This window comes from Geodermatophilus sp. CPCC 205506 (genome assembly GCF_051383635.1).
GTDB lineage: Bacteria > Actinomycetota > Actinomycetes > Mycobacteriales > Geodermatophilaceae > Geodermatophilus.
The window spans coordinates 1-44,872 of record NZ_JALPKP010000046.1 but is presented as its reverse complement, the minus strand read 5'-3'; the positions used below and the strand labels follow the sequence as shown (position 1 = coordinate 44,872).

Below are 44,872 nucleotides of genomic sequence, written 5' to 3'. Positions count from 1 at the left end.
GTGCTCGAGCGCCTGAGCTGACGGAGGACCCCCTGCCCCCCACCGCTCGCAGGCTCGCGGCGGCCCCCTGCAGGGCCCCACCGCTCGCAGGCTCGCGGCGGGGCCCTGCAGGGGGCCGACCAGCCTCTCGGCGTACCTGTTCTGACTGGATACTGAGGTGAGGGAGACCGTGAGCAGCACCATCGAGGTCCCGGCGGGGACGAGCGGCGCAGGACCCGACGTCGCCGACATCGTGGCACGCACCCGCGAGTTCGTGCGGGAAGCGGTCCTCCCGGTCGAGGACCGTTTCGACGGGGATGTGACCGCCGCGGGTGGGGACGACGTGCGCCGCCGACTCCAGGGGGAGGCGCGGGCACGGGGGCTGCTGGCGCCGCACGCGCCGGGGGAGTACGGCGGACTGGGACTGTCGATGACCCAGCGGGCACGGGTGTTCGAGGCCGCCGGGTACTCGCTGTTCGGGGCGATGGCGATCAACGCCGCGGCCCCGGATGAAGGCAACGTGCACCTGCTGACCCACGTGGCCACCCCCGCGCAACGGGAGCAGTACCTGGCTCCGCTGGCCCGAGGGGACGTGCGCTCGGCGTTCGCGATGACCGAGCCCGCTCCCGGGGCCGGCTCCGACCCCACAGCGCTGGCGACGACGGCGACCCGGGTGCCCGGGGGCTGGGGCATCGACGGCCGGAAGATCTTCATCACCGGCGCCGACGGGGCCGGCTTCTTCATCATCATGGCCCGGACCTCCGGGGTGGCCGGCGACCGAGGGGGAGGGACGATGTTCCTCGCTCCGGCCGGGGCGCCTGGGCTGCGGGTGGGCCGGCACGTCCCGACGATGGACCGGTCGATGGTCGGCGGGCACTGCGAGGTCGAGCTCGACGGGCTGGTCGTGCCGGATGAGGCGGTGCTGGGCGAGGTCGACGAGGGGTTCCGGTACGCGCAGGTGCGGCTCGGGCCGGCCCGGATGACCCACGTCATGCGCTGGCTGGGCGCGGCCGTCCGGGCCCACGAGGTCGCGGTCGAGCACTCCGCCGTCCGCCGTGGGTTCGGCAGCGCGATCGCCGACCTGGGCATGGGGCAGCAGATGATCGCCGACAACGAGATCGACCTGGCCGCCACACGGGCGCTGCTCGACGTGGCGTGCGCGGCCCTGGACGCCGGCTCGCCGGCGGCGCAGGAGACGTCGATCGCCAAGGCATTCGGCGGGGAGGCGATCGGGCGGGTGGTGGACCGCGCGATGCAGCTGTGTGGCGGGCTGGGAGTGTCGGCCGACCTGCCGATCGCCCGCATCGCCCGCGAAGTCCGTCCGTTCCGGGTCTACGACGGCCCGTCGGAGGTGCACCGGTTCGCGATCGCCAAGCGGGCGGTCAAGGCGGCACGGCTGCGGGCGTCGTCGTGACCGGACTGCCCGGCCTGGACCTCGATGCGCTGCACGACTACCTCCTCGCTCGTGGAGTCCGGCCGGCGGGTCCGTTGCAGGGTGAGCTCATCGCCGGTGGTCGATCCAACCTGACCTTCGCGGTGACCGACGGCGCCTCCCGCTGGGTGGTGCGCCGGCCCCCGCTGGCCGGGCTGACCGCATCCGCGCACGACATGGTCAGGGAGCACCGGGTGACCAGCGCGCTGCAGGCCACGCCGGTCCCGGTCGCCCGGCCGGTCGGCCTCTGCGAGGACGAGCGTGTGCTGGGCGCGTCCTTCACCGTGGTCGAGTGGGTCGAGGGCGTCGTGGTCCGGGACCGCGACGACCTGGCGGCGCTGTCCGACGACGACGTGCACCGGACCGCCACGACGCTCATCGACGTGCTCGTGGCACTGCACGCGGTCGACGTCGACGAGGTGGGGCTGGCCGGCTTCGGCCGCCCCGAGGGATTCCTCGCCCGGCAGGTCCGGCTGTGGCGCCGCCAGTGGGAGCAGGTTCGCACCCGGGACCTCCCGGACCTCGAGCGCCTCCACGACCGGCTCGCCGACACCGTTCCGGCCTCATCGGCAGCCACCGTCGTGCACGGTGACTACCGCATCGACAACGCCATCCTCGACCGGACCGACCCGGCCACCGTGCGCGCCGTCGTGGACTGGGAACTGTCCACCCTGGGCGACCCGCTCACCGACGTCGCCCTGATGTGCGTCTACCGCAATCCGGCCCTCGACGTCATCCTGGGGATCCCCGCCGCGTGGACCAGCCCCCGCCTGCCGTCGCCGGCGGCCCTGGCCGAGCACTACGCCCGCGCCTCCGGTCGCGACCTCGGCCACTGGCCGTTCTACCTGGGACTGGCCCACCTCAAGCTCGCCGTCATCGCCGAGGGCATCGCTCACCGGGCCCGCGCCGGCGCCGACGCCGGGCGGGACGCGGCGCGAGCCGCCCAGGCCGTACCCGAACTCGTCACGGCCGGGCTCGAGGCGCTGGAGCGGCGTTGACCGGCACGCTCGCCGCTGCGCCGGGCGACTGGGCGACGCGATCGGGCGCGGGCTGGAGGGTCGCACCGCGGGAGGTCCGGGAGGTCCGTCCCGGCCGACCGGCCCGGCGGCGGACCCTGACCGAGGCCCGGGAGGCGGCCGGGCTGACGATGACGGAACTGGCCCGGGCGTTGCACGTGAGCCGCCCCAACCTGTCACTGTGGGAGAAGGGCCGCCGACGTCCCGCCCGCTGCTCCTGGCCGCGGATCGGTGCGGTCCTGGGCCTGGCTCCTGACGACGTCGCCGCCCTGTTCGCCGACCACCCGCCGGCCCGGCTCGACGGCGAACCGCTGCCCTCCCTCGGCGTCGTCCGTCGGCAGCGCGGCCTGAGCCAGCGTGCGGTTGCGCAGCAGGTCGGAGTGGCCCCCACGACTCTCGCCATGTGGGAGAGCGCCGGCGTCCGGGTCGCGCCCGGGTTGGCCGACCAACTCGCCCGCGTCCTCGACACCGACGTGACCGCGCTGGCGGCTCGACCGGTTGTGGTCGCGGCGGTCGACCCCCGGCCGCTGCGTCGGATCCGGAGGGCGTGCGGGATGTCGCAGCGGGAGGCCGCCGCACACCTGCGCATCGCGCCGGGGACGTTAGCCCGCTACGAGGCGGAGCAACGGCGTCCGCCGGTTGCGGTCGCTCGGCGCATGGCGGCGGTCTACCGGCGGCCCGAGGCCGAGGTGTACGGGTACTGCCGGTTGGAGCCCAGGCGGATCCCACCCGGGGCGACGTGGCAGCCGGAGGACGTACCGGAGGGCATCCGGGCCGCTCGGGTCGCGGCAGGGCTGACGAAGGTCGCGCTGGGCCGCGCCGTGGGCAGGTCCGGACAGGCCGTCCGCAATTGGGAGGTGGGCCGAGCCCGCCCAGGCCCGGCCACCTGCCGGCGGCTGGAGGCCGTCCTCGGGTTCCGCGCCGGGCAGCTGCCGTACTGAGCGACGACGCCCCCGGTCAGGGATTTCGGGTCGTCTTGAGCCGCCGATCCCGCCCGTGCCGGGGCAGTGAGCGACATGGAGAGACAGTCATGAGCACAGCGCTGGTCACCGGGGCCTCCCCGTGGCATCGGTCGTGGCATCGCCCTGGCACTGGCCCGGAAGGGGTACGGCCTCACCATCACCTCCCGCAGGCACGTCGATCTCTCGGCCCTCCTGCCGGAGCTCCGCGCCGCCGGCGCCGTCGAGGTCGTCCCCGTGGCCGCCGACATGGCGGACCGCGACGCGCTGCCGGGACTCGTGGCCGCGCACCGCGAGGCGTTCGGGTCCATGCAGGCGCTGGTGATCAACGCCGGCGTCGGAACCGCCGGCAACATCGCCGACTTCGATCTGCGCCGCCTGGACAAGACGATCGCGGTCAACTTCACGGCCGCAATGACGCTGATCCAGCACTGTCTGCCGTTGCTGCGTCGAGCTGCCGCCGAGGACCCCGTCCACGGAGCGAAGATCGTGGGGCTCTCCTCGATCACCGGCGCCTACGCCGAACCCGGCCTGGCCGTCTACGGGGCGTCCAAGGCGGCCCTGCTCTCCCTCATCGAGACCGTGAACCTCGAGGAGTCGGCGAACGGGGTGACGGCAACTGCCCTCGCGCCTGCCTACGTGGACACCGACATGGCCGCGTGGGTCTCCGACCGGGTTCCGGTGGAGTCGATGATCCCGGTCGACGACGTCGTCCGGGTGGTGTCCATGGTGCTGGAACTGACCTCCAACACAGTGGTGAGTCGGATCGTGCTCGCTCGCTCCGGGACCTCCGGACACCACGCCTGACGTCCCCCGCCGGTGCCGTGCAGCGCGGATCACGCGGCGGCGGTGTCGCTCTCACCCGGGGGTGCGTTTCTCGGGGCTACGGTCAACCCGGCTGATGTCGGGCTCGCATGGCAACGGAGCACCCGGCGGGGGACTGGCGTCGCCCCCCGCCGGAGGTCCCGTTGACCTTCGACGAGACGCACCCACGCAGCGTCTCTGCGGAGCCGCGGACAGCCCCTGACGCACGCGGTCTTACGTCTACAGGCGCGCGACGCTGGTGGTGAACTCCCGGAGGTCGCCACCGCCGCCCGCACCCATGTCGACGGCGAAGGTCACCTGACCGTCCGCTCCCGTGAACATCGCCTGCACCAGGGCCTCATACCGGTGCAGCACCGCTGTCCGCCGCAGCTTCATGCTGCGCGTCAGTTCGCCGTCCTCAGGGCTCAGCGGCTTCGGCAGCAGTCCGACGAGATCGATGCGCTGCGAGGCCGGTTGCTCGGCGTTGAGCTTGCGGATCTCCTCCACCATCAGGCGGGTGACGGTGCTCGACGCGACGAGTCCCTCGTACGTCGCGGGCAGCGTTTCGGTGGCCAGCTGGCGCCGCACCGCCGAGTCGTTGAGCTGGACGAGTGCCGCGATGCGGGAGTCGTCCCCGTGGCCGCCGATGACCAGGAAGTTGGCGATGAACGGACTGCGCATCGCACTGATCTCGAGTGGTTGGGGCGCGAACGTGCGTCCGTCCGGCAGGTGCTGGATGTTGGCCAGTCGGTCCAACACCGTGAGCACACCGCCGTCGATGACTCCGGCGTCACCGCTGCGCAGCCAGCCGTCAGGAGTCATCGAGAGGTGATGGGTGTCGCCCCAGTAGCCGGCGCACCTGGCGCCTCCGCGGGTCTGCAGCTCGCCGTCCTGGATACGGACCTCGATCGGCCCGTCGCCGTAGGCGGTGGGCAGCGGCACACCGACACTCTCGGGAGGATCGTTGTCGCGGGTGGAGGTGATGATGCCGACCTCGGCGAAGCCGTAGACGTTGCGGATCCGAAGTCCGATCTGACGGAAGAAGTCGAACACCTCGGCACTGAGGGACCCGCCCGCGCTGATGCCACCGGTGACGTGCTCGAGGCCGAGCTGGGCGCGGATCTCCGCCTGCCGGCCGGCGATCGCGGCGGGGTCGCCGAGGAGATCGGCCGGCAGGGTCGCGCGCAGCTCCTCCCACTGGCGTGGGCCGAGGAACTTCATGCTCGACCGCGACGAGACGAACTCCTCGGTGGTCGCCGCCGGGGAGGAGATGAAGGCCACGTCGAGCGGCAGAGCGGCCCCCAGGGTCAGGCCGTTGTACTGCTCGACGGAGAACGCCGGCGGCAGGAAGCTGAGGTAACTGTCGTGCGCCCGCGCGCCGTAGGCGTGCGCGTACCGGGCGGCGATGTCGAGCATGTAGCGGTACGAGCCGAGCACTCCCTTCGACACGCCAGTCGTTCCTGACGTGAGGATGATGCAGGCGATGTCGTCGAGGGATCCCGCGTCGATCCGGTCGTCGACGACCCGTGGGTTCCCCGCGAGGAGGTCGACGCCCTGGCGGCGCAGCTCGTCGAGGCTGATGACCCGCGGATCATCGGTCACCGCATCGTCGCCCCACTGGATGATCCGACGGATCCCCAGCTCGTCGGCCACCTCGAGCAGGCGACCGGTCGCTGCGCCCGACCCCGAGAAGGCCACGGCGACGGGATAGGAGGCCAGCGTCGTCAGCATCTCGGCCGTCGACAGCTGCTCGAACAGCGGGAACGCGGTGATGCCGGTGGCCTGGATTGCGTACTCCGTGACGAAGAACTCCGGTGAGTTCCCGCCGATCACGAAGGCGACCTCACCGGGCCGCGCCGGACCGTGCGCGCTCTCCAGTCCGATCAGTCCGGCCGCGACCTCGGTCACCGCGCGATGGACCTCGTGCCAGGGCTGACCGACCCACTCCCCAGCAGCTGATCTGGTCCGGAAGGCCGTCTGCTCCGGCGCCTCGGCGGCGTTGCGCCGGACCAGCTGGGGGATGGTCTGCAGGTCCTGCCCGTCCCCGGTCCCGAACCGCGGGACGGTGAGGTGTGCGTCGAGAGGGAGCGTCGTCGTTGACATCAGGGGTCCTTAGGTGATGGACGTGCACGGGTTGTGAGCTGGGTGCGGAATTTCGGCGAGGGGGTGTGGCATCGGCGCCGACGCGGCCGCCTGACCGCGCCTCAGGGGGCGCCTTCCCGCAGGGCCACGAAGAGGCCCTCCGCGCTGGCTGTCAGGACGCCATCGGGGCCGGTCAGGCGGGCCGAGAGCAAGCGCTTCCGACCGGCTTCCTCGTCGACCGTCGCGTGCAGCTCGTAGGCCACGTCCGGCAGGGTCACGCTGTGGTAGTCGGTCTTCAGGTATGCGGTCCGGCATCGCGTCCGGCGGTTGGTGTTGGCGAGCCGGCCGAGGACCTCGTCGAAGAGGAGCGGGTGCATGCCACCGTGGACGGCGTCGTTGCTGCCGATGTGGGCAGCGCCGAAGACCACCGTCGCCTGGAGTTCGTTCGTGGCCCATCGCGTGACGTGTGCCGGGATCAGGTGAGGATGGCCGCGGCCCGCCAGGTCGTACCTGTTCCCGCTGTACCCGGCGCCGCGGCCGGACCGGTGCCGTTCCAGTGTCGAGCGCAGCCGCGCCAGCCCCGAGGACACCTGTCGCATCTCCTCTGCGGGTGGCGTCGAGGCCGCGAGGGCGTTCATGAACCGTCGGAACTCGGCCACGAGGTCGGCGTACTCCTGGCCTCCCCCGCGGTAGTCGAGGTCATCGATCCACGGGTCGAACCGGACGACGTCGTCGGCCGGGCCGAGCTCCTCGGCGGCATGCCAGATCGCCGGCGCGTCGCTGGTCAACGCTCGCCCTCGCCGGGTGCGTTGGTCGAGGAGAGCGGCGTCGCCGGCGATGTGCTCGGCGAGTTCCACCGGCAGGGCACGCGCGGGGCGTGCCAAGCCCCCTCGAGGAGGTACTCCCAGCCGTCCGGCTGCTTCCTCGCGGCACGGAAGTAGTCGGTCGTGTCGTTCACCGCGTCTCCAGAGTCGTGATCGGGCCGCCGACACGGCGCGCCGCTTGCTGTGGCCGTCAGGCTGCCAGTGACGCGGGACACCTGTCAACGTTTGTGTTGAAGGGCTGTCCCGGCGCCGGGACCGTCGGGTGGACGTCGGTCAACTGAAGTGTTGACAGCCACTCGTCTCCGCACCTACCGTTCGGCGGCATGACGACCGCCACAGACGGGGGAACCGTCGACCTGCCCCTCTACCGGCTCGCGCAGGCGCGGTCCGGCGACAAGGGCGACACCTCCGACATCACCGTCTTCTTCCCTGACGCCGAGCTGTTCCGGTTGTGCGACGAGCAGCTGAGCGCGGATGCGGTGCGGGCCTTCCTCGCTCCTCTGGTGCACGGCGGGGTCGAGCGCTACGTGATCCCCAACGTGTTCGCCTACAAGTTCGTGTGCCACGACGCGCTCGGTGGTGGCGGCTCGAGCAGCCTGCGCAGCGACAACCTCGGCAAGTCCATGGCCTCGGCCCTGCTCCGGATGACGGTGCGGGGCATCCCGGCCGCGCTGGCAGAGTCCAGCCCCCTGTTCGCCGGCCCTCCGAAGAAGGACGCACGATGACGACCTCCCTCCGCCTGGCTGCCGGCCAGGCCTTCTATGGCGACGCCTCCCGGCCGGCGCACCGGACCCTCGAGTCCATGGAGGTCGACTACATGGCCTTCGATGCGCTGGCGGAGCTCACGTTGGCGATCCTGTCGAAGGACCGGGCACGGGACCCCGAGACCGGCTTCGCGCGGGACCTGCCGCCGCTGTTCGCCTCGCTGCTGCCCCTTGCCCGGAAGTCGGGCACGACTCTGCTGAGCAACGGCGGGGGTCTCAACCCGTTGGCCGCTGCCCGTGCCGTGGTCGCCGCGTGCGCCTCGGCCGGATTCGCGGACGCGTCGGCCAACGCCGTCACCGGCGACGACGTGCTGCACAGGCTCGACGAGTGGGACGCGGCTGGTGTCGACCTCTCCGATCGCGACACCGGGCAGCAGTACCGCGACCTCCCGACCAAGCCGTTGTTCGCCAACGTCTATCTGGGGGCCGCCCCGCAGGTGGAGGCGCTGGCCGAACCGAGTGACTTCGTCATCACCGGGCGGGCCACCGACACGTCGCTGTACCTGTCTCCCTTGATCGCCAAGGGCATCGTCGACCCGGGAAACCCGGACTCGGTGGCCCGCGGCATCGTGGTCGGTCACCTGCTGGAGTGCGGCGGCCAGGCTTCGGGTGGCAACTTCGGCGGTGACTGGTGGAACGTGCCGAACCTCGAGGACATCGGCTATCCGGTCGCCGACGTCAGCCGCGACCGCATCGTCGTCAGCAAGCCGCCGACGACAGGGGGTCGCGTGAGCCGGGCGACGCTGCAGGAGCAGCTGTACTACGAGATCCACGATCCCGCCACCTATCTCACGCCCGACGTGACGGCCGACTTCTCCGACGTCGATCTGGTGGATGTCGGTCCGGACCAGGTCGAGGTCACCGGGGTGCGGGGCCGTCCTGCGCCGTCGACGCTGAAGATGATGGCCGGCCTGGCCGACGGCTACATGGCGTCGGTGTCGCTCCCGTTCGCCTTTCCCCACGCACTGGACAAGGCCGAGCGTGCGGCCGACATCTTGCTCAAGCAGCTCGCGATCGAGCAGATCCCGGTCCGGGAGTCCCACGTCGAGTTCGTCGGTGTCAACTCGCTGCACGGCGGTGTCGCCACGGCGCCGACGGCCGACCTCAACGAGGTGGTCATGCGCGTCGCCATCCGCACCGACGACCGTGCCGCGGCTCAGGCCTTCACCAAGCTGTTGCCGCCGCTGGCCATCAACAGCTTCCCGTTCGTCGGCGGGCTGCGCGGCGGCTCGGTGGTGAGCCAGGTGCTGAGGGAGTGGAGCGTTCTCGTGCCGCGCGAGCTGGTCGAGCCGGACGTGCGAGTGACGCGGGTCGTCCATGAGTGAGCCCCTGGTTCGGACCGAGCAACGCGGCGACGTCCACGTCATCTGGCTCAACGAGCCCGAGCGCAAGAATCCGCTCAGCGACCCGATGATCGAGGCCCTCTCCGCGGCTCTGCGGTCGCCGGCCGCCCGGACAGCCTCCGCCGTCGTGCTCCGCGGCGCGGGCCGGACCTTCAGCGCCGGAGGAGACATCCGGCAGTTCCACGAGTCCCTCACCACCGACGCCGCTGAGCAGTTCGAGGCGACGGCGTCCTTCCGTCAGCTGTTCCTCGACCTCGAGGACCTGCCAGGGGTGACGCTCGCCGCGGTCGAGGGCGGCGCCTACGGCGGAGGGTGCGGGCTGACCGCGGCGTGCGACATCGCGGTCGCGTCCAGCACGGCGACCTTCGCCTGTCCCGAGATCCGGTTGGGTGCCTTCCCGATGGTGATCGCGCCTGCGCTGGTGCGTGCCATCGGTGCGCGGAACACGATGGCCCTCTCGGTCTCGGGCGAGAAGATCGATGCCGTCCGGGCCCGCGAGCTGGGACTGGTGGCCGAGGTCGTCGACGAGTCGGACTTCGACTCGTTCCTCTCCGCCTACCTCGACCGCCTGCTCCAGGTTCCTGCACACGTGCTGCACCTGGGGAAGATGGCCGTCCGGGCAGGGGGAGTGGAGGACTACCGCGTCGGCCTGGAGTCCGGCTCGATACTGCGCTCCCTCCTGTTCTCGTCGGTCTCGTTTCACGACGGCGTAAACGCGTTCGTGCAGCGGGCCCGGAGGTAGGGCGTCGGTGGAGAACTACTCGGCGCTGCTCGAGCGGATCGCTGCTCAGCCGGCCGGCCGGCCGGTGGTGGTGGAACCGTACGTCGGGGACGTCCTGGGGGCGCTCGCGGCCGTGGGGGACTGGGCGCACGTCAGCCCCGTCCTCGTCGGTGACAAGGCCCGGATCGAGGAGCAGTTGGATGTCTCGACCCTGGATGCCGGCCGCGTCCAGGTGGTTCACGCGGACTCGTCCGCGGCCGCCGCCTCGGAGGCCGCTGCCCGGGTGGCCGGCGGCGAGGCGGACTACGTGGTCAAGGGCTCGATCGCGTCCGCGGACCTGCTCAAGGGACTGCTCGGACGTGAACGGCTCGGCACCGGGCGCGTGGCGAGCCACCTCTACGTCATCGAGGCCCCGGCCTACGCCGGGAAGACGGTGGCCTTCGCTGACGCGGGCGTCAACATCACGCCGGACCTCGCCACAAAGGCCGACATCGTCCGGAACTCCGCCGAGGCGCTGCGCGCGTTGGGCACCGGTAGACCTCGGCTCGCCGTCCTGAGCGCGGTCGAACTCGTCAAGCCCGGTCTGCCGAGCAGCGTGGACGCCGCCCTCCTGACAGTGATGGCTCGGCGAGGACAACTCGGTGACGTGGAGGTCGACGGGCCGCTGTCTCTCGACGCTGCCCTCTCGGTCGAGGCGGCCGGCAACAAGTCCCTCGGAGGCCTCGTGGCCGGCCACGCGGACATCCTCCTGGCTCCGAACATCGACGCCGCCAACATGGCCAGCAAGGCGATCATCGGCGCGACGGGGCGCGCCATGGGTGTCGTGCTGGGGGCCAGGGTGCCGATCGCGCTGCCAAGCCGCGGGGATTCCCTGCAGACCAGGGTGGACAGCCTGCTCCTGGCGTCCTATCTGGCTTCCCGCCGGACGACGGCGCGCTCGTGAGCCGATCAGGGCCGACGTCGGATACGCACCCGTGCCTGCTCGCCAGGCCGGGGCAAGTCGGTTGTCCATGAGGACCGTCCTGTGCGCCGAGGGGCTGGTCGAGCCGTCGGAGGGGATCCGTCGATACCTGGAACTCTGGCCGCCCGCCGCAGAAGATCCGGTGCGGCTGCTCCTCGGGGTGCGGCGCACACCGCTGCCCACGGACGTGAGTGGTCGGCCGCATGTAGAGGTCAGGACCTTCATGCCGGGCCGCGGGCTGCGGGACGTACCCAGTCTGGCCTACGAGCGGCAGTCCTACTTCCAGATCTGCCGGTCCTTGCTCGACGGAGGTCTCCGCCTCGACGCGCTGATCGCCGTCGGCAGCGAGCCGACATCCTCGGGGGCCCACTCGCTGGGCGTCATCAACGGCTACCTCCAGCTCGCCGGGGACGTGGCGAGGGTGCTCGTCCTGGAGGAGATGAGCGATCTTCCGCTCGTGCGCGGAGCGGCCACGGTCCGCTCGCCCGACGTCGTGGTGCCTGCGCCGGCCGTGTCGGGTTTCCGCGGGTTGTCCACGGAGCCCGATGAGGTGAGCCGCCGGATCGCCGCGCACGTCGCGAGCCTGATTCCTCCGCGGGGCACGCTCTCCCTCGGGGTGGGGAAGGTGGCGGACGCACTCGCCGACGAGTGCCGGCACATGCGGGGTCTGCGCCTGGTGTCGGGCGCCCTCGCCGACAGCGCCTGCCGGCTCGCCGAGGCGGGTGTGCTGGATGCCTCCGCCGACGTGGTCGGCATGTCGGTGATCGGACCACGCGAGGTGACCGACTGGGCGGCGAGGGATCGCCGGGTGCGCCTCCTGCCGTCCACGACGATCCACGACCCGTCGTGGTTGTCCGGTCACGAGCGACTGATCTCCGTGCTCGGCGCCCTCAACATCGACGGCGCAGGCAACGTCAACGCCGAGCGGGTGGCCGGACGGCAGGTCTCCGGCCTCGGCGGAGCCCCGGACTTCGCGGCAGGCGCTTCCGCCAGTCCGGGCGGGCTGTGTGTGGTTGCGCTGCCCTCGACCAGCCCGTCCGGAAGCTCCGCTCTGGTCGACCGCCTGGATGCGGTGAGTCTGGTGTCGCAGCACGTCGGGGCGGTCGTCACCGAGCACGGTGTGGCCGTGAAGGGCGAGTCGCTGCGCCGCTGGCGGTCGGATCTGGAACGCATCTTCTGACTCGAGAGCCAAGCCGGGATGGGGGACCGGCCTCTCCGCCCGAGAACGCCATCGAGGCGGACACGCGGTCGTCGGTCAACGCCGGCCGCGAGCGGAGCGGACGATGGATACGGCACCGACCTCCGGGCACGACCCCGCCGTGCCCGGCCCCAGGCGGGGGGTGGGTGTTCCCCGGCCGGCGCTTCGGCCACCGGGCGACCGCGGCGCGGCGGTCAGGCACGACGGCGGAGGAGAAGGCATGAGCACGCTCGGACTGCGAGTCGACCAGGTGCTGACGACGACCCGCGCGGTCCGCAAGCGGCTCGACCTGGATCGGCCCGTCGAGCCGGAGGTGATCCGGGACTGCCTGGAGATCGCCCTGCAGGCACCCAGCGGCAGCAACAACCAGTCCTGGCACTTCGTGGTGGTGATGGACGAGGACCGCCGCGCGGAGGTCGCGGCGGTCTACCGCAAGGCGTTCGCCGACTACGAGGCCGGCCCGCTGAACCCGGCGCGGATGCCCGCCGACGACGCCGGCCGGCACGCGGCGCAGCAGAGGGTGTTCCGCTCAGCGGCCTACCTGGCGCAGCACCTGCACCGCGTCCCCTGCCTGCTCATCCCGGTCGCCACCGGCCGGGTCGAGCGGCTGAGATCTGCGCACCGGCAGGCCAACTACTGGGCCGGGATCATCCCGGCCGCTTGGAGCTTCATGCTCGCGGCCCGCGAACGCGGCCTCGGCTCGTCGTGGACCACGACGCACCTGCGGTACGAGCAGGAGGTCGCCGACATCCTCGGCATCCCCTTCGCCGAGTGCACGCAGGCAGCCCTCGTCCCGGTTGCCTACACGCTCGGCACGGACTTCCGGCCTGGGCCACGGCAGCCGCTCGACCAGGTCCTGCACGTCGACCGCTGGTGATCGGCTCACCCGGCTGCCACGTCGGCACCCGGCGAGCTGCCCAGGGCCCACGCCTCTTGATCGTCAACACTGGTGTTGACAGAGAATTCCGTCAACACCTACGCTGACGCTATGGTGAACGAGCCTCTGAGTGGGTCCCTCCGCATCGCAGACCAGGCAGCGGGCGCCGAGGCGTCCGGCCGAGCCGAGCCGGAGTACCAGTTCGTGATCATCGGTGCGGGTGTGTGTGGCATGTACCAGCTGTACCGATTGCTCGAGATGGGCGTGAAGGTGACGGTCCTCGAGCTGAACGGCGACGTGGGCGGCACCTGGTTCCGCAACCGCTATCCCGGATGCCGGTTCGACTCGGAGTCCTTCACCTACGGCTACTCGTTCTCACCGGAGTTGCTGAAGGAGTGGAACTGGTCGGAGCGATTTGCGGCCCGACCGGAGACCTTGCGGTACCTCAACCACGTCGCGGACAAGTTCAACCTTCGTGAGCACATCCAGTTCAACACGAAGGTGGTCGGTGCGACGTGGGACGAGGACCACCTGCAGTGGCGTGTGCGGACCGAAGACGGTCGGGAGATCACCACGCGGTTCCTGATGACCGCCATGGGGATGCTGTCCGTGCCGACCAGCCCGCGGCTGCCCGGCCTGGAGACCTTCCAGGGGAGGGCCCTCCACACTTTCGACTGGCCGGAGGACCTGAACGTGTCCGGCAAGCGGGTCGCCGTCATCGGCACCGGTTCGACCGGGGTGCAGGTGATCTCCACGATCGCCGACCAGGTCGAGCAGCTCACGGTGTTCCAGCTCGATCCCAACTGGTGCGCACCCCTGCACAACGGCCCCATCGGCGCCGAAGAGATGGCGCAGATCAAGGACTCCTACGACGAGATCTTCCGGCGCTGCTTCGAATCCCCCAACGGGTTCATCCATCGCCCGGATCGACGGCACACGACGGACGTCACTCGTGAGGAGCGACTCGCCCGGTGGGAAGAGCTCTACAACTCACCCGGCTTCGGCATCTGGCTGGGCAATTTCCGGGACACCCTGATGGACGAAGCCGCCAACGCGGAACTGACGGAGTTCATCGCCGGCAAGATCCGCGAGCGGGTGAAGGACCCTGTCGTCGCGGAGAAGCTGATCCCGAAGGACCACGGCTTCGGGACCAAGCGCGTTCCGCTGGAAACCAGGTACTACGAGGCCTACAACAGGTCGAACGTAGAGTTGGTGGACCTCAACGAGACGCCGATCCGAGAGGTCACGCCCACCGGCATCCGCATCGGCGACGGCGAGAACACCCGCGACATCGACGTCGACATCATCGTCTTCGGCACCGGCTTCGATGCGGTCACCGGCGCCTTCGACCGGATCGACTTCGTCGGCGAGAACGGCGTCCGACTGCGGGACAAGTGGGCTGCCGGACCCGATACCGCCTTCGGCGTGCAGACCACGGCCTTTCCGAACCTCTTGATGCTCGTCGGCCCGCAGTCCGGGTCGGTGGGCGCCAACTTCCCGCGGGCCATCGAGGACATCGTCAACTGGATGACACCCTTCGTCTCGTACCTGCTGGAGCACGACATCGTGAGGGTCGCGGTGACCCCTGAAGCAGAGCAGGCCTGGCTCGACCATGTCGCGGAGGTCAACGACAAGGTCCTGATGAGTAAGGCCAAGTCGTGGTTCACCGGGTTCAACCGCAACATCGCCCGGGACGACAAGCCTCGCATGCTGGTCTACACGGGTGGTGCCGTGCGCTACCGCCGCCTCGTCGCTGAAGAAGCAGCCAACGGCTATCCGAGCTTCACGATGACGCCGGCACCTCAGCGGGTTCCCTGATCCTGACGTGACCCCGTCCGGCGGACACCGAGGTGTCCGCCGGACGGGGTCAGTTCGCCGGCGGCGCCCCAGGCGACGTCGGCCTTCGCGGCCGGGGTGCGGCGATCATCGGCGCCGCGATCGCCGCACTGATCGTGGCGATCAACCCGCTGAGGTTCGCGACCTCGATGGAGTCGTGGACGGCGCACTGCTCGGCGCTGCCGCGGTCTCCCGGGTGTCCTCATCGAGGTCGATGTAGGTGACCCGGTCGGCGCCAGGCTGACCCACGGCGCCGCCGCGGCCGGCCCGGTCGCAAAAGCGGCTGCATCGCTGTCGAGTTGGCAGGTGGGACCGAAGGTGAACGCTCACGCCACCGTGCCCTCGATCGAGTCGCACCAGGAGTCATCCCGGCCACCCGCTCCAGCGCCGCCGCCTCGACCGCGCCGCTGACTCCGGCTTCGCCTGGAGCAGAGCGTCCTGTCGAACAGTCCACCGAGCCGGCAGGCCTCGCGAGCGAGAGCGCCCGGGGCCGGGCGCTCGGCCGACATCAGGCTGAGCAGTGGTCGTCAGGACGTCGGGGACAAGCCATCGAGGACCATCTGCGCGAAGCCCTCGGCGATCTCCTCGGCAGTGCTCCTGCCCGCGGGGTCGAACCACCGGTGACCCCAGCTGACCATGCCGATGACGCCGTGCGCGACGATCCCTGCAGACAGGGGCGACGACAGCGAGCCGTCGCGGAATCCCTCCGCGACGATGTCGCGCACAGCGGCGTAGTACTGATCGCCCACTGTGGAGAGTTCCGCCCGCCAGCTCTGCGTCTCTGCGACCTTGGCCGAGCTGCGGCCCTGTCGCCGGGTCGGTCCCTGGCGTCCGAAGTCCTCGGCGAGGTAGATGAAGAGGTGCGGGTAGTGCTCCGCATAACTCCTCATCAGGCGCCGGATCATCTCAGCGAGCTTCTCCGCGCCCGTCCCAGCTCCTGACAGGACGGCCTGCACCTGCTCGAGGTTCCTGCGAACGACACTCTCCACGACGGTGCGGTAGAGCTCTTCCTTGGAGCCGACGTAGTAGTAGAGGCTGGCTCGATCGAGGCCCGCGCGACGGGCGATGTCGATCAAGGACGCCCCGTCCAGCCCTTGCTCGCGAAAGGTCTCAGCCGCGGCCTTCATCAGCGCTTCCCGACGCTCCTGGTAGACCGCGCTCTGCTCCTGGGCCGCGAGTTCACGGCGGCGGCCGATGTCGCTCGTCATGAAGCCCTGCACTCTCCTGGCGTGATGACGGATGGGCGCGTGACGAGCCCAGCACAAGTGTTGACGCGGTCACGCTACATGACGGTGAGGCGCCGCCAGCCTCTCGTCAACATTTATGTTGACAGACCGTCGCGCCGCCGTGAGGATGGTCCAGAGCGACGACGCCCGGTAGAGGGATGGAAGAGGAAGCTTCATGAGTGCGGACCTGATGAGCGAGGTCTCCGGAAGAGGAGCCTTGGCCAACATCGACGGGGCGGCCATCAAGCGAGCCATGGCTGCCGTGAGCACGTTCGAGGTGCGCAGCCTGGGCCTTCCCATCCGCAATGGCGAGGGGCCGGTGGGGCCCCGACGTCAGCCGCCACAGCACTTCATGGTCCGAGACGGTGGAGATGCGGCGGTGGCGCCCGCTCGGCACGGCTTCTCGTTCAGTGACGACGTCCTGCTGATCCCGACCCATGGGACGACCCACATGGACGCGCTCTGCCATGTGTGGCAGGACGGCACGATGTACGGCGGCATCCCCGCCGATCTGGTGACCAGCCGGGGAGCGAAACGGCTCGGCATCGAGGAGGCGGGCCCGGTTGTGACGCGCGTCCTCATCGTCGACGCCGTGCCGGGGGGGCGCCCGTGGCTCGACGTGGCGGAACCGGTCTCGGTGGATCACGTCCGCTCGCTGCTGGATGCCGCCGGGCTCGCGCCGGAACGAGGCGATGCGCTGTTCCTGCGGACCGGCTGGGTCGACGCTTGGGCGGCCGGTGCGCAGAACCAGCTGGGGTGGGGTGGCCTGGACGTCGACGCGGTCGACTGGGTGCTCGAGAGCGGATTCTCGATCATCGGGGCCGACAACATCGGCGTGGAGATGGCGCCGGCGAGCGACCCGACGTGCGCCGTCCCGCTGCATGTCAGGCTGCTGCGCGACCACGGCGTCTACTTCGTGGAGCTGCTGGATCTGGCCGGCTTCGAGGGCGCGGCCGTGGCGGGGATGTTGACTCTCGGTCCCCTGAACATCGTCGGGGCGACCGCGAGTCCGTTGGCGCCCGTGGTGGTGTTCTGACGTGGTCACCGCGGTCGTCGCGGGCCTGGGCGAGGTCCACCCCCAGCGGAGGTCGGGACGTCGGGCGCAGTCGATGCTGCTCGAGGCGATCGACGCCGCGATCACCGACGCGGGCATCGGCCGGAGTGACATCGATGGCGTCATCACCGAGGCGATGCTCACGCCACCGGTCCTCCCGGTCGACAAGCTGGCTCCCGCTCTAGGGCTGGACTCCCTGCGGTACCAGGGGCTGTCGAGTCCCGTGGGCGCGGGCATCCTGCTCGCGGTGGCCCAGGCGCATGCCGTCGTCGAGGCGGGGCTCGCTCGCCACGTGTTGACCTACTTCGGAGTCGATTGGGGCACGCACGGATCCGGGCCGGCCGGCATCCACGGCGCCATGGATGCCAAGCGGGAGGTGGAGTACCCGGTCGGCTTCAGTGGGCCACCGCTGTACTTCGCGACGATGGCGACCCGGTACGCGCACCAGTACGGCCTCCAACCCGCTGAGCTCGAGGAGTTGCTGTGCCAGATCGCCGTCTCTGCCCGCCGTAACGCCCAGCGGCACTGCTCGGCTCAGGCGCGCGACGACCTGGGGTCCGACGCATACCGCGCGCAGCCGTATGTCGCTCAACCACTGCGCCGGGCGGACATCTCGCTGCTCAGCGACGGTGCCGTGGCGATGGTCGTCTCGGCCGACAGTGCCGTGCCGGGGGAGAAGGCCGTGGTCACACTTGCCGGCTGGGGGCACGCCGTCCAGCCGTTGCCCGACGAGGCGTTCTACACCCAGAGTCGCGAACTGCCTCGTCTGCCCGCCACGGCGGCGGCAGCCACCCAGGTGGCTGACCGGGCCGGCCAGGAGGTCTCGTCCGCAGACATGTTCGAGTTGTACGACTGTTTCAGCGTGGCCACAGCGGTCCAGCTGGAGGCGCTGGGCATCACCGGACCCGGGAGCACCCTCGAGGGGATCGCCGGTGGACAGCTCGAGGTCGGCGGCACGCTGCCGACCAACACGCACGGCGGGCTGCTCTCTCACGGCTACCTCCTCGGGGCCGGTCACGTGACCGAGGCGGTGCGGCAGCTGCGGCACGAGGCCCTTGGCAACCAGGTCGCGGACGCGGCCACGGCGTTCGTGGGCGCGGGGCCCGGCCGCCAGTACACCGGCCTGCTCTTCCGGAGGACCGATGTCTGAGGGGCTGCTGACCGATGTCTCGGACGGCCAGGTGTACAGCGGGTGGCGCCGCAGCCTGGGCGATGGACTGATCCGCATCACGCGGTGCCACCGGTGTCGGCGATGGCAGTGGTACCCACTCGCGGCCTGTCCCGCCTGCGGTGGCCAGACGTGGGAATGGGACGACGTGGGGACGTCCGGGGTCGTGCACTCCTGGACCCGCGTGGTGCGACCGACCGTCGCCCGACCAGGGCTGGAACCTCCCTACGTCCTGGCGCTGGTGGAGCTCCCGCAGGCCGACGGTGCTCGCCTCGTGGCGCTCTCCGCCGTGACGGATGAGGACCCCCGCATCGGCGAGGAGGCCCGTCTCGAGGTCCGGCGAGCCGGGGCCGAGCCGGTGCTGTTCTTCCACCAGCCGCCATCGGCACGGGGAGCGTCCGGATGACCGACCGTCCGCCCGGCAGCGGTCTCGCCGATGCCCCCACGGAGGTCGTCACCGGGGTGGCGGCGAACATGGACCGGATCGGCGTGGTGGGCTGCGGCCTCATGGGGGCCGGCATCGCCGAGGTCTGCGCTCGAGCAGGCCTGGACGTGACCGTGGTCGAGGCGAGTCCGTCGGCCGTGGACGCGGGGCGCCGTCGGTTGGAGAGCTCCGTGCGGCGCGCGCAGCAGCGGGGCAAGGTCGCCGATGCCGATGCAGTGCTCAGCCGCGTGCGGGTCGTGCACGACCTCGACCGGCTCGCTGACCGGCACCTGGTCGTCGAGGCGGTCGTGGAGGATGCAGACGTCAAGACGGAGCTCTTCGGTCGGTTGGACGAGATCGTCGCCCATCCGGAGGCCGTCCTGGCATCCAACACGTCATCCATCCCGATCATGAAGCTGGCGGTCGCCACCTCGCGGCCGCAAGCCGTGCTCGGAGTGCACTTCTTCAACCCGGCACCCGTCCTGTCCCTCGTCGAGCTGGTGCCGAGCCTGCTCACCGACCCCGACACCACTGCGCGCGTCCGGGCCTTCGTCGCGGACACCCTGGGCAAGCACCCGATCCAGTGTCAGGACCGGGCGGGGTTCGTCGTCAATGCGCTGCTGATTCCGTTCCTGCTCTCGGCTGTCCGGATGGTCGAGTCGGGGTTCGCGACCGCCGAGGACATCGACCAGGGCCTGGTGCGCGGTGCCGCCCACCCACAGGGACCGCTGGCGCTGGCCGACCTGATCGGGCTCGACACGACCAAGGCGGTGGCCGAGTCGTTGTACGAGGAGTTCAAGGAGCCCTCGTTCGCGCCGCCTCCACTCCTCAATCGCATGGTGGAGGCGGGCCTGCTGGGGCGGAAGACCGGCCGGGGGTTCCACAGCTACAGCTGAGCCACGCTGCCCAGCGCCACCACTCCGCGGGCCCTGCTGACTCGGGGTGTCGGAACGGCGCGGAGACCTGTGCCCCGACGCGCTGCCCGAGAAGTCACGTGGACGAGTTCCCAGGTGAGTCCACGGCCATGCGGGTCAACGTCGGAGGTGAGGGCGATCGATGGGTGTAGGGCAGTTGGGGTTCCACGGGAGGGTCGTCGTCATCACGGGCGCCGGGTCCGGCCTCGGAGCCACCTTCGCAGCGCAGTTCGCGAGCAGAGGTGCCCTGGTCGTGGTCAACGACCTGCCGCCAGGGGGTGCAGCCGCCGCTGTACCCGCGAACGAGGTGGTCTCGGCGATCACCCACAGCGGGGGCGCCGCAGTCGCCAGCCTGCACGACGTCTCCACCCAGTCTGGTGCCACTGCCCTCTTGGCAGATGCGCGCGAGGCCTTCGGGCGGGTGGATGCGGTGGTGAGCAACGCCGGCATGTTGCGTGACGGGGACATCGGGTCGCTCAGCGTGCAGGACTGGACCGCGGTCCTCCGAGTCAACGTGGAGGCCCACTACCTGCTCACCGCGGCAGCGTGGCCCCTCATGAGCGAGCAGGGTGGCGGCCGGCTTGTGTACGCCAGCTCAGGATCTGGCTTGTTCGGCAACGTCGGACATCTGAACTACTCGTCGGCCAAGGCCGGGCTCACCGGTCTGGTCCGTTCCGTCGCTCTCGAAGGGGATCGGCTCGGGATCCGGTCCAACGCCTTCGCCCCCTTGGCGGCCACGCCGATGGGCAAGCCCGGGGCCGGTCGTCCCTCCAGCCGAGTCCCCGCGCGATCCATCGTGGGGCCCGATCGCTTCGACGGGCTGATGCCCGAGGACGTTGCGACGGTGGTGATGCTGCTGGCCCACGAACGGTGTCCCGTGACCGGCACGGTCCACACGACGGCCGGCGGCCTGGTTCGGGAAGTGCTCATCGCGGAGACGGCGGGCTGGGGGTTCCCCGGGGCGTCTCTCGAACAGTTGCTGGAGAACTGGGCGCAGGTCGGCGACCGCGGCGACCTGACGTTCCCCAGCAGCCTGCGCGACAGTCTGCTCGACCTCGTGGGACGCAGCCAGCGCGCGTCTGCCGACGGCTGACCGGTCGGTGTGCGTCGGACCGGACGCAGAGCCCTTCGACCGGCGCCCGGGCTCCCCAGGGGCCGCAGGGGGCCACCGCGCCAGGCGTCCGTGGTCCGGGGCCCGTTCCGGTGGCGCGGGCCTGCGCTCCGCGGAATTAGGCAACATAAGTGTTGACGGGCACCGCGTTACCGACGATGCTGTGGTGCAGCACACGGCGGAGACGTACGACCTCGCCGAGGCTGTGGGTCGCGTTGAGGACCGGTACGAGCGGACCGCGCGAGTTGTCACCCCATGCCATGTGTCACGGACCGTCCGTCCGGAGGGCGTCGCAGACGACCCTGCGCGACGGAGCGGTCGCCGCCGTACTGATCCAACACACCAGGAGGAGACCGTGGGTCGTGTAGAGGGCAAGGTCGCGCTCGTCACCGGCGCGGCGCGCAGCCAGGGGCGCTCGCATGCTGTCCGCCTCGCCGAGGAGGGCGCGGACATCATCGCCGTCGACGTCTGTCACCAGATCGACACGGTGCCGTACCCGCTCGCCTCGTCGGAGGACCTGGCGGAGACGGCACGAATGGTCGAGAAGCTCGACCGCCGCATCGTCACCGTCGAGGCCGACGTGCGCGAGGCCGACGCGATGCAGGCGGCGGTCGCTCGGGGCGTCGAGCAGTTCGGCCGGCTCGACATCGTCTGCGCCAACGCCGGCATCTGGAGCGTCAACAAGACCTGGGAACTGACCCAGGAGCAGTGGGACGACATGATCGGCGTCAACCTGACCGGGGTCTGGCAGACCGTAAAGGCCGCCGTTCCGGCGATGCTCGAGGCCGGCAACGGCGGCTCGATCATCATCACCAGCTCCAACGGCGGCGTCATGGGCTTCGAGAACCTGGCCCACTACGTCTCGGCGAAGCACGCGGTCGTCGGTCTCTGTCGGACTCTGTGCAACGAGCTGGGCCGTCACAACATCCGGGTCAACAACATCCAGCCCACGGCTGTCAACACGAACATGATCCACCACCAGGGTGTCTACAACCTGTTCTTCCCCAGCGAGGAGAACCCCTCCAAGGAGCAGTTCGCATCCGCGTTCCGTTCGTTGAACGTGCTGCCGGTGCCCTGGGTCGAACCCGTCGACATCTCCAACGCCGTGCTCTGGCTCGCCTCCGACGAAGCCCGCTACGTCACCGGCATCTCGCTGCCCGTTGACGCCGGCTTCCTCCAGAAGATCGGCGCTTCCGAATGACTCGTCCCGGCACCGCCCACCCCCGAGACAACGAGGAGCGGTCATGACCACGCAGTCGGTACCGAGCAGCAGGGTGGACGTCGACATCCCGGGGCTGGACCAGGTGTTCATCGCCGGTGAGTGGCGGCGCAGCGCCGGCAACGCCACGTGGGACGTCGTGTCCCCCTCGACGGAGGAGGTCGTTGCGACGGTCGCCCTTCCGACAGAGGGTGACGCGGATGCCGCGGTCCGGGCCGCGCGCTACGCCTTCGACCACGGCCCGTGGCCACGGATGGCGCCCGCCGAGCGCATCTCGCGGGTCAGGCGGTTCTGCGAGGCGATGGAGGCCCGCATCGACGACCTGAACCGGGCGTGGGCCTGGGAGTGTGGCACGCCGCTGAGCTTCGGTCAGGTGTTGAACAGCGGTGCCGCCGTCATGGCCTGGAACGCCTCGCTGAAGGCCGCTGAAGGCATGGCGTGGGAGGAGGACAGGGGTGACGCGATCGTCCGGCGTGAGCCCACCGGCACGGTGCTCGCGATCCTCACCTACAACGGGACGGTCTCCCTCGTCGGCATGAAGGTCGTGCCGGCGCTGCTCGCTGGCTGCCCGGTGGTCGTCAAGCACGCGCCGGAGTGCCAGCTGACCGCGCGGATCATCGCGGACGCAGCCCGGGAGGCAGACCTCCCCGAGGGAGTGCTGAGCTTCCTGCCGGCCGACACGCCGGTCACGCAGTACCTCGTCAGCCACCCGGACATCGACATGGTGACGCTCACCGGCAGCCAGACGATCGCCAAGGACGTCGTCCAGCGGACGTCGGCGCGCCTTGCCCGCACGGCGCTCGAACTGGGCGGCAAGTCACCGGCCATCCTCGCCGAGGACGTGGACCTGGATGCGGTCATGCAGACGCTCGGAGAGGGCGCCACGAGCTACTGCGGGCAGGTGTGCGTGCTGCTCTCGCGCGTGCTCGTCCCGCGGGCGCGCTACGCCGAGGTCACCGAGGCCTTCCAGTCCTTCATGCGTGGTCTCAAGGTGGGCGACCCGTTCGACCCGGAGACCGACCGGGGCCCGCTGGCCGTCGAGCGCGCCCGGGCGCGCACCGAGGCCTACGTGGCCGGCGCGATCGACGAGGGTGCCACTGTCGCCTTCGGCGGCCGCCGTCCCCCGGAACTCCCGCGCGGCTGGTACTACGAGCCGACGCTTCTCACTGACGTGACCAACGACATGACGGTGGCGCGTGAAGAGGTGTTCGGCCCGGTGACCGCGCTGATCCCGTACGACGGGATGGACCAGGCCATCGAGATGGCCAACGACTCCATCTACGGCCTGGCGGCGTCGGTGTACACCAACAGCGTGGAGGAGTCGCTGGCGATCGCCCGGAGACTGCGCTCCGGGACCGTGGGCGTGAACCTCGCCGGCATGTCGCTCAACCAGCCGTTCGGCGGGGTCAAGCAGTCCGGCTGGGGTCGCGAGTGTGGACCCGAGGGCATCATGGAGTTCACCGACCTCAAGCAGATGCTGCTCCCAGGCGGGGGGTCGTTCCTCGAGGCGCCGGTCTGAGCAGCGTCCTAGCGACGCGCACCCGAGCAGCCGGGCTGGGCGGATCCGCCGACGACAGGCATCCGCTCAGCCCGGTCCCAAGTCGCCGGATGAACCCGGGGAGCCGGACTGGGGAGATGGGACGCGGTGTGACGGGCCTCTTGCTCCCGCTGTCGGCGAACTGGTTGATCGGATGTACAGCGCGACCTTGACCTGCGGCACGGTTCTCACGTACGAAGCGCGCAGCTTCGTGCCGGAGGTCGGAGACCTCGTCCCGTGCCGGCACCACGGGTACTGCACCGTCGACCGCGCCGGGGGGATGGGAGCCGCACGCACAGGACACCCCTTCCCCCGTTCGAGACCGCGAACGCAGTGCGAACTACTGACGTGGTTGCAGCACCACCACGTGACGACGGTTCACGCCTTGAGACGGCAGCGGTTCACCCTGCGAATGATCGCTGCGGCAGAGAGAGACGGACTCGTCGATGTCGATCTGTGCACCGGCAGTGTGGTCGTGCGTTCCACTCGCCGAGAGGACGTCACCCCGGCCGTGGAGCGCGCGTCCCGCGCGTAGTCGTGCCCTCCAGGCCCGCGTTGTCGGAGTCGTGCGATGAGGAAGCCGTGTGGGGAAGCGCCGACGCGGCGGCTGGTCTCTGATCCACAGCCTCCCTGTTCCTCCACAGATTGCGGCTCCGGCACCCGGAGGCCTTCTGTCGGGAGTAGGCCCGTGTCGTGGGACTCGACTCCCACCGGCGAAGCCGGGGCGGCGACGCAACCGGTCCTTCGATGGCACCTGTCGGCGGAGGCGCCAGGATCCCGGATTTCACCCGACCGGAGTCTGCGTGCCGTGAGGTCAGGTCGCTGGAGGGGCCCGGTGAGAGGTACGTGGGTGGCGGAGCCACGGCGACGTCAGGCAGGTGAGGGCAGCATCAGTGAGTACGCGGCCAAGCCGGTCCGCGTTTCCTGATCAAGTTCACCGCCCAGCGGAAGGAGGGGGCCAAGCGGGTCGTCCTCAAGCGAGGGGTTCAGGACGCGGAAGGACGCCGCTGCGGCCTGCGGAAGCCGATCGGCAAGATCGAAACGGGGGAGTGGGTCGAGCCGTCCACGCAGCGCTGCGGCCGTCGGGCTCCACCCGGCTCAGGTCGGCAGCGGGCCGAAGAAGCCGACGATCCGGCGCAGCGTGCCCTCGCCGCCGACCTCGCCGAAGTCGGTTCCCTCGAGTGCGACCGAGCCGTCGGCTGCCAGCATCCGCCAGGCGAACCGCAGGTAGCCGTCGTGCTCGTCGACGCCGCTGACGACGTCGATGCGCGCGCCCGGGTTCCCCTCCTGGAACGACCCGATCAGCGACGACAACCCGTCGCGGCCCTCGGCGCGGTTCAGCGGGTCGCAGTAGACACCGTCCTCGGCCCAGCACGTGTCCAGCAGCGTCCGGCGCGCGGCGGCATCGGTCTCGCGCCACGCCGCGGCGTACCGCTCGACGGCGGCGCTCCCGACGGTCAGCGTCACCCCGGGCACGCTACGCAGGACGACTGGCCGCAGGCAGGGGCGAACGACCCGGCACGGAGCCGCTCAGCCGGGGAGGAGCGCGTCGATCCGGCGGGCGAGTTCGAGGTCGTACTCGGTCACCCCGCGAGGACGCGTCTCACTGACGGAGAAGACGGCCTCCGTTCCTGCAACTCGCCCCGGCGGGGGCGATGACTCCGGCCGACGGCTCCCTGAGGCTGCTGTGGCCGCCCGGTCGGAGCCCCTCCCAGCGCAGACTCGGCGTCCACATGACGCGCCCGAGCGCGGGGGAGAACTACAGCAACCGGTACAGCAACGCGCTTCGAACCGCGGCGAATCAAGGCGCACGCAGGCGCACGACCCAGGGCGCTCAGCTGCGCAAACGGCACATCGGCGAACGGCGACGAACCCCTCGAATGTGACTGGGGGTTGCCTGAGCGCGGCAGAGCTGTCTCTACTCCGCAAGTCGGGCCGGCTGGCGCCGCCAGTCAATGACCGAGGCATGCGTACTGGCAGCAGTGCGGACGAATCTGTGACGCCGCCTCGGAGATCCGGACTCCCGACGCCTGACGAGCGCCCGGCGCCAGGGGTAGCCATACCACGGAACGTGGTATGGCTACCCCTGGTCGTGAACCACCGGTCAGTCGAAGGTGACGACAGCGCGCCCCTTCACCGATGCCGTCTCCAGGGCCTGCAGGCCGTCCTCGATCTTGTCGAAGGGGAAGTGGGTCGCTGCCATCTCGATCCTGCCGTCGCGGGCGAGGGCGACGATCTCGTTGAGGTCAGACACGTTGAACCCTCGGGTGTTGATGAACCCGGCGTTCATCGCGATCTTCTCCCAGCCCATCGGGATCTCGCCGCCACCGATGCCGGCGACCACGAGCCGTGCGCCTTGACTGAGGACTCGTACGCCGGTGCTCATGGTCTCGGTCCGGCCCACGAAGTCGAAGACGGCATCAACACCTTCAGGCACGAGCTCCAGGAGCTTCTCGGCCGTGCCCTCGTCGGACAAGACGGTGTCGTGTGCACCTAACCGACCCGCGTCATCGAGGCGATCCTGCACTGCATCCACTCCGATGATCCGCGCCCCCGTGAGGAGCTTGAGGTACTGGACCGCGTAGGCCCCCAGTCCACCCACGCCGATGACTGCCGCGGTGCTGCCGGGCACCAAGAAGTCCAGCATCATCTTCACCGCGTGGTAGGAGCTTGCTGCTGCATCGGCCAGAGGCGCAGCCGTCACCGGGCTGAGCGCTCCGAGATGGACCGCATGCTTGGCCTCGACCAGGATCCATTCCGCCAGGCCGCCGTCGTAGCCGATGCCATAGCCTGGAAGGCCGATGTTCCTGCACTGCTCGTGCATCCCTCGGGCGCACTTCTGACAGTAGCCGCAGTAGTACATCGAGGAGATGAGGACCGCATTGCCTTCGGAGAACCCGTCGACACTCTGCCCGACCTGGGCGACCCAGCCAGCGTTCTCGTGGCCGATCGTGAACGGCGGGTCCGGCCAGAACCCAGCCGGGCTCTTCAGGATGTGCAGGTCCGTCCGGCACAGCCCCGCGCCGGCCATCTTCACGAGGAGCTGACCCGCGCCCGGCTCGGGAACAGGGACCTCCCGGTACTCAGCGGGCTTGCCCCACTCGACTATCTGGTACGCCTGCATGGTGGCCATCGACATCAGTCCAATCCGTCCAACGGTGGCGCATTACAGCGCCAGCGACGTCACAAACGGTCCGCACGGCCCAGCGTGCCACCGACGCTGGCGCTGCCGATGACTCCGACGGTCCTGGTCCCGCCGAATGAAGGGCTCCGTTCCTTCTGTCGGTAGGGACCGTCCTGTCGTCGGAGGCCGGGATTCGGAAGTTGCCTTCCGTGGCATCCTGCCGGGAGGCCAGCGAGCCCAGTTCGGCTCAGTTCGCGCCGACGGAGACCTCGCCTTCGTACGGCTCGCGGAGTGATGCCTCAGGGATCCAGGTGAAGCGTTCGACCTCGAAGATCTCGAAGTGGCTGCAGAACCCGATGTCGTCCTCGGCGGCCTCCAGCCATGCCGGCGAGTTGGCCACATCCCGCTTGGACTCCTCGGAGTCGAACTGCATCACAACGAGGGCGTCCGGCTTGGGGGCGCCGCCGATCACGGGCCACCCCTCCTGCGCGTTGTTGTTCAGGAAGGACTCGTACCAGACGAGACCAGGGATCTTCTTCCCGATCTGGGCGTGCACGCCCTTGTAGTGGGTGCGGAACTCCTCGAATGTGGTGCCTGCCCAGCGGTAGACCTCGAAGGCGAGGTAGGGGCCCTCGGTCATGGTGGTCTCCTTCCTTCTTTCTCAGGTGTGTCGACTCTGTTCTGGGAAGCGCCGCCGGCTGCTCGCGGCGGACGTGGGAGTGCGAGGCGGGTCTTCAGGCGGGAGTGATCCGTACCGGCAGCGTCTTGGGGCCGGAGAGGAAGTTGGCCGCCACGTATTGCGGCTCCCCGGTGAGCTCCACCTTGGCCAGTCGAGGGATGAGCTCCTCCAGGAGGATGCGCATCTCCAGACGAGCGACGTGCTGACCGATGCACTGGTGCGGCCCGTACCCGAAGGCGATGTGCTTGTTGGGCTTGCGGGTGATGTCGAAGGTGTCCGGGTTCTCGAAGACCTCTTCGTCGCGGTCGGCGGAGGGGTACAGCAGCATGACGCCGTCGCCCTCGAGCAGCGTCTGGCCCCTGAACTCGGTGTCCTCCTTGACCACACGGAGGAAGTGCTTGACCGGAGACACCCAGCGGAGTGCCTCCTCGACGACCCCGGGCACGAGACCGGGATCGGCGCGGACGGCGTCCAGCTGCTCCGGGTTGCGGCAGAACTGCTCGATCGCACCCGAGATCGTCGACGACGTGGTGTCGTGCCCCGCGGTGGCGATGGCGACGTAGTAGCCGTTCACGAACGACTCCGGCAGGTACTCGCCGTCGACCTTGGCGTTGGCGATGATCGATGCGAGGTCGTCGGTCGGCGACTGGCGGCGGTCGGCCGACAGCACGTTGAAGTAGTCGAAGAAGTCCTGCAGCGTGGCCTTCCACGCACGTGCGCTGGCGCCTTCGCCACCCTCGACGTCGTCCCGCTTGGTGTCCTCGTCCGTGGTGCCGAACAGGCTCTGGGTGAGGTGCAGCATCCTGGGCTCGTCCTCGGGCGGGACGCCGAACAGGCTCATGATCACGCGGAGCGGGTAGTAGAGGGCGAAGTCCTTGACGATGTCGACCGTTGGCTCCCCCGTGATCAGGCGGTCGACGGCGTCCTTCGCCAGCTGTCGGATGGCCTCTTCCCGCTTGCGTACGTTCGCCGGCATGAACCACGCAGTAGTGACGTTCTTGATCTTGGTGTGTTCGGGCGCGTCCATGTAGGCGAGGGTGTCCTGCGTACGCCTGCCGTCGTTGGTGGTCCGCATGTACTCGCGGCCGGCCTTGTCCAGAAGGAACGGGTCCGCCAGGGCGCTCGAGAAGACCTGCGGTGTCTTCTCGATCTCCAGGATGTCGGCGTGCTTGGTCGCCAGCCACGTCCGGTCGAATCCCTCGATCTCGGCGAGTCCGAACGGCTGGTTCCTCCTCAACCAGGCCAGTGCCGGGTAGGTGATGTGTTCTTCGTCCGCGTAGGGCCCGGGGAGCATCACGGCCCGCGCGATGTCGTCCGGCACGCGGGCGGAGGTGGGCAGATCAGTCATCGCTCACGCCTTTCAGGCGCTAGGGAGGTGGCCGTGGCGGCGGGCCGGCCAGGGTCATGTCGTGAGGTGCTCGTCAGGCTGCGCCGGTCGGCACCGCGACGGGGTTCTGCGAGTGGTGCTGCTGGCGCGCGGATCGGACGCCCTTCAGGAGGTCGGCCGCCTTCTCGCCGATCATGATCGACGGTGCGTTGGTGTTCCCGCTGGTGATCAGCGGCATCACGGAGGCGTCGGCGATGCGGAGCCCGTCGATGCCGTGCACACGCAGCTCGGGATCGACGACTCCGGTGTCCGGCGAGCCGATCCGGCACGTGCCGGATGCGTGGTACATGTGCTGGGTCTCGGCTCGGACCCAGTGTTCGATCAAGTCCTTGCCGACAGCCGGGCCGGGGTTCACTCGTTCCGTCAGGATTCCGGCGAGCGGCTCCTGTCGCGTCAGTTCGCTGACGAAGTCCAGCGCTCGCAGCACGGCGTCCACCTCGGACTGCTGGCCGAGCAGGTTGCTGACGATCCTCGGTGCCGCGTGCGGGTCGGAGGAGCGCAGTCGGACCGACCCCCGCGACGACGGACCGTTGTAGGACAGGCCGATCGACATGCCGGGTGTAGACGGCGACCGGAAGCCGTGGTCCCAGAACCAGCCGGGGACGAAGATGATCTGGAAGTCCGGGCTGGGCAGTGTCGAGTCGGACCGCCACATGACGGCGGCCTCGCCGGCGTTCGAGGTGAGCACGCCCGACTTGGACTGGGCCCACTCCTCGAGGGCGCCGTGTGCCCCCGCCAGCGCCAGGGTGTTGGGCTGGTCGGTGGAGTAGTGGGTGAGGGTGAAGGGATGGTCCTGGAGGTTCTGTCCCACCTGCGGCAGCTCGAGGACGACGTCGATCCCGACCTCGCGCAGTTGCTCGGCCGGCCCCAGGCCAGACAGCATGAGGAGCTGCGGCGTGTTGTAGGCGCCGGCGCTGAGGACCACCTCGCGCGCGGCCCGTGCGGTGACGATCTCGCCGTTGTGCTCGTACTCGACACCGACTGCTCGTCCTCCTTCGACGACGACCCGCCGCGCCGTCGCCCTGGTCACGACCCGGAAGTTCGGGCGCTCGAGCGCCGGGCGCAGAAAGGCGTCGGCCGACGAGCACCGCTGACCACCGCGGGCGGTCACCTGGAGCAGACCCACGCCGGCCTGCTTCACCCCGTTGAAGTCGGGATTGGGCTCGATCCCGAGACTCAGGGCCGCCTCGATGTAGGCGTCGGCATGTCCGCTGAACCAGCGCTGGGTCGTCACGTGCAGCGGCCCATCGGCGCCGTGGTACTCGTCCTTGATGTCGGCGTTGGTCTCCGACCTCTTGAAGTAGGGGAGCACTTCCTCGTACGACCAGCCGGTTGCGCCGTGGTCGTTCGCCCACTGGTCGAAGTCCTCGTGCGTGCCCCGCATGTAGAACATGGCGTTCAGCGAGGAACTGCCGCCCAGGACCTTGCCGCGCGGCAGGTACACCCGCCGGCCGTAGAGACCTGGCTCGGGTTCGGAGTTGTAGTTCCAGTCCTTGTCCCCCTGGAACAGACCGGCGAACAGGAGCGGTGTGCGGATGAGGTCGTCGTCGTCGTCCCCGCCGGCTTCCAGGAGCAGGACGCTGTACCCGTCCTCGCTCAGTCGGCCTGCGACGACGCACCCTGCGGAACCTGCGCCGACGACGATGTAGTCGTACTCGGTCATGGTGTCGTTCCCAACCCTCGTCCTTGGTGGTGGAGTGCCTGCGCCGGCGGGAGTTCATCCGCGGCGGCTGTCACGGGGCGTTGTAGATGGTCTTGGTCGTCTGGTAAGCGGCGAGTCCCTCGGGGCCCTGCTCGCGGCCGAGGCCGCTGGCCTTGATCCCACCGAATGGCGAGCCGATGTCGTGGCTGTAGGAGTTGATGCCGAGACCGCCCGATCGGACGCGCCGGGCCACCTCGATGGCCCGCTGCGTGTCACGGCTCCACACCGATCCGCCGAGCCCGAAGTCGCTGTCGTTCGCCATCGCGATGGCGTCCTGCTCCGAGTCGTAGGGGATGACGGCGAGGACCGGGCCGAAGATCTCCTCGCGGGCGATCGTGTCGTGGTTCTGCACGTCTGCGAAGACGGTGGGCTCGAGGAAGAAGCCGCGGTCCGCGTCGGCTGGCCGCTTGCCGCCCGTGGTCACGCGCCCGCCCTCGGCGATCCCCTTGGCGATGTACTGCTCGACGCGGGCCCGTTGGCGCTCGGCGACCAGCGGCCCGATCTGGGTTGCCGGGTCCAGTGCGTCGCCGACGCGGAGCGAGCGGACGATGTCGGTGATCGTGTCGACCACCTCTGAGTAGCGCGTTCGCGGCACGAGGATGCGGGTGCACACGTAGCAGGTCTGACCGTTGTTCTGCAGCGTGGCGTCCACGAACTCCGCGCTGTGGGCCCCGAGGTCGGCGTCGTCCAGCACGATCGCTGCCGACTTGCCACCGAGCTCGAGGGTGACCGGGCGCAGGAGACGTCCGCAGGTCTCGCCGATGCTCCGGCCGGCCTCCGTGGAGCCGGTGAACCCGACCTTGTCCACGCCCGGGTGGGCGACGAGGTGGGCGCCGACCTCCCTGCCAGCGGGAACGATGTTGAGCACACCCGGCGGGATCCCCGCCTCCTGAGCGGCCTCCGCCATCACGAAGGCGTCCAGGACCGTCTCCGGGGACGGCTTGATGACCATGGTGCACCCGGCGGCGAGGGCTGGGGCGATCTTGACGAACGCCAGGGCCTCCGGGAAGTTCCACGGGACGATCGCGGCGACCACACCCACCGGCTCGTGTCGCACCCGCGTGGCACGGCCGAAGACGCCTTCCCGCCGCTCCTCGACGCCCTTCTCCCGGATGAGACCGGCGTAGTAGCGCAGTGCCACGGCGGGGAAAGCTCCCTCCACCGCCTGGGACATGCTGATCGGCATGCCGTTCTGGCTGCTGACGAGGTGGGCCGTCTGGCTGCCGCGCTCGTCCAGGGCGTCGGCGAACCGCTCCATCACCTGGGCGCGCCGCTCGACGTCCCACTGGGACCATCCCTGGGGGTCGTCGAACGCGGCTCCTGCTGCCGCCACGGCGCGGTCGACGTCGCGCTCGGTCGCCTCCGGAACCTGGCCGACGGCCTCTTCGGTGGACGGTGAGATGGGGGTGAGCGTCCGGCTCGTCGCCGGCTCGATCCAGTCGCCTCCGATGTAGAGGCGTTCGCGAACTGTGGTCTCCTGCGTCAAGGACATAGCGCTCCTCGTCTCGTGGGTGGGCCTGCGGTGGGTCGGGTGCCGTTTCCGCTGGATCGCGCGGCGCGGCCCCGGCCGACCGGCCGTGGCTGTCGGGTGTCCGCCGGGCGCTCCGGGCTCAGCCCTGAGTGGCGGGAGTGCGCACGCACAACCCGTCGTGGTCGGGCCGGAGGAGCAGTTGGCAGGAGAGGCGCGAGGTCGGCTTGACCTCGTCGAGGAACTCCAGCAGCGAGGACTCCTCCTCGGCCGGCTCGTCGAACGCCTCCTTCCACCCGTCGTCGAGGTAGACGTGGCAGGTGGCGCAGGAACAGCCGCCGCCGCACTCAGCGACGATGCCGTCGACCTCCTGCAGCACGGCGACTTCCATGAGACTCATGCCGGGCTCGACTTCGACCTGGTGTTCGACGCCGTCGGAGCTGAGATAGGTGATCTTGATCATCGGTCTTCTCCTAGGTCAGGCGGGAACGAGTTCCCGCAGGGGCACGGTCGTGTCCGAGAGGCGGTCGAGCGTCGGAGTCGCGCGGGCGCCGAGCCACTTCTTGCCGGCCATGAAGTCACCGGCGGAGTTCACCGCCTCCACGGCGACGAGGCGGTTCTGGTCGTCGAGGTGGTACACGGCGAAGCGCTCGGAGCGGGGATCACCGCGCACCACGAGACGTGTCGATCCCGTGACCAGTCCCGCGATCTTGATCTTCAGCTTGCTCTGGTCGGACCAGAACCACGGGACCTCGGGGCGCGGAGGGTGCGCAGCGGCGATGGCGGCCGCAGCGTGCCTGGCCTGCTCACTGGCGTTGGCGATGCTCTCGAGCCGAAAGCGACCGTTGTAGCCGGCCACCTGCCGGCGAGTGACGTCCCCGACCGCGTAGACACCGGTGACGCTGGTCCTGGCGGCGTCGTCGACGACCACTCCGCTCTCGCAGTGGGCGCCGATCGCCTGCGCGAGTTCATCACGGGGCTCGGCGCCGACCCCCACGACCACGGCCTCGCACGCGAGCTCCGTCCCGTCGCCGAGGCGCACGGCCCGGACGCTGCCGTCCGCTGATTCGACGATCTCGGCCACCGAGGCCCCGAGCAGGATCTCGACGCCCGCACGCCGGTGGTAGTCGGTGACTGCCTCGGAGAGAACCGGGCTGGCGACGCGCGGCAGCAGCCGCGCCTCACGCTCGACGACGGTGACCGCGCAGCCGTAGTCGCGTGCGGCGGCGGCCACCTCGAGACCGATGAAGCCGCCGCCGACGACGACCATGCGGGCACCCGCGCGCAGCACATCCCGGAACGCGATCGCCTCTCGGTACGTCCGTAGTGTCCAGCACCCCGTCGCGGGAAGCCGGTGCGGAAGGGTTCTGGCCCGGGCACCTGTGGCGAGGACGAGGACGTCGTATCCCAGGGTGGTGCCGTCCTCGAGTCGCGCTGCACGAACCGAGTGGTCGATCTCGACGACGCAATCACCGAGGCGCAGGTCGACGTCGTGGTGTTCGTACCAACCGGGGGCCTTGAGGACCTCGGGCTGGTCGTGTTCGTGGAGGTATGCCTTCGAGACGGGCGGGCGGTGGTAGGGCACCTCCTGCTCGCCGCCGACCAGCGTGATGCCGCCGGTGAACCCGAACTCTCGCAGGGCGACGGCGGTGTCAGTTCCGGCGTGCCCGGCCCCGACGATGAGGACACGGGCGGGCGAGTCCGAGGTGTTCATCGTCATGCCTTCGTGAACCGGAGGGGGAGGGTCTTCGGACCGGAGAGGAAGTTCGCCTCGACGTAGCTGACCGGCCCTGCGACCTCGAAGGACTTGAGTCGGGGGAGCAGCTCCTCGAAGAAGATCCGCATCTCGAGCTTCGCCACGTGCTGTCCGATGCACTGGTGCGGCCCGTATCCGAAGGCGATGTGCTTGTTCGGGCGGCGGGTGATGTCGAAGTCCCACGGGTTGTCGAAGACACTTTCGTCCCGGTTGGCCGAGGGATACATGAGCATGACGCTCTGTCCGGCCTCGAGATGCTGGCCCCGGAAGTCGGTGTCCTCACCGACGATGCGGTGGAAGTGCTTGACCGGCGACGCCCAGCGCAGGGCCTCGTCCACGAGACCGGGGATGAGGCCGGGATCTGCCTGCGCGGCCCGGAACTGGTCCGGGTGGTTCGCCAGTTGCTGCATCGCGGTGACGGTGGTGGAGGACGTGGTGTCGTGGCCGGCCGTCGCGATGGCGATGTAGTAGCCGTTCACGAAGGAGTCGGGCAGGTACTCCCCGTCCACCTTGGCGTTGGCGATGATCGAGGCGAGGTCGTCCGTGGGCTGCGCTCGCCGCGCCGCGGCCAGCTGGTTGAAGTAGCTGTGGAACTCCATGATCGCCGCGCGCCAGGCGCGGGCGGCGACGTCCGGCGTCACGGGGACGTCCTTGCGCTGCTGCTCGGGGTCCGAGTTGCCGAACATGTCCTGGGTCAGCTTGAGCATGATCGGCTCGTCCTTCTCCGGGACGCCGAAGAGGCTCATGATGACGCGCAGCGGATAGTGGACAGCGATGTCATTGACGAAGTCGCACTCGCCGTCGAAGGAGAAGAACTTCTCCACCGATGCGCGAGCGATCTGCCGGATCGACTCCTCGCGGGTGCGGACGTTGGCCGGCATGAACCACGCACTCGTGACGTTCTTGATCTTGGTGTGCTCGGGCGCGTCCATGTTGGCCAGGGTGTCCAGGCCGCGCCGACCCTCGTTCATCTCCTTGAGGAACTCGGTGTCGACGATCGAGTTGATGTAGGGCTCGCCGAGGCCACTGCGGAAGACCTTCGGTGTCTTCTCGATCTCGACGATGTCGGCGTGCCTCGTCGCCAGCCAGATCGGGTGGTATCCCTCGAGTTCCGCCCGGGCGAACGGCATGTTGGCCCGCAGCCACGTCAAGGCCGGGTGGACGATGCCTGCTTCGTCCCGGTAGGAGGAGGGGAGGATCACCGAGCGGGCGACGTCGTCGGGGATGACGGCCTGGTTGTGGCCAACGAGAGTAGACATCTGAACTGCCTCCTGAAGTGGGTCTTCGATGCCTGGATGGGGGTGGCGGGTCATTCAGAAGACGCTTGCGTCCTCGTTGCCGCGGGTCCACGCCAGCCGCAGGTGCATCCGGCTGAGGAGCCAGCCCTCGTCGGTACGCCGGAACTCCCAGCGGTAGGGACCGCCGATGTCGAAGTGCTCCGCTGGGTTCGACGGGTCCGGGACGCCCGCGAACCACAGGTACGCCGTTCCGGTTGCGGTGTCCCCGTCGATCTCGAACTGCATGTTGGTCATGGAGTGCTGCATGTCGCGGTAGGGCGCCTCGGCGGCCTCACAGACCTCGCGGATCTTCTCGCGTCCGATGTGCGTGCCGAACGGCCCGAATTCGAACTCCGCGTCCCCGACGAAGCACCGCATCCATGCGTCCCAGTCCTTGGCGTCCGAGGTGCGGCAGTACCTGTTCATCAGGCTGGCGAGTGCCTCTTTGTCCTCCAGCACGCGAAGGCGGCTCCGCACGTCATCGAGCTGCTGGGCGAGCTCCTGAACCGTCGCGTTGTCCGTGACGATCTGTCCCGTCATGGGTTCTCCCTGTGTCATGGGCTTCCGCGAGGAGCCCGGCGTGGATCGTCCGTCCGCGGCGGCCCGATGTGCCGATGACCGATCTCGTCTTGCCGCGGGATGCGGCCTGCGAAGTGGGGGCATTCCGTTCCACGTCGCCCGCTCTTGCTGATGCCGTGAGCCTGCCAATGTGATGCAGGTCTCGGTAGCGGCTGATTCGGCATCGATGGATGCTCCGCCGGTATCACCCCGGAGCCCGCTCCCGGAGCGCTGTGATAACGGGTGCCGGTGTCTGGTCCGGGCATCCGGAATGGTGTGGCCAGCGGGTGGCGCGACTGGCGTTTGGCAGCCCGCGCAGAAACCAGCATGACGAGGCCGAACCGCTGGCTACTCCTGCGGATGAGCCGCTGGGACCGCCTCGTCTGCGGGAAAGGTCGCCAAGACGGAGCGCGAGTGGGAGATCACGAGGAGCCGCGCTGGACCAGCCCGGTGAGTGGCACACCTCGAGCTCGGCGACGGAGGTTGGCCAGTGACCGGCTGAGTTGCCCGGCTCATCCACCAGGGGCGAATTGTCTTCCCACCGGCGACGCCGCAATGGCTGCGACCGCCGATCGGCCTCGATATGCCGTTCGGAGAATGGTCGAACGGGACGTCCGCGTCAGCGCGTCGAGTCGGCTTGTCGGCGGCGCCTGAAAACTGACCCCCTGGCGGCAGGCGGGTTCTACGCCAGGGGGTCAGACTTCGGCCGCCGTTGACACGGCTGTGTGGATTCGCCGACATCCCTCACAGCGCCGCTGGGGGAGGGTGTTCCCGGCCCCGTCGTAGGCCGCAGACTCAGGTGGGAAGTGCTCGCGTGGGCGATCGCCGGCGACCTGCACCGGAGGTCTCCTCCACCGGTCGGCAGTCGACATGACGGAGCCGGAGACCATCAGGCCCGGTGCGCCCCGTCAGTCGCGGGTGCGCCAGGTCACGCGTGGATGTTCGTGGTGGCGGCGGCGTGGGCGGCGACGATGCGACCGAACACGGCGCCCTTCCCCAGCGAGGTGCCGGTCATGTACGCAGCGCCGTGAAAGCCGCCGGTGACCTCGCCAATGGCATACAGGCCCTCGATGACATCACCGTCGACGTCGACGACCTGCCCAGAGGGGTTGATCGTCACGCCGCAGTAGGTGGTGGTCATCAGGGACTTGGCCGGGTACGCGTAGAAGGGCGCGGTGTCGATCGGGAGCAGGTCCCCGACGCCGTTGCACAGGCTGGTCCGGCCCATCTCGTCCGGGACCTCGCCGGCGACCGCGGCGTTGTACCGGGCCACGGTCGCAGCCAGGGCGGAAGGATGGATGCCCGCGAGGACGGCCAGCTCTTCGAGGGTCTCGGCCTTGTGGACGTGGCCGATGTCCTCCAGGGTGTCGATGTCCTTCAGAGGGATGCCCCGGTGCGACATGGCCCGCACCTTGGCATCGAAGACCTCGAAACCCAGGCCGTCGGGCTGGTTCAGGACCACGCGGCCCAGGGTCTTGTAGTCCTGGGACTCGTCCACGAATCGCTTGCCGTCCTTGTTCACGATGACCGCGCCCATGTAGTAGGCCGTGAGCAACTCGTGGAAGTCCTCCCCGGTGTCTGGATGGGAGCCGTAGGTGCCCGAGACGGACGACATGTCCGCCATGCCGGCGCCGAGTTTCCAGGCCATGCGCAGACCGTCCCCGGTGTTGCCCCTACCGCCGTAGGGGATCGCTGCGAGCTGCTCAGGGGCGAAGACCTTCAGCATCTCCGTGCCCCGGGAGAATCCGCCGGTTGCCAGCACCACCCCGGCACGGCCAGTGATCAGCGTCTCGCCCTCGGGCGTCTGGGCCACCACGCCGGTCACCCGGCCCGAGGCTTCGCGCACGAGCAGTGTGGCCCGGTGGTTGAACCTGGTTTGACCGCCCTGAGCGGTGAAGTCACGGTGCAGATCGGCCAGGACGTCCTTGATCGCCGCATTGTGGCTGCGTCGGGCGGACTGGCCCGAGCTGATCTCGACCTCCCGGAACACCACCCCGTGAGACTTCAGCCAACGATAGGTCTCCTCCTGATGGGCCAGGTACGCCTCGAGAAGGGACCGGTCGTTGCGGTGTTCGCCTACCTCGAGCAGGTCGTCGAGGAACAGCTCGGCCGAGTCCTCGATACCCTCCGCGGCCTGCTCGTCCGTGCCGGAGAAGGCGAACCAGCCACCACTCATGGCCGAGGACCCACCGAGTTCCTCGGTCTTCTCCAGCAGGACCACCGACAGGCCGGCCTCGGCGGCGGATGTCGCCGCCGTCTGGCCCGCGATACCGGATCCCACGACGACGAGGTCGAAGCTGCCACTGTCCGTCGACATCTGCCCATCCGTCCTGTGTGTGTGGACATCCCGTGTCCGATTGCTGCGCCGCTCCGCCCGTCCGGTGCCCGCACGGTGGCGGGTTCGTCTCGGCGCGGCGACGGCTCGCCGTGTCCCACCGTTGGCCGTCCGCCCCACGGTCGGCCATCGGCGGGGTCGCTGTCGTGTCGTCAACGCTGTCGTGGTCCGTGTGCCGTGACCAGCACCCTTCTCGACGTGCGAGAACCAGCATCTCGGCAGCAGCGGTTCGACACCATGCGACCATGCGGGGAGAAGGAGGCCCCGCATGGCTGCCCCCGGTGACTCGATGATCGAGCGTGTGGTGCGGGGTGCTCGAGGCGATGGACCCGGAGGGCCCACTCTCGGCCTCAGAGATCGCCCGGCGCGCTGATCTGCCGGTGCCCACCGCACATCGGATCGTCAACGACCTCGTGAAGAGCGGTCTGCTCGAGCGGGACGCCGAGCGCCGGTTCCGGACGGGCCTCCGGCTCTGGGAGCTGGCCACGCGCTCCTCGAGCGCCCTGACCCTCCGGGAGGTGGCACTTCCCTACATGGAGGATCTCCACGCCGTCGTCCGTCAGCACACGCAGCTGTCCGTGCTCGACCGCAACGACGTCCTGTACGTCGAGAAGCTCACCTCTCGGCACAACAGCTCGACAAACGTCACTCAGCCGGGGAGCCGCCTCCCGGTGCTCGCCTGTTCCCCCGGGCTGGTGCTCACGGCTTTCGCTCCTCCCGACGAGCGGGACGCCATCCTGACGACGGCGAAGACCTCTCAGTTCACCGACGCCACGGTGGTCGACCGCGCCAAGCTGCGCCAGATCGTCACAGAGACCCGTCGTGCGGGCTACGCCGTGGTCAGCGGCTGGATCCACCCTCAGACGGCGGGCGTGGCCGTGCCGGTCCTGGGGCGCGAGGGAACGGCGGTGGCTGCGCTGTCCGTCACGATCCCGGTCGGCGCGATCGACGACCTCACGCTCATCCCCGCCTTGCGCACCACGGCACGCGCGATCTCCAGGGCGGTGCGCGTCGCCGACGGTCAGGCATCGGACCCTCGCCTGTCCATCCTCAGGCGACGGATCCGCCGCGCGACCGAGTCCAGCTGACCCGGCAAGGCACCCGGTCAGTACGGGAGTTCGCGCACGAAGCGCCACTGCGTCCCGAAGGCCTCCTGCGGCTCGATGGTCACAACGTCGGTGCCCTCGCCTGGGGTCAGGCCCACCGAGCGCAGATGCCGGGTGACCGTGTCGAGATCGGCGACCTGGAGCGTGATGCCGAGGTAGTGGTCGTTCCCACCGGAGACGCGCGCGGCGAGGGAACTGTCGCGATCAGGGACGGCGAACTCCACGACCGCGTCACCCAGTGCGACGAACGTGCCGGTGGCCCCCAGTTCGGCGTTCTCCCGCTCGGCGACGATGCGCCCCCCGGCTGCGTCCACGTACAGCCGCAGCGCGCGGGAGAGGTCGGCGGTGACGATCGTGTGGTGGGAACTCCGCACGATCTGGAGGGGGTCCGCCGGATCCGTGGCAGGTCGGACCCACCCCGGGCGGAGCCGTGGGTCGGCCTTGCGCGAGTAGAACTCCCGATGACGTTCACCGAGCTCTTCGAACTCGTGGCGCATCCCGGCCTGCTCGGGGAAGGTGAAACCGACGAGGATGTCCGGGGCGATGGAGGAGACGGGCGGGTTCTCCGGGGTGATCTCGCGACCCTTCTGGTCATGGGCCGGGAAACCGTGCTGAGCGAGGCGCTCGAACAGCGCCACTGCGTCATCGGTGTACCAGCCGATCCCGATCATGCCCTCCGGGACTCCTCTGTAGCGCGACTGTCCCGCCAGTGCGCCTCGCGCATGGAGCTCCGGGCACAGGACCACGAAGTGGAAGTCCTTGATGAACATGAAGAACGAGTAGTTCACCGGGTAGTCGGGTTCCAGCAGGGCGAGGTCGAGCGTGTCCTCCCACCGCAGGTCAGGGAGGTGGAACACGCGCCGGAACCACAGGCGCGCAGCCTCGAGGTCATGGACTCCCAACGTGGGATGGTAGAGAGCGGTCACCGCCGGCGTCGCGGCCGTGATCTGCCCGTCTCGGCTGGAGGTCGAGGTCATGATGGCTGTCTCCCGTCAGGGGTTCGACGTCGAGCCCGAGACTGCTGCGTGCGGCCGGCAGCGGGAACTGCCGTTCTCGGTCACTGAGAGGTGACTGCTGGCCCGAGGTCGGGTCCCCGAGGAAGCCGGTGTGCGATCCCCGGCACGACGATGGTGCCTCCAGCGGCGGCAGCGAGGTCCACCAGGACGTCGACCCGCTGGAGCGGTCGAGCCCGACCGTCACGCACCTGAGCTGTAGCGGTGGTCGGTCGCGAGGGCCACGTGACGGCGTCGTCACCAACGGCGCGGACGACGTCCTCGGTGTCTGGCAGTCGAGCGCGTGGCGCCACCGTGCCCCTCGTCGGGAGCCGTCCGCGCGAGGCGGCTGCGAGTTCTCGTTGCGAACCGGTGGCGAACCACGTGGCCTGGCCGGCACCTCGCGGCGCCGCTCCACGTGTGCTGCCACGCCTCCCGTGTGCTGCAGCGCAGCCTCCGCATCGCGCCCGACACGATGCGGTGCGCAATCAGGTGAGGAGGGCGCCGCCCTCGATGCGGTGGAGCAGCTTTCTCGTGACGCGCCGCGCGCAGGCCGCGAATTCGAGCACCTCCGGCCGCCCCTCACCTCGGCGGGTGGCGACCGCGGCGACGGACAGCGGCGCGTCGCGGAGAGCCAACGAGGTCATCGGCTGCGAGGCGATGTACGGGGCCGATCCCTGCGAGATCGGCATGACCGCACCCGTCGTCATCATGGCGTAGCGCAGTTCCGCCATCGTGGCCACGGGGCGGCTGATGGCCTTGGGGGCGGTTCCTCGCTGCTGCTTCAGCAGCCAGAAGTCGTTCCAGTAGTCCGCGACCCCGAGCATCTCCAGCATCGGCTGGTCGAGGATGCCGTCGATGTCGACGCTGGTGAACCGTGCGAGGGGGTTGTCCGCGCGGCAGCAAAGCAGGACCGGCTCGCCGAACAGGGGCTGGAGGACCAGCTGCTCACCACGGTACGGGGGCCGCACGAGGGCGACATCGACGTCCCCTTGCTCGACCCGTGTGAACTGGTCGACGAAGGTGAGCTCCCGCACGATGACATCGATGCCTCGCGCGCTCTCGGCGTAGCCGGCAACGATCGCCTCCGTCAGCTCCGAAGCCGCGACAGCACCTGCGATGGCACCCACGATCACGGGACGGGTGGCCCGAGCGGCGCGGCGGACCAGATCCGGCACGCGATCCATCCGCCCGAGGATGTCCTGGACGTGCGCCAGCAGCTCCTCTCCGGCCGGGGTGAGGCTCACACCGCTGTGCGACCGGACGAGCAGCTGTGCACCGACCTCCCGCTCCAGCCGTTGCAGCGACCGTGAGACGCTCGGCTGGGCGACGACGAGCTTCCGAGCGCCGGCGTGGATGCTGCCCTCCTCGGCCACTGCACGGAATGTCCTGAGGAGCTCGATGTCCAGCATCGGTCGCCTCCGGTTGCGTCGTTGCAGGATCGGAGCCTCGAACCGGAGCTGCAGTACACGACCGCCGCTCGGACCACCTGGCGCGGTCTTCCCAGCCTCAGGAAGGCATTGTCAAGCGTATCGCCCACCTCACCCAGGCGTCACGCGTTCCACGACCGTCCGAGATCACTGCGCGGGTCATCAGATCGGCCGTGGGTCAGCTGCTCCGACGCCCGTGGCCGTGCTCGGTGAACGTCCACCGCACGCCCATCGTGTCCTCCGGAATGGTCGACACGGTCGCAGCCGACCGTTCGACGCCGATGCCGTGGCTCTCCAGGTGCCGTGTCACCCGCTCGACATCGACGACCTGGAAGGTCATCCCCACGTAACTGTCGAAGGCCGTGGTCTCTCCGGTGAAGACGTCGGTGACCGTCCCGGAACGCGGCCGGGCGAACTCCAGGACCGAGCCCGCGAACTCGACGAAGGTGCTGTCGGCTTCCCAGTGGTCGTTGCGGCCGGACGCGAGCGGGACCCCGCCGAACACCCCGGTGTAGAGACGCCCCGCGCGACCGGGGTCCGTCGTGAGAATCGTGTGCTGGAGACTCCTGACGATGCCGAGCGGGTCGTCGTCGCGCGGTGGACGAAGGGTCCAGTCCGGTGCCAGGCGCGGATCCCCCGCCCGCGAGTAGAACTCCCGGTGCTGCCGTCCCATCTCGAGGAACTCGTAGGTGAGGCCGGTGTCCTCCGGCAGCGTCCACAGGATGTACATGTCGTCCGCGAGGCTCGACGGCGGGAGGTTGCCGTCATCGACCAGTCTTCCTCCCTGATCGCGAACGCGGATGCCGTTCTCGACCAGGTGACGTGCGACCTGCCGGGCGTCCTCCGTGTACCAGGCGATGTCGGTGAGTCCTTCTCCCGCCGGGTAGAGGTTCTCCATGCCGTCTGGCAGTTCGAGCAGCTTCGGCGAGAGAACGTCCAGGACGACGTCGCCGAGATGGACGAAGATCGAGTACTCCTTGGGGTAGTCGCCCTTGAGCTTGGAGAAGTCGTACTTCTCCTCCCACCGGACGCCTCGTCGCCCGAAGACCCTCTGGAACCAATCACTGGCCTGCGCAAGGTCCTCGACGACGAGCGTCGGGTGGAACATCATCGGCACCTGGTAGCTCACGACGTATCTCCATCCGTTGCCATCGCGGTCCCGACCTCGGCCCTCCCGCGGTGGCCACCCTGGGGGCGAGATCGTTCGATCAGCTTCATGGGTCGCCACGTCGCCACCCGGCGACGTCCCGCCCCACCGTCTCCAGGGCTCACCGGCCTGCACAGCCACCTTCTCAGTGGCCGAGAAGGGTCCTGCGTGCGGGCATCACGGCAACCGGGGAGAGGCAGCTGCTCCCCGTGCCCGTCGCTGGCCTGCGCGCGCTCGGCGGTTGATCAGCGGCCGGCCGCTGCGTACCTCGGTGCGCCACCGAGCAGGTAGAGCACCCCGGCGCGACAGCAGCTCCTCGGTGGGTCGCTCGCAGGTCACCTGCGTCGCCGACTCCAAGTTGGCGCCGTGCTGCATGTCGTGCCCAGTTCTCCTGCCCGCTGCTCGCGCTGCACGGCGGCGCAGATCCGCTGGTAACGAACGGCAGCAACGACGACTCGTCGTCGGCGCCGACCAATATCGGAATGACCCTTCAACTAGGTTCACGAGGGAACGCGTTACGGTCGTTGGAGGCTCCCGATCGCGCAGGTCCGAACCGCGTTTCTGACCACCAGTTGACCACCGTTGGGGTCTGTTCCGGGACGTCCGCCTGGATCCGCTGCCGTTCCGTGTACCGGTTGACCTGCGCAGATGGACCTGAGCGGACCCTCGCGAACCCACAGCCGTCGCCTTGGGGAGAAGTGGTCATCCTGGCCGTCCGGCACCTCGTCACCGGAAGGTCATGGGGCACCCGGCCTCATCCGCAGCATGAGCGCGAGACTGCACTGCCGCGAGCCGCTGCGGTGCAGCAGTCGCTTTCGGGGCCCTGCTGCGGGCTGGCCCAGTCGCCGGCCGCGGCACACAGCAGGCAGACCTCCTCGCCTCGGTGAACCGGGAACGGAGCGATCTGCCGGAGAGTGCGACGCCTGAGCTGCCGGCCGCGCGAGGTGGTGTACTCCGCACAACTTGCCGTCGCACCGCGCGGCGCGCTCGGAGGAACGGAGAAGGCCGTGTCGGACGTCAAAGTCCAACAGAAGCAGGCGCTGAGCCGGCAGGAGGCCGCGCGCTTCATCGCGGCGTTGGCCCAGGGACTGGGTGAGGACGGGAAGGTCACCGTCCAGCTGGGGAGCAGCACCCTGGAGTTGTCGGTGGCCAACCGGGTCGATTGGGAGCTCGAGCTGGCGGTCGACGGTGACGAGATCGAGCTGGAGCTGGAGCTGAAGTGGTCGACGTCGGGCCGCGCGTCCGCCGAAGCCGTGGATGACGAGTCCGAGGAAGATCAGTCCGAAGAGGACGACTCGACGGACGACGAGTCAATGCAGAACGCCCCGACGGAGGATGAAGCCGACGCCCCGGCCCGGAATGAAGCCGAGGACGGCGCCTCGGACGGGGACGACGCCGGATCTGGTGGGACCGAGGCCGTGCAGACGGTCGCGCCGGAGGCTGCCGAGCCCCCCGGCGATGGTCGCAGCGCCTCTGCGGGGACCGGTCGGGACGCCTTCAACGGCGTCGATTCTGCTGCCGTGCGTGCCTGGGCCGCGGCCAACGGGTTGACCGTCTCGCCGCGGGGCCGCATCAAGGACGAGGTGCTCAGGGCCTACCGCGCCGCTGGGAACTGATTGACCGCAATCCCTGGCCGGCCGCCCGTCCGGCGAGGTGGCGGAGCTGCCTGCACAGGCCGGGTGTGGCCCTTCAGAGGTTCGTTACCGCAGGGGCAGTCCGCCTGGGTCGGAGCACCGCGCCAGCTGGGCCTGGGCTCGACTGCCGGACACGCTCGAGCGCGGGGAGAGGTACAGCAACCGGTACAGCAGCGCCCTCGGCACGGCGGCGAATGGGGCCGAACAGCGGCGGACGTCGCACGCTCCGACCTGGGCGGATAGGACATCGCTGAACCGTGGTGAACCCCTCGAATGTGACTGGGGGTTCGGGCACCGTCAAGGGTTGATCGGCGTGGTCGAGCTCGGCAACGGCCCGTCACCCCTGCGCGTTCGTCAATCCACCTCCGTACGCGCCGAGTGGGCGATCCGACGACCTCCAGTGGTCTACCGGAGAAGAACTGGAGAAGAGGGCGCGATGCTCCGCTGAAGGCTGCCCGCACGGTGCTGGGTCGATCGCTGACGTCGCGGTCCACAGGGCGACTGCTCGTCCACAGATCTGCGGCTGCGGCTCTCGGAGGTCTCGCGCCGGGAGTAGGCCGGGATGGGCCTGGGACACGCGACTCGGCGGGAGGTCGGCGGATGGCCAAGCATCGGCGCCGCCAGGCGGGCGAGGGCAGCATCAGTGAGTACGCGACCAACGCCGGTCCGCGCTTCCTGATCAAGTACTCCGCTCAGCGGGAGGACGGCACGAGGCGCGTCGTCCTGAAGCGTGGCTTTCGAACGAGGAGGGACGCCGCTGCGGCTCTGCGGGCGGAGATCAGGAAGTCCGAGGTGGGGGACTGGGTCGAGCCGTCGAAGCAGCGCCTC

At 69.6% G+C, this 44,872-nt stretch carries 39 protein-coding genes; 21 read left to right on the top strand and 18 right to left on the bottom strand.

Translation table 11 applies throughout. The annotated features are described in order from the left end of the window. Positions 1–169 precede the first annotated feature (169 nt). The 4 genes from MY520_RS21945 to MY520_RS21930 all read left to right on the top strand — a co-directional run bounded on the left by MY520_RS21945 (position 170) and on the right by MY520_RS21930 (position 4,193). Entirely contained in the window at positions 170–1,393 is a 1,224-nt protein-coding gene (locus MY520_RS21945) for an acyl-CoA dehydrogenase family protein (RefSeq protein ID WP_436694693.1), read from the top strand. Further along, positions 1,390–2,409, top strand: a complete 1,020-nt coding sequence (locus tag MY520_RS21940) for a phosphotransferase family protein (protein ID WP_436694692.1) — start codon at positions 1,390–1,392, stop codon at positions 2,407–2,409. The genes MY520_RS21945 and MY520_RS21940 overlap by 4 nt, the downstream gene beginning before the upstream one ends. Further along, positions 2,406–3,368 (top strand): helix-turn-helix domain-containing protein, encoded by a 963-nt coding sequence (locus MY520_RS21935; protein ID WP_436694691.1) that lies wholly within the window; start codon positions 2,406–2,408, stop codon positions 3,366–3,368. The genes MY520_RS21940 and MY520_RS21935 overlap by 4 nt, the downstream gene beginning before the upstream one ends. A gap of 126 nt (positions 3,369–3,494) precedes the next feature. Next, entirely contained in the window at positions 3,495–4,193 is a 699-nt protein-coding gene (locus MY520_RS21930) for an SDR family NAD(P)-dependent oxidoreductase (RefSeq protein WP_436694695.1), read from the top strand. A 237-nt stretch (positions 4,194–4,430) separates the two neighbouring features. Here the strand turns inward: MY520_RS21930 and MY520_RS21925 are convergent, their stop codons facing one another. The 3 genes from MY520_RS21925 to MY520_RS21915 form a co-directional block, all read right to left on the bottom strand. Then, positions 4,431–6,293, bottom strand: coding sequence for an AMP-binding protein (locus MY520_RS21925; RefSeq protein ID WP_436694690.1), 1,863 nt, complete (start codon positions 6,291–6,293; stop codon positions 4,431–4,433). Between the two features lie 101 nt (positions 6,294–6,394). Beyond that, entirely contained in the window at positions 6,395–7,060 is a 666-nt protein-coding gene (locus MY520_RS21920) for a PaaI family thioesterase (protein WP_436694689.1), read from the bottom strand. Continuing rightward, positions 7,057–7,230, bottom strand: coding sequence for a hypothetical protein (locus MY520_RS21915; protein ID WP_436694688.1), 174 nt, complete (start codon positions 7,228–7,230; stop codon positions 7,057–7,059). Before MY520_RS21915 ends, MY520_RS21920 begins: the two co-directional genes overlap by 4 nt. Before the next feature lie 189 nt (positions 7,231–7,419). Here MY520_RS21915 and MY520_RS21910 point away from each other — a divergent pair, with 189 nt between their 5' ends. The 7 genes from MY520_RS21910 to MY520_RS21880 all read left to right on the top strand — a co-directional run bounded on the left by MY520_RS21910 (position 7,420) and on the right by MY520_RS21880 (position 14,778). Next, entirely contained in the window at positions 7,420–7,821 is a 402-nt protein-coding gene (locus tag MY520_RS21910) for an AtuA-related protein (protein WP_436694687.1), read from the top strand. Beyond that, entirely contained in the window at positions 7,818–9,185 is a 1,368-nt protein-coding gene (locus MY520_RS21905; protein WP_436694686.1) for an acyclic terpene utilization AtuA family protein, read from the top strand. The genes MY520_RS21910 and MY520_RS21905 overlap by 4 nt, the downstream gene beginning before the upstream one ends. Next, positions 9,178–9,945: an enoyl-CoA hydratase/isomerase family protein gene (locus MY520_RS21900; protein WP_436694685.1), complete on the top strand. Its 768-nt coding sequence runs from the start codon at positions 9,178–9,180 to the stop codon at positions 9,943–9,945. Before MY520_RS21905 ends, MY520_RS21900 begins: the two co-directional genes overlap by 8 nt. A 112-nt stretch (positions 9,946–10,057) precedes the next feature. Then, entirely contained in the window at positions 10,058–10,867 is an 810-nt protein-coding gene (locus tag MY520_RS21895; protein WP_436694684.1) for a phosphate acyltransferase, read from the top strand. 439 nt (positions 10,868–11,306) lie between these two features. Continuing rightward, positions 11,307–12,065 carry an acetyl-CoA hydrolase/transferase C-terminal domain-containing protein gene (locus tag MY520_RS21890; RefSeq protein ID WP_436694683.1) on the top strand — a complete coding sequence of 253 codons (759 nt, stop codon included), beginning with the start codon at positions 11,307–11,309 and terminating at the stop codon, positions 12,063–12,065. Positions 12,066–12,303: 238 nt separating this feature from the next. Further along, positions 12,304–12,960, top strand: coding sequence for a nitroreductase family protein (locus MY520_RS21885; protein WP_436694682.1), 657 nt, complete (start codon positions 12,304–12,306; stop codon positions 12,958–12,960). Between the two features lie 111 nt (positions 12,961–13,071). After that, on the top strand, positions 13,072–14,778 hold the full coding sequence (locus MY520_RS21880; protein WP_436694681.1) for a flavin-containing monooxygenase: 1,707 nt from the start codon (positions 13,072–13,074) through the stop codon (positions 14,776–14,778). A gap of 545 nt (positions 14,779–15,323) precedes the next feature. Here the strand turns inward: MY520_RS21880 and MY520_RS21875 are convergent. Then, positions 15,324–16,004, bottom strand: coding sequence for a TetR family transcriptional regulator (locus MY520_RS21875; protein ID WP_436694680.1), 681 nt, complete (start codon positions 16,002–16,004; stop codon positions 15,324–15,326). A gap of 193 nt (positions 16,005–16,197) precedes the next feature. Between MY520_RS21875 and MY520_RS21870 the strand changes: the two genes are divergently transcribed. The 7 genes from MY520_RS21870 (at position 16,198) to MY520_RS21840 (ending at position 23,431) form a co-directional block, all read left to right on the top strand. Further along, positions 16,198–17,058 (top strand): cyclase family protein, encoded by an 861-nt coding sequence (locus MY520_RS21870; protein ID WP_436694679.1) that lies wholly within the window; start codon positions 16,198–16,200, stop codon positions 17,056–17,058. Between the two features lie 73 nt (positions 17,059–17,131). Beyond that, complete coding sequence (locus tag MY520_RS21865; protein WP_436694678.1) at positions 17,132–18,226, top strand: thiolase family protein; 1,095 nt, start codon at positions 17,132–17,134, stop codon at positions 18,224–18,226. After that, entirely contained in the window at positions 18,219–18,650 is a 432-nt protein-coding gene (locus tag MY520_RS21860) for a Zn-ribbon domain-containing OB-fold protein (protein WP_436694677.1), read from the top strand. The genes MY520_RS21865 and MY520_RS21860 overlap by 8 nt, the downstream gene beginning before the upstream one ends. Further along, positions 18,647–19,564, top strand: coding sequence for a 3-hydroxybutyryl-CoA dehydrogenase (locus MY520_RS21855; protein ID WP_436694676.1), 918 nt, complete (start codon positions 18,647–18,649; stop codon positions 19,562–19,564). Before MY520_RS21860 ends, MY520_RS21855 begins: the two co-directional genes overlap by 4 nt. A 160-nt stretch (positions 19,565–19,724) precedes the next feature. Continuing rightward, the gene (locus tag MY520_RS21850) at positions 19,725–20,675 is read left to right on the top strand and encodes an SDR family NAD(P)-dependent oxidoreductase (protein ID WP_436694675.1); all 951 of its coding nucleotides are present in this window, start codon (positions 19,725–19,727) and stop codon (positions 20,673–20,675) included. Positions 20,676–21,048: 373 nt separating this feature from the next. Next, complete coding sequence (locus MY520_RS21845) at positions 21,049–21,894, top strand: mycofactocin-coupled SDR family oxidoreductase (RefSeq protein ID WP_436694674.1); 846 nt, start codon at positions 21,049–21,051, stop codon at positions 21,892–21,894. A gap of 43 nt (positions 21,895–21,937) precedes the next feature. Continuing rightward, on the top strand, positions 21,938–23,431 hold the full coding sequence (locus MY520_RS21840; protein ID WP_436694673.1) for an aldehyde dehydrogenase family protein: 1,494 nt from the start codon (positions 21,938–21,940) through the stop codon (positions 23,429–23,431). Positions 23,432–24,547: 1,116 nt separating this feature from the next. Here the strand turns inward: MY520_RS21840 and MY520_RS21835 are convergent. From MY520_RS21835 to MY520_RS21785, 11 genes are all read right to left on the bottom strand, one after another. After that, the gene (locus MY520_RS21835; RefSeq protein ID WP_436694672.1) at positions 24,548–24,916 is read right to left on the bottom strand and encodes a nuclear transport factor 2 family protein; all 369 of its coding nucleotides are present in this window, start codon (positions 24,914–24,916) and stop codon (positions 24,548–24,550) included. Between the two features lie 637 nt (positions 24,917–25,553). Then, a complete protein-coding gene (locus MY520_RS21830; protein WP_436694671.1) occupies positions 25,554–26,582 on the bottom strand; it encodes an alcohol dehydrogenase catalytic domain-containing protein in 1,029 nt (342 codons plus the stop codon). A gap of 238 nt (positions 26,583–26,820) precedes the next feature. Then, positions 26,821–27,213, bottom strand: a complete 393-nt coding sequence (locus tag MY520_RS21825) for an EthD domain-containing protein (protein WP_436694670.1) — start codon at positions 27,211–27,213, stop codon at positions 26,821–26,823. Positions 27,214–27,307: 94 nt separating this feature from the next. Continuing rightward, the gene (locus tag MY520_RS21820) at positions 27,308–28,600 is read right to left on the bottom strand and encodes a cytochrome P450 (protein ID WP_436694669.1); all 1,293 of its coding nucleotides are present in this window, start codon (positions 28,598–28,600) and stop codon (positions 27,308–27,310) included. 73 nt (positions 28,601–28,673) lie between these two features. Beyond that, a complete protein-coding gene (locus MY520_RS21815) occupies positions 28,674–30,302 on the bottom strand; it encodes a GMC family oxidoreductase (RefSeq protein ID WP_436694668.1) in 1,629 nt (542 codons plus the stop codon). A 70-nt stretch (positions 30,303–30,372) separates the two neighbouring features. After that, positions 30,373–31,833 (bottom strand): aldehyde dehydrogenase, encoded by a 1,461-nt coding sequence (locus MY520_RS21810; RefSeq protein WP_436694667.1) that lies wholly within the window; start codon positions 31,831–31,833, stop codon positions 30,373–30,375. Positions 31,834–31,951: 118 nt separating this feature from the next. Further along, positions 31,952–32,272 (bottom strand): 2Fe-2S iron-sulfur cluster-binding protein, encoded by a 321-nt coding sequence (locus tag MY520_RS21805; protein WP_436694666.1) that lies wholly within the window; start codon positions 32,270–32,272, stop codon positions 31,952–31,954. 15 nt (positions 32,273–32,287) lie between these two features. After that, entirely contained in the window at positions 32,288–33,523 is a 1,236-nt protein-coding gene (locus MY520_RS21800; RefSeq protein ID WP_436694694.1) for an NAD(P)/FAD-dependent oxidoreductase, read from the bottom strand. A 2-nt stretch (positions 33,524–33,525) separates the two neighbouring features. Next, the gene (locus tag MY520_RS21795; protein WP_436694665.1) at positions 33,526–34,824 is read right to left on the bottom strand and encodes a cytochrome P450; all 1,299 of its coding nucleotides are present in this window, start codon (positions 34,822–34,824) and stop codon (positions 33,526–33,528) included. Positions 34,825–34,878: 54 nt separating this feature from the next. Beyond that, positions 34,879–35,382 carry a nuclear transport factor 2 family protein gene (locus MY520_RS21790; RefSeq protein ID WP_436694664.1) on the bottom strand — a complete coding sequence of 168 codons (504 nt, stop codon included), beginning with the start codon at positions 35,380–35,382 and terminating at the stop codon, positions 34,879–34,881. Positions 35,383–36,328: 946 nt separating this feature from the next. Further along, a complete protein-coding gene (locus MY520_RS21785; protein ID WP_436694663.1) occupies positions 36,329–37,717 on the bottom strand; it encodes an FAD-dependent oxidoreductase in 1,389 nt (462 codons plus the stop codon). Positions 37,718–38,046: 329 nt separating this feature from the next. Here MY520_RS21785 and MY520_RS21780 point away from each other — a divergent pair, with 329 nt between their 5' ends. Further along, positions 38,047–38,823, top strand: coding sequence for an IclR family transcriptional regulator (locus MY520_RS21780; protein ID WP_436694662.1), 777 nt, complete (start codon positions 38,047–38,049; stop codon positions 38,821–38,823). 17 nt (positions 38,824–38,840) lie between these two features. Here MY520_RS21780 and MY520_RS21775 read toward each other — a convergent pair whose 3' ends face one another. The 3 genes from MY520_RS21775 to MY520_RS21765 all read right to left on the bottom strand — a co-directional run bounded on the left by MY520_RS21775 (position 38,841) and on the right by MY520_RS21765 (position 42,392). Continuing rightward, on the bottom strand, positions 38,841–39,818 hold the full coding sequence (locus MY520_RS21775; protein ID WP_436694661.1) for a VOC family protein: 978 nt from the start codon (positions 39,816–39,818) through the stop codon (positions 38,841–38,843). A gap of 503 nt (positions 39,819–40,321) precedes the next feature. Then, complete coding sequence (locus MY520_RS21770) at positions 40,322–41,245, bottom strand: LysR family transcriptional regulator (RefSeq protein ID WP_436694660.1); 924 nt, start codon at positions 41,243–41,245, stop codon at positions 40,322–40,324. A gap of 196 nt (positions 41,246–41,441) precedes the next feature. Further along, positions 41,442–42,392 (bottom strand): VOC family protein, encoded by a 951-nt coding sequence (locus tag MY520_RS21765; RefSeq protein ID WP_436694659.1) that lies wholly within the window; start codon positions 42,390–42,392, stop codon positions 41,442–41,444. Between the two features lie 1,025 nt (positions 42,393–43,417). Here MY520_RS21765 and MY520_RS21760 point away from each other — a divergent pair. Both MY520_RS21760 and MY520_RS21755 read left to right on the top strand, forming a co-directional pair. Then, positions 43,418–44,026: an amphi-Trp domain-containing protein gene (locus tag MY520_RS21760; RefSeq protein ID WP_436694658.1), complete on the top strand. Its 609-nt coding sequence runs from the start codon at positions 43,418–43,420 to the stop codon at positions 44,024–44,026. Between the two features lie 618 nt (positions 44,027–44,644). After that, positions 44,645–44,872 (top strand): hypothetical protein (locus MY520_RS21755; protein ID WP_436694657.1); only part of this gene is annotated, 228 nt, incomplete at its 3' end.

Bases quoted from the DNA above. Each gene is read 5' to 3' on its own strand.
- MY520_RS21850 (WP_436694675.1), top strand. From the start codon at position 19,725: ATGGGTGTAGGGCAGTTGGGGTTCCACGGGAGGGTCGTCGTCATCACG.
- MY520_RS21905 (WP_436694686.1), top strand. From the start codon at position 7,818: ATGACGACCTCCCTCCGCCTGGCTGCCGGCCAGGCCTTCTATGGCGAC.
- MY520_RS21900 (WP_436694685.1), top strand. From the start codon at position 9,178: ATGAGTGAGCCCCTGGTTCGGACCGAGCAACGCGGCGACGTCCACGTC.
- MY520_RS21775 (WP_436694661.1), bottom strand. From the start codon at position 39,818: ATGACCTCGACCTCCAGCCGAGACGGGCAGATCACGGCCGCGACGCCG.
- MY520_RS21810 (WP_436694667.1), bottom strand. From the start codon at position 31,833: ATGTCCTTGACGCAGGAGACCACAGTTCGCGAACGCCTCTACATCGGA.
- MY520_RS21825 (WP_436694670.1), bottom strand. From the start codon at position 27,213: ATGACCGAGGGCCCCTACCTCGCCTTCGAGGTCTACCGCTGGGCAGGC.
- MY520_RS21800 (WP_436694694.1), bottom strand. From the start codon at position 33,523: ATGAACACCTCGGACTCGCCCGCCCGTGTCCTCATCGTCGGGGCCGGG.
- MY520_RS21865 (WP_436694678.1), top strand. From the start codon at position 17,132: ATGCTGCTCGAGGCGATCGACGCCGCGATCACCGACGCGGGCATCGGC.
- MY520_RS21770 (WP_436694660.1), bottom strand. From the start codon at position 41,245: ATGCTGGACATCGAGCTCCTCAGGACATTCCGTGCAGTGGCCGAGGAG.
- MY520_RS21925 (WP_436694690.1), bottom strand. From the start codon at position 6,293: ATGTCAACGACGACGCTCCCTCTCGACGCACACCTCACCGTCCCGCGG.
- MY520_RS21880 (WP_436694681.1), top strand. From the start codon at position 13,072: ATGGTGAACGAGCCTCTGAGTGGGTCCCTCCGCATCGCAGACCAGGCA.
- MY520_RS21855 (WP_436694676.1), top strand. From the start codon at position 18,647: ATGACCGACCGTCCGCCCGGCAGCGGTCTCGCCGATGCCCCCACGGAG.
- MY520_RS21795 (WP_436694665.1), bottom strand. From the start codon at position 34,824: ATGTCTACTCTCGTTGGCCACAACCAGGCCGTCATCCCCGACGACGTC.
- MY520_RS21820 (WP_436694669.1), bottom strand. From the start codon at position 28,600: ATGACTGATCTGCCCACCTCCGCCCGCGTGCCGGACGACATCGCGCGG.
- MY520_RS21840 (WP_436694673.1), top strand. From the start codon at position 21,938: ATGACCACGCAGTCGGTACCGAGCAGCAGGGTGGACGTCGACATCCCG.
- MY520_RS21910 (WP_436694687.1), top strand. From the start codon at position 7,420: ATGACGACCGCCACAGACGGGGGAACCGTCGACCTGCCCCTCTACCGG.
- MY520_RS21875 (WP_436694680.1), bottom strand. From the start codon at position 16,004: ATGACGAGCGACATCGGCCGCCGCCGTGAACTCGCGGCCCAGGAGCAG.
- MY520_RS21785 (WP_436694663.1), bottom strand. From the start codon at position 37,717: ATGTCGACGGACAGTGGCAGCTTCGACCTCGTCGTCGTGGGATCCGGT.
- MY520_RS21830 (WP_436694671.1), bottom strand. From the start codon at position 26,582: ATGGCCACCATGCAGGCGTACCAGATAGTCGAGTGGGGCAAGCCCGCT.
- MY520_RS21805 (WP_436694666.1), bottom strand. From the start codon at position 32,272: ATGATCAAGATCACCTATCTCAGCTCCGACGGCGTCGAACACCAGGTC.
- MY520_RS21790 (WP_436694664.1), bottom strand. From the start codon at position 35,382: ATGACGGGACAGATCGTCACGGACAACGCGACGGTTCAGGAGCTCGCC.
- MY520_RS21815 (WP_436694668.1), bottom strand. From the start codon at position 30,302: ATGACCGAGTACGACTACATCGTCGTCGGCGCAGGTTCCGCAGGGTGC.
- MY520_RS21870 (WP_436694679.1), top strand. From the start codon at position 16,198: ATGAGTGCGGACCTGATGAGCGAGGTCTCCGGAAGAGGAGCCTTGGCC.
- MY520_RS21885 (WP_436694682.1), top strand. From the start codon at position 12,304: ATGAGCACGCTCGGACTGCGAGTCGACCAGGTGCTGACGACGACCCGC.
- MY520_RS21860 (WP_436694677.1), top strand. From the start codon at position 18,219: ATGTCTGAGGGGCTGCTGACCGATGTCTCGGACGGCCAGGTGTACAGC.